We start from the raw sequence: 57,671 nt of genomic DNA on the forward strand, positions 1-57,671 counted from the left end.
TCGATGCCGCGGCTGGTGGAGGAGTACGGCGTGATGGTCAGCTCGGCGTAGCGCACCTGCTGCCGGGCCATGTCCCGGGCGACCTCGTAGGTGAGCAGCCGGACGTCCTCGGGGTTGCGGATGAGGTCCACCACGGACAGGTACACGTCGATGAAGTGCGCGAAGTCCGTGAACGTGAAGTAGTCCGCGAGGGCCTCGGGGTCGGTGGGCACCTTGGAGTCGGGGTGCCGGGCGGCCAGTTCCGAGACGATGCGGGGGGAGGCGGAGCCGACGTGGTGCACGTGCAGTTCGGCCTTCGGGAGGCCGGCGATGAAGGCGTGCAGGTCGCGGGCGGCGGCGCCGGTGGCGCTGGTCGGGCCCTCCGGTACGGCGTGGCGGTCGGGCAAGGTTCCTCCCCGGGAACGGCGCCCCGGACCGTGGCCGGGGACGCGGGTGATCGGCTGATCGATGACTCAGGGATCATCGTAGGCGGCGGCCTGTGCGCGACAGACCTGGGCCGTAGCATGACGGAACGTACAACAGAGGGGATCCCGCGCATGTCCGACGAGGCACACACGCCGCAGACGCCGGACACTCCCGGTCGGCCCGGCCAGGACGCTTGGGCTCCCCCGGAGAACCGTCCACCTGCCGGACCTCTGCCTCCGGAGCACGCGGCGCCGACCTCTCCCGCCGCTCCCGCTCCCGCTCCTGGTTCCGGTTTCGGTTCCGAACCGCAGGACGCCGTTCCGGCACCCGGGGTCCGGCTCGACAAGCCGCCCGCCCCCGCGCCGGACCCGTGGGCGCCGCCCGCGGACACGGTGTCGTCGGCGAGCACGCCCCCGGCGCCGCCCTCCGCGTACGACCGGCAGACATTCACCTATGGCCCTCCGGCGGGCTACCCGATACCGCCGGCCTCCGGTATCCCGGCGGCCCCGTACCCCCATCCCAGCCCCACCCCGTTCGCACCACCCGGTCAGGGCGAGCCCGTCCCCCCGCCGCCCATCGGCCCCGACGGTCCGGGACAGGTGCCGTACGGATACCCGCAGTACCCGAGCCACCCGAGCCACCCGAGCCACCCGAGCCACCCGGGTCACCCGGGCCACGGTCACCAGTACGCCCCGGACCAGTACGCCCCGGACCAGTACGCCCCGTACCAGGGTGCCCCGGGCTACGGCTGGCCCGGGATGCCGCTCGGGCCGAGCAACGGCATGGGTATCGCGTCGCTCACCCTGGGGATCATCGCGGCGGTCGGGTTCTGCATGTGGCCGTTGGCCATCCTGCTGGGTGTGCTGGCCGTGATCTTCGGTGTGGTCGGCCGTGCCAAGGCCGGCCGGGGCGAGGCGACGAATCCGGGGCAGGCCCTGGCCGGGATCATCTGCGGCGCGACCGGCATCGTCCTGGGCGTGCTCGCGTTCGTCCTCATCGTCGTGGTCTCGGACGACAGCGCCGGGGCGGGCGGCGCCCCCCTCGACACCGGCCGCTCCGCCTCCCCGGCCGCCGCCACGTCACTCGGACACGCCACACCGGCGTGTTACGTCACACCCGTTGGATAAGTGATCTGGGCGAGCCGCTCCCGCGCCTCCATCAGCGCGAAGCCCAGCAGGTTCGGCCCCCGCCACCGCTCGGGATCCACGGCCCGCTCGTCGTCCGCGGCCAGTCCGATGCCCCACACCCGGTCCAGCGGGCTGGCCTCCACCAGCACCCTCCCCCAGCCTTCGGCCGGGGGGACCCCCATCTCGCTTCGCTCGCCCGTGCCCAGCAGGAACTCCCGCAGGTCCGCGTGCGCGGCGAACTTGTGGACGCTGCCCTCGACGACGATCCCGAACCGCTCCCGCTCCCACCGGGACTCGTCGAAGCCGCGCACCAGCCGCCCGGCCTTCTTCGCGACCGCGGGGCTCGTGGCCGAGACGGCCATCCGCTCCGCATCGGCGTCGCCGAACAGCCGGGCCTTCGACGCCATCATCCAGTGCTCCGCCGTCGCGTACTCCACCCCGTCCACCGTGAACGGCGACGGCCACCACTGGCTCAGGCAACTCGCGCCGATCCGCCCGTCGGGCCGTGGTCTGTGCCCCCAGAAGTGCAGGTACTTGACTCTCGCCCCCGCGCGGACCTCCCTGACCAGGGTGTCCAAAGAATCGATCTTCCCGATCTTCCCCATGCCCGGGAGTCTGGCACGCGCCACTGACAGTCCGTCCCTTGATTTCCGTGTCCAGTCGGCGCCTGGCCGACAGATTCCGTCGCGTAACCAAAAGGCAACAACGGAATCCCTTGTTGAGGTGGGGGCGCTCTGCCAGGATCGGCACTCAAATCGAGCTGAAGCTACGCCGGCCCTCGGACAGGGGACACGGAGGAGAGCCCTATGCACAGCCCGGACACCGCCCTCCCGGACCGTTTCCCGGCCCAGGACCGTTTCCCGGCCCAGGACCGTTTCCCGGCCCAGGACCGTTTCCCGGACGGCGCGCAGTTCATCGCGGGCCGCCCGCGGAAGGGTACGTCCGGCCGTACCCACGCCGTCGTCGACCCGGCCACCGGCGCAGAGGTGTACACGTACGAGCTCGCCGGCACCGGGGACGTGGACGCCGCCGTCGCCGCGGCCCGCGAGGCCTTCCCGGGCTGGGCCGCCGCCACTCCCGGTGAGCGTTCCGACGCGCTGCACCGCTTCGCCGCCGTCCTCGCCGACCGTGCCGAGGACTTCGCACGCGCCGAGTCGCTCCAGTGCGGGAAGCCGCTGAAGCTGACCCGTGAGTTCGACGTCCCGGGGACCATCGACAACACCGCCTTCTTCGCGGGGGCCGCCCGGCACCTGCAAGGGCAGTCCGCCGGCGAGTACTCCGGCGACCACACCTCGTACGTACGCCGTGAGCCCATCGGCGTGGTCGGCTCCATCGCCCCCTGGAACTACCCCCTCCAGATGGCCGCCTGGAAGATCCTCCCGGCGATCGCCGCGGGCAACACGATCGTCCTGAAGCCCGCCGAGCTCACCCCGTTCACCTCTCTGCTCTTCGCCGGCGCCGCCACCGACGCGGGCATTCCGCCCGGCGTCGTCAACATCGTCGCCGGTACCGGCGAGGAGGCCGGGGAGCACCTCGTCGCGCACCCGGACGTGGCCATGACCTCGTTCACCGGGTCCACCGCCGTCGGCAGACGTGTCGCCGGGATCGCCACGGCGGCCGTCAAGCGGATCCACCTGGAACTCGGCGGCAAGGCGCCCTTCGTGGTCTTCGACGACGCCGATCTCGAAGCCGCCGTGCACGGGGCGGTCGCGGGCGCGCTCATCAACACCGGGCAGGACTGCACGGCCGCCACGCGCGCGTATGTGCAACGGCCCCTGTACGAGGAGTTCGTCGCGCGGACCGCTGCCCTGATGGAGACCGTCCGGCTCGGCGACCCGTTCGCGCCGGGCACGGATCTCGGGCCGCTCATCTCGCACAGCCACCGCGACCGGGTGGCGGGTTTCGTCGACCGGGCGCGTGCCCACGCGCGCGTGGTGACCGGTGGGGAGGCTCCCCGGGGAGAGCTCACGAGCGGTGCCTACTACCGGCCGACGGTCATCGCCGACGCCGCCCAGGACAGCGAGATCGTCCAGTCCGAGATCTTCGGGCCGGTCCTCGTCGTCCTTCCCTTCGACACCGACGAGGAGGGCGTCCGGCTCGCCAACGACACCCCGTACGGCCTCGCCGCCTCCGCCTGGACCCGGGACGTCTACCGGGCGAACCGTGCCACCCGCGAGATCAGGGCGGGCTGCGTCTGGATCAACGACCACATTCCGATCATCAGCGAGATGCCCCACGGCGGGTATCGGGCGTCCGGCTTCGGCAAGGACATGTCCGTGTACTCGTTCGAGGAGTACACACAGATCAAGCACGTCATGTTCGACAACACGGCGGTCGCCAGGAAGGCCTGGCACCGGACGGTCTTCGGGGAGCGGCGGTAGGAGGACACGACCGTCTCCTGCCGCCGACCACGGCCCCACCTCCCGAAAGGGCAGCACACGCATGGAGCAGTACGAGCCCGACCGGCTGTCCCCGGTCCAACTGGCCGCGACGCGGCGCAGTCTCCTGAGCGGCAGGGCCTCTCTGACCCGCCGTTCGCTGCTGCGCGCCTCCGCGGGAGGCGCGCTCGCGGTCGGTGGCGCCGGGGCGCTGAGCGCCTGCGGTATCCCCCCGGCGGGCAAGGGCCGGGGCGGTGTCTCCGCGGAGGACCACTCGGCCAGGGAGAAGGTCGTCGACTTCTCCAACTGGACCGAGTACATGGACGTGGACGAGAGCGAGAAACGCCATCCCACGCTCGACCGGTTCACCCGGCGGACCGGCATCAAGGTCAGGTACACCGAGGACATCAACGACAACAACGAGTTCTTCGGCAAGGTCAAGCCGCAGCTCGCCGCGGGCCAGGACACCGGCCGCGACATCATCGTCCTCACCGACTGGCTGGCGGGCCGGCTGATCCGGCTGGGGTGGGTCCAGAAACTGGACCCGGCCAACCTGCCGCACGCGTACGCCAACCTGTCCGCCCAGTTCCGCAGCCCCGACTGGGACCCGGGCCGCGCCTACTCCTACCCGTGGCAGGGCATCTCGACCGTCATCGCGTACAACAAGAAGGCGCTCGACGGCGTCGAGGTCGGCTCGGTCTCCGACCTGCTCGACAATCCCCGGCTCAAGGGCCGCGTCGGCTTCCTCTCGGAGATGCGCGACAGCATCGGCATGACCCTGCTCGACATGGGCAAGGACCCGGCGAGGTTCACGGACGACGACTACGACGCGGCGATCGCCCGTCTCCAGAAGGCCGTCGACGAGGGCCAGATCCGCCGCTTCACGGGCAACGACTACACCTCCGACCTCACCAAGGGCGACCTCGCGGCGTGCATCGCCTGGGCCGGTGACGTCGTCCAGCTCAAGGCGGACAGCCCCGACGTCGACTTCGTCATCCCCGACAGCGGCTACCTGACGTCCACCGACAACTTGCTGATCCCCAACAAGGCACGTCACAAGACCAATGCCGAGCGGCTGATCGACTACTACTACGAGCCCCGCCCGGCCGCCGAACTCGCCGCCTACATCAACTACGTCTGCCCGGTCGACGGAGTCAAGGCGGAGCTGGAGAAGATCGACAGGGACGCGGCGGACAACCCGTTGATCATTCCGGACAAGGACATGGCCGCCAAGTCCCACGCCTTCCGCCTGCTGAGCAACGAGGAAGAGACGGCGTACGAGGTGAAGTTCGCGAAGCTGACGGGCGCGTGAGCCTCCGGCGGTGTGGTGCGGTGTTGTGCGGTGCGGTGCGTTCTGGTGCGGGTGGTTCTCCTCGCCCCCGCCGCCCCTACCCGTCCCATCCCTGGGGGCTGCGCCCCCAGACCCCCGCTGTCGGCCTGAACGGCCTCGTCCTCAAACGCCGGACGGGCTGAAAGCCCCCCGACGACCCCGACACCCAGGGACCACACCATGACGAAAGACCACGGCGGCGACGTCCGCCTCTCCGGGATCAGCAAGACCTACGGCTCCTTCACCGCCGTCCACCCGCTCGACCTCACCGTGCCGGAAGGTTCCTTCTTCGCCCTGCTCGGCGCCTCCGGCTGCGGCAAGACCACCACCCTGCGCATGATCGCCGGTCTGGAGGAACCTTCCTCCGGCACCGTCTCGCTCGGCGAGCAGGACGTGACCCGTCTGCCGCCCCACAAGCGGCCGGTGAACACGGTCTTCCAGTCGTACGCGCTCTTTCCGCACCTCGACATCTTCGAGAACGTGGCCTTCGGTCTGCGCAGGCGCGGCATCAGGTCCGTGAAGAAGCAGGTCGACGAGATGCTGGAGCTCGTACAACTCGGCGAACAGGCCCGCAAGAAGCCGCACCAGCTCTCCGGCGGACAGCAGCAGCGCGTCGCCCTCGCCCGCGCGCTGATCAACCGCCCCAAGGTGCTCCTCCTCGACGAGCCGCTCGGCGCCCTCGACCTCAAGCTGCGCCGCCAGATGCAGTGGGAGCTGGGGCGCATCCAGACCGAGGTCGGCATCACCTTCGTCCATGTCACGCACGACCAGGAGGAGGCCATGACGATGGCCGACACGGTCGCCGTGATGAACGCGGGCCGCGTCGAACAACTCGGCTCGCCCCTCGACCTCTACGAGAACCCGCGGACCACGTTCGTCGCCAACTTCCTCGGCACCTCGAACCTCATCGAGGCCGAGGTCGACTCGAAGAGCGGCGGCGACATCGTCCTCAAGGCGGGCGACGGCAAGCTGGTGCTGCCCGAGGCACGCTGTTCCGCTCCCGCCACCGCCGGCGGCAGGGTCCTGGTCGGCGTACGGCCCGAGAAGATATCCCTCACCCACGCGGACGACGCCGGCGACGTCCCCGTGGGCCGCAACCGCATCACCGGGAAGATCACCGCGACCAGTTTCACCGGCGTCTCCACGCAGTACGCCGTCGACAGCTCGGTCTGCCCCGAGTTCGTGGTCTACGTCCAGAACATCGACCGCGACCCCAGGCTCGTCCCTGGTGCCGATGCCGTCCTGCACTGGAGCCCTGCCCATACGTTCGGGCTGGACGCAGCTCAGGACATCGACGCGGGCGTCGAGACCGTCGAGGAAGAGGCGGCGGTCTGATGGCGACCCTCACCGAAGCCGAGGCACCACCGCCTCCCTCACCGGCCGTCCCGACGCGCAGGACCTCGCGCGGACGTGGCCGTCTCGTCCCGTACTGGCTGCTCCTGCCCGGCGTCCTCTGGCTGATCGTGTTCTTCGCGCTGCCGATGGTCTACCAGGCCTCCACGTCCGTGCAGACGGGCTCTCTGGAGGAGGGCTACAAGGTCACCTGGCACTTCGCGACCTACTGGAACGCCCTGTCCGAGTACTGGCCGCAGTTCCTGCGCTCGGTGCTGTACGCCGGCTCCGCGACGGTCCTGTGCCTGCTGCTGGGCTATCCGCTGGCGTACCTGATCGCGTTCCGCGCGGGCCGCTGGCGCAATCTGGTCCTCATCCTCGTGATCGCGCCGTTCTTCACCAGCTTCCTGATCCGCACCCTCGCCTGGAAGACGATCCTCGCCGACGGCGGTCCGGTCGTCGGCGCCCTGAACGCGCTGCACGTCCTGGACGTCACCGGCTGGCTCGGCATGACCGCCGGGGACCGCGTCCTCGCCACACCGCTGGCCGTGGTCTGCGGACTGACCTACAACTTCCTGCCGTTCATGATCCTTCCGCTCTACACGTCCCTGGAGCGCATCGACGGGCGGCTGCACGAGGCGGCCGGCGACCTGTACGCGACACCGTTCACGACGTTCCGCAAGGTCACCTTCCCGCTGTCGATGCCCGGCGTGGTCTCCGGCACGCTGCTCACCTTCATCCCGGCGAGCGGCGACTACGTGAACGCCGATCTGCTCGGCTCCACGGAGACCCGCATGGCCGGCAACGTCATCCAGACGCAGTTCCTGCGGATCCTCGACTATCCGACGGCCGCAGCCCTTTCCTTCCTTCTCATGGCCGCGATCCTCATCATGGTCACGCTCTACATCCGGAAGTCCGGGACGGAGGATCTGGTCTAAATGGCCCTTCTGCGCTGGACCAAGCGCCATCTCGTCGTCCTCGCCGGTCTGCTGACGCTCGGATATCTCCTTCTGCCGAACGTCGTCGTCACGGTGTTCTCCTTCAACGCCCCGAAGGGCCGCTTCAACTACGAGTGGCAGACGTTCTCCACGGACGCCTGGACCGATCCGTGCGGGGTCGCGGGCCTGTGCCGTTCGCTCTCGCTCAGTCTGCAACTCGCGGCCTGGGCCACGCTCGGGGCCACCGTCCTCGGCACGATGATCGCCTTCGCGCTCGTGCGGTACCGCTTCCGCGCGCGGGGCGCCGTCAACTCGCTGATCTTCCTGCCGATGGCGATGCCCGAGGTCGTGATGGCCGCGTCCCTGCTGACCCTGTTCCTCAACCTGGGTGCTCAGTTGGGATTCTGGACGATCCTGATCGCGCACATCATGTTCTGCCTCAGCTTCGTCGTCGTCGCCGTCAAGGCGCGCGTCATGTCCATGGACCCCAGGCTGGAGGAGGCCGCGCGGGATCTGTACGCCGGTCCCGTCCAGACGTTCGTGCGGGTCACCCTGCCCCTCGCGGCACCGGGAATCGCGGCGGGCGCGCTGCTCGCCTTCGCGCTCTCCTTCGACGATTTCATCATCACCAATTTCACCGCCGGCTCGACCGTCACGTTCCCCATGTTCGTCTGGGGCTCGGCACAGCGCGGAACGCCCGTCCAGATCAATGTCATCGGTACGGCCATGTTCGTGGTCGCCGTGCTGTTCGTGCTGGCCGGAATGATCGTCGGCAATCGCCGCAAGCGCCAGAAGCCGTAATTCCGCAGTCCGTAATTCCAGGCCGTAATTGCAATCCGTAATTCTTCAGGCCGTAATTCCTCAGCCCGCGCAGGCTCGTGTAGGGAGTTGAAAATCATGGCCCCAGGCGCCATGAGCCGTGGACATCGCTGGACGAGATCTCTTTCCGATGCCCAGCCGGTCCCGTACTGGCTGGACGACCCCGGCAGGCCCCGCCCCGAGCCCGCGCTCACCGGCGCCGAGACATGCGATCTGCTGGTCGTCGGCGGCGGGTACAGCGGACTGTGGACCGCGCTCCTCGCGAAGGAGCGTGACCCGGGGCGGGACGTCGTCCTCGTCGAGGGCCGCGAGGCGGGCTGGGCCGCCTCCGGCCGCAACGGCGGTTTCTGCGCCGCCTCGCTCACCCACGGCCTGGCCAACGGTCTCGCCCGCTGGCCGGACGAGATCCACAAGCTCCAGGAGCTGGGCGCCCGCAACCTCGACGAGATCGAGGCGGCCCTCGCCCGCTACTCCCTGGACTGCGACTTCGAGCGCACCGGTGAGATCGACGTCGCCACCGAACCCCACCAGGCCGCAGAACTGCGCGCCTGGCACGCCGAGACGGAGCGCCACGGCTTGGCGGACGGCATCGAGTTCCTGGACACCGACGCCGTACGGGAACAAGTCGACTCACCGACCTTCCTGGCCGGGCTCCACGACCGCCGGGGCGTGGCCCTGCTCCACCCGGCCAAGCTCGCCTGGGGCCTCAAACGGGCGTGCCTGGGCCTCGGCGTCCGGGTCTACGAGCACACTCCCGCGCTCACTCTGAAGCCGTACGGCGCCGGCATGGCCGTCCGCACCCCGTACGGCACGATCCGCGCCCGCACCGTCGCCCTCGGCACGAACGTCTTCCCCAGCCTCGTCCGACGCGTCCGCGCGTACACCGTCCCCGTCTACGACTACGCGCTGATGACCGAACCGCTCACGCCCGGCCGGCTCGCCTCCCTCGGCTGGAGGAACCGGCAGGGACTCGGCGACAGCGCCCACCAGTTCCACTACTTCCGGCTCACCGCCGACAACCGCGTCCTGTGGGGCGGTTACGACGCGATCTACCCGTACGGCGGCCGGGTACGTGCCGAGTACGACGACCGGCCGGAGACGTACGCCAAGCTCGCCGGGCACTTCTTCACCTGCTTCCCGCAGCTGGAGGGCGTCCGCTTCACCCACGCGTGGGGTGGCGCGATCGACACCTGCTCACGCTTCGCCGCGTTCTTCGGTACGGCCCACCAGGGCCGGGTGGCGTACGCGGCGGGCTACACGGGCCTGGGCGTGGGCGCGACCCGGTTCGGCGCGGAGGTGATGCTGGACCTGCTGGCGGGTGAGCGCACGGAGCGCACCGAGCTGGAGATGGTCCGCACGAAGCCCCTGCCCTTCCCGCCCGAGCCCTTCGCCTGGACCGGTATCGCCCTCACCAAGTGGTCGCTGGCCCGAGCGGACGCGCACGGCGGACGGCGCAATCTGTGGCTGAAGACGATGGACCGGCTGGGTCTGGGCTTCGACAGCTGACGCGCACGGCGGGCGACGGGGCGTCAGGACGGGGAACGGTGGCCGTCAGGAGCTCGAAGACCCTCGACGGCCGCCCCGGCCGAGGTGCGGGCCCAGGTACAGCCGGAGAGACAGCAGCAGCACCGCGCACAGGCACCAACTGGCCACCACGTCCAGTGGCCAGTGGTAGCCGCTGCGGACCAGACCGAGGGCGACCCCGAGGTTCAGCGCGACGCAGACGGCGACGACCGCGCCGCGCGAGCTCCGGCCGCGCAGCCAGGGCCACAGCACCAGGACGGCGGCACCGTACGCGATGGCGGCGGTGGCCGTGTGGCCCGAGGGGTAGTAGCCGGTGCCGCCGCCCATGACCGGTGGGCCCGGCCGGTCGATCAGCTCCTTCAGGGGAACCACCAGCGCCGGTACGAGGGCCATCAGGACGCCCGCCGCCACGGAGGGCGTCCACCAGTGGTCTGTACCGGATCGGCGGGCGCGCACGGCGACGTACCCGAGCACGACGGCCAGGACGGGGACGGCGACCGTGACGTTGCCGAGGTCGGCCAGGAAGACCGAGAAGCCGTCCCGGTGGACCAGCCGGCCGCTGAGGCGTTCGTCCGCGCGGGCGAGGGGGCCGTGGACGGCGACCTGCCAGGTGATCAGCGCGAAGAGGAGGGCCGGAAGGCCCAGGTGGAGAAAGGAGAGGAGGAAGAGGGAGGTCGGCGACCCCGGAACAGGGGGGGGGGTTCCGAGGCCGCCGTCCGGACCGGTGTGCCGCACGCCCCGGGGGGTTTGGGGCGAGCGGCCATCCGATCGGTGAGGAGATCCGGAGCCGGAGGCTCCGAGTGTGTGCGCGAGGGCACGACCAGGGCGAAGCTGGGGAGGCCCCGACCCGGTGTCACCCACAGTCCCCTGTGGGCGGGGTGTATCTCTCATCTGGCTAAGAACCTACGACAGGAGAAACGGCTGCGACAGACGGAATCGGGTCCTCACGGCCACCTTGCACACGTTCTTCACTCCCTCTGCCTCTCGTCGTCGCGCACCGGAATCCGGCCGGTATTCCGGTTGCGGGGAGCGTGGGACGTCAGGGGTGACATGGGGGTGGCCGGAAGGATTCCGGATAGTGGCCGGGGAGCCAACTGGGCACGCAGAGGACTCATACGTACCCAGGTGCGAATGCCCCGTACCGACCCGTACTCAGATACGCGTGAACGCCTGCTCGATGATGTCGAGGCCCTCGCCCAGCAGGTCCTCGCCGATGACCAGCGGGGGCAGGAAGCGGAGCACGTTCCCGTAGGTGCCACAGGTCAGGACCAGCAGGCCCTCCTGGTGGCAGGCGCCGGCGAGCGCACTGGTCGCCTCCGGGTTCGGCTCCTTGGTGGTGCGGTCCTTGACCAGCTCGATCGCGATCATGGCGCCCCGGCCGCGGACGTCCCCGATGATCTCGAACTTCTCGGCCATGGCGGACAGGCGGGGCTTCATGGTCGCCTCGATCGCCTTCGCACGCGCGTTGAGGTCCAGCTCCTTCATGGTCTCGATCGCGCCCAGCGCGCCCGCGCAGGCGACGGGGTTGCCGCCGTAGGTGCCGCCGAGGCCGCCCGCGTGCGCGGCGTCCATGATCTCGGCGCGGCCGGTCACGGCGGCGAGCGGCAGACCGCCCGCGATGCCCTTCGCCGTGGTGATCAGGTCGGGGACGATGCCCTCGTCCTCGCACGCGAACCACTGGCCCGTACGGCAGAAGCCGGACTGGATCTCGTCCGCGACGAACACGATGCCGTGGTCGGTGGCGAACTCCCTGAGCGCCGGCAGGAAGCCCTTCGCCGGTTCGATGAAACCGCCCTCGCCGAGCACCGGCTCGACGATGATCGCGGCCACGTTCTCCGGGCCGATCTGCTTGGTGATCTGGTCGATCGCCTGCGCGGCGGCCTCCGGGCCGGCGTTCTGGGGGCCGGTCGGCCAGCGGTAGCCGTACGCCATCGGCATGCGGTACACCTCGGGCGCGAACGGCCCGAAGCCCTGCTTGTACGGCATGTTCTTGGACGTCAGCGCCATGGTCAGGTTCGTCCGGCCGTGGTAGCCGTGGTCGAACACGACGACCGCCTGGCGCCTGGTGAAGGAGCGCGCGATCTTGACGGCGTTCTCGACGGCCTCGGCGCCGCTGTTGAACAGGGCCGACTTCTTGGCGTGGTCGCCCGGAGTGAGCTCGGCCAGCGCCTCGGCGACGGCGACGTACCCCTCGTACGGCGTGATCATGAAACAGGTGTGGGTGAAGTCCTGGAGCTGGGCCGAGGCCCGGCGCACGACGGCCTCGGCGGAGTTGCCGACGCTCGTCACCGCGATTCCGGAGCCGAAGTCGATGAGCCGGTTGCCGTCGACGTCCTCGATGATGCCGCCGCCCGCCCGCGCCGTGAACACGGGCAGTACGGAGCCCACGCCCTGGGCGACCGCGGCGGTGCGACGGGCCTGCAACTCCTGCGACTTCGGGCCGGGGATGGCGGTGACGACGCGGCGCTCCTGCGGAACTGCGGTCATGAGGGGCTCCCTGATGATCTTGCGTACGGGTGTGTCGGCGGTCCGCTCCGACGCGGGGCGTTTCCGGACGCTTGCCTTCTTTTCTCGCAGGCTAGGGCGGGGGAGGAGGCGTGGGCATGCTCCATGTGGGCGTTGTCGGGGCCTTCGGTTGTCCGCGATGGACTAAGCCGTGTACGCGCAGACCACCGCTGTACACCCCGTGCGGATCAGGCGGGCGCGTCGAACCGCGGGCGTCCGTTCAGCAGGGTGCTCAGGTCCGTGCCGGGGGTGAGCTCCGCCGGGTCCGCGCCACGCTGGAACAGGACGGCTCCGGCCGCGATCCCGTCGAGCGTCAGCCGGTCCGCGTCCCTGCGCAGCCAGGTGCCCTCGCGCAGCCCCACCACGGGTACGTCGTTCTCCTCCAGGAACTGCTCCAGCCGCTCGGCACGGGTCTCGCCCATGTGGCCTAGGGGCCCGGGGCGGTGCTGGAGGCCGGGGCCGGACTGGGCGAGGCCGGCGCGGACACCCTGCTGCCGGCCTGCACCGGTCTGCACACCATCGGGGCGCGCCTGCTGCTGGAGGACCGGCTGGGGGTGCCGGTCGTGGACCCGGTGCTCGCAGCGGGGCTGATGGCCTCGTACGCGCGTCGCCGCTGACCACGGGGGACGACCCAAACCTGAGCATGGATGCGCACCCCGGCCGTGTAAACGGTGAACTCCCCAGGCGGGGGCGTTAGATTGACTCGCTGATGGTGGACGCGGCGGCTGGTCAGGGGGCAAGGGCGATGAACAGCGACGGGACGCAGGACGCCCGGGGTACACATGCGAACCCGGTGCCGCGTCCGGCGGGGCCTCCGGATGTGCCCCCGATGCCGCCGAGGCCCAGCCGGCCGCCAGGGATGCCGCCCGCGCCGGAGCAGGCTCCGCCGTCCTCGTCGCCCACCGCCGACTGGCTCGACACGGCACGACCGGCCGCTCGGCCCGGTATCTGGCGGTTCGGCTACCGCCCCCCGAAGGCGGCGCAGGGACCGGAGCGGCTGGCTCCGGTGACCCTCGTCGGCATGCTGATCCCGTTCCTCGTGGGGCTGTTGGTGTGGTCCCTTTGGCTACGCGGTGCCCTCCCGTACCAGAGCCTCGTCCTGCGGCTGGTCACGCCGGACGACTGGTGGCAGAGCGCCTCGACGTGGCCCCAGACCTTTGCGGACCGAGTGGTGCAGAAGCCCGGGCTGCACGCCCTGGTGGTCTACGAGGGTGCCTTCTTCGCCGTCCTCGCCTACGCCGTGGGCCGACTGGGCGGCTGGCCCGCCATCGTCCGCCACGTCATCGGCCGTAAGCCCCAGCCCCGACGTGCCCTGCTCTCCGCCCTGTGCGCGCTCGTCGTGCTCAGCCTCGTCTTCCCTGACGCCTTCCCGATCGTCGGCTGGGATCCGCTGCCGATCGTCGGCCCGTTGGACTCCCTGCTCGTGCTGATCTTCGACAGCTACGACCTGCCCGCTCTCCTCGTGCGCACGCTCCACGCGGCCGTCGCGATCCTGGTCGTCCTGCCCTTTGCCCGCGTCGGCGGCTGGTGGCCGTACGCGAAGGAACAACTCGGCGCCCGCCGCGCCCGTGCGACCCCCACCACCCCGAAGGCCGTGCCACGCCCCCGTGCCCAGTGGCCCGAACTGCGGGACGCCGGCCAGCAGGAGGCGGCGGAGCTGCTGACCGCCGAGGTCGCGGCCGGTCGTATGAACGACGTCGACTGTGCGCGCGTCACACACGCGTGGGCCACGGCCCGGCGCGAGGGCCGGCAGGCGGCCTTCCGGGACACGGTCCTGCGTCAGGCAGGCGCCGCCTGGACGCACCCCTCCGGTGCCCGCGACCTGCCTCGCCGTACGGCCCGGCACGACCTGCTCACGGGCCAGGTGCGCATCGGCCGCTGGGTGGCCGCGGAGCGTGCGCCGCTCCCCTTCCATGAAGCGGGCGCCGCCCTCGGTCCGGACGTGCTCGGCACCTCGCTGCTCGCGGTCGGCCCGTCCGGCTCGGGCAAGACCCGAACCCTGACCGAGCCGGTGACCGAGGCGCTGACCCTCCAGGCGCTCACCGGGCGGTGTGCGGTCGTCGCGGTGTCGGCCGCCGGGAGCCCGCTCGGTTCCGACTCCGCGTTCGACGTCATCGTACGGATCGGGGATCCCGCATCGGTCCACGACCTGGACCCGTACGCGGAGTCCGACGATCCCGACGAGGCGGCCGCGATCCTCGCGGAGGCGCTGGTCGGCGATCTCCACGGGGAGGGCGGGCAGAGCGCCGTCACCGCGCTCGCCCAGCTGCTCGGCCCCTACCGGGCCGTGCACGGACGCTTCCCCACCCTGCCGGAGCTGCGTGAACTCCTGGAGGGCGAGCCGGACGCGCTGTCCGCGCTGCGGGACGCACTCGCCGGGGACGAGGCCATGCGCCGTGAACTGGACGCGCGCATCCGGCAGACGGGCGCGCCGGGCGACCCGGGCCGCGCCCTCGCCGACCGGCTGGCGCTGCTGAACCGGCCGGTGTTCGCGGAGTTCTTCGGCGGCGGCAGCTCCCACCGCGCCTTCTCCCTGCGCGCCCTCGCCCACCACCCCCTCCGCGTCCGCGTCGACCTCCCCGAGCGGGGCCACGAGGAGGCCGCCCTGCTGATCACCCGGCTGGTGCTCGCGCAGTTCCTCGCGGTCGTCAGGGAAAGCGGGCGCGGCCACTTCGTCTGCCTGGTCCTGGACGACGCGACCGGGACGGTGACGCCCGAGTCGGTGCGCCGTATCCAGCGGCTGCGGTCGCAGAACGCGGGCGTGGTGCTGGCCCTGCGGAACATCGGGGACGTTCCCGAGGCGCTGCACGGCCCGCTCTACGGTGCCGTCGGCTGCCGTATGGCGTTCTCCGGCGTCACCACCTGGGACGGCAGCCGGTTCGCGCAGGCCTGGGGCACCGAGTGGGTGGAGACGACGGAGGTCGCCAAACACACGGTCTTCGCCGACCAGCCCATGACCCGGGCCCTCCACGCCCTGCGCAAGCTGGTGACGGGCAAGGCGGTGACCACGGACGCGGTGACCGTGCGACAGGTCGAGCGGGAGCGGTGGTCGGCGTCGCAACTGGCCCACGAGGTGCCACCGGGGCACGCGGTGCTGTCACTGACGAGCGTGGACGGCGAGCACGCGCCGCCGCTGCTGGTGGATCTGCGGAGCTGACCGGTACGGAGGCATCGTACGTCCGTACGTCCGTACGGTCCGGCCGAATCGGCATAGGGTGTTCATACAGTGCGGACAAAAGATCACTCTGTTTGTGATCATTGCAGGACCTGTCCGTGTCCGACGCAGATTCTGTGAACACCTGAAGGCCTCATGCCCCCGACGCTCGCCTCGCTCGTCCACCACTCCGCGCTCAAACTGACCGTGCGCGCCGGCGCGGACCGCCTGGATGTGCCCGTCCGCTGGGCGCACGCGAGCGAACTCGCCGACCCCGTGCCGTACATGGAGGGCGGGGAACTGCTGCTGATCACCGCGCTCAAGCTGGACGCGGAGGATCCCGAGGCGATGCGGCGGTATGTGAAGCGCCTGGTGGAGGCCGGGGTCGTCGGACTCGGGTTCGCCGTCGGCGTGAACTACGAGGACGTGCCCGAGGCGCTCGTCGACGCGGCCGAGGACGAGGGGCTGCCGCTGCTGGAGGTGCCGCGGCGCACGCCGTTCCTCGCCATCAGCAAGGCGGTATCCGCCGCCATAGCCGCCGACCAGTACCGGGCCGTGAGCGAGGGGTTCGCGGCACAGCGCGAGCTCACCAAGCAGGCGCTGAACGACGCGCCCGAGGGCCTGCTCGCCGCGCTCGCCACGCAGCTCGACGGGTGGGCCGCGCTGTACGACGCCTCGGGCGCCGTGGTGGCGACCGCGCCCGAGTGGGCCGGGCGGCGGGCCGCCCGGCTCACCGCGGACGTCGAGCGGTTGCGGGAGCGGCCCGCGCCCGCGAGCGCTGTGGTCGGGGACGCGGACGGTGACGGCGGAGGCGACCGTGTCGAGCTGCACTCCCTCGGGACCGGACGGGGGCCCCGGGCCGCGCTCGCCGTGGGGACCGCCGCGGCGCTGGGCACCGCCGAGCGGTACGCCGTGCACTCGGCCATAGCGTTGCTGACACTGACGACGGAACGGTCGCGGTCGTTGCACGCGGCCGAGCAGCGGATCGGGGCGGCGGTGCTGCGCATGCTGCTCGCCGGGGAGCCGGACCATGCGCGGGCCGTGGCCGGGGGTCTGTACGGGGAACTGCTGGACGCCCCGTTCCGGATGATCTTGGCGGAGTCGTCCTCGGCGTCGAAGCCCTTCGGGGCGGACGCGACCCTGGTGACCGGGAAGCCTCTGCCGGCCGACGCCGACGGTGACCCGCTCGGGCAGCTGGTCGAGGTGGTGGAGGGGGCGGCCGCGCGGACGGGGGAGTCCGTGCTGGTCGTGCCGGACGGGGAGCGGCTGGTCGTGCTGGCCGGGGACGGGGGTGCGGCGGTCGCCGCGTGCCAGGAGTTCGCACTGGGGCTGGAGGCGGCGCGGGCCGCCACCGCGGTGCGCGACGCGGGTGCGGTGGGCGAGGAGGACGAGCTGGCCGTCGGACTGTCGGCACCTGCCGGGCCGATCGCCGCGGCGGCCGCGTACAAGCAGGCCGAGCAGGCGTTGTCGGTGGCCCGGCGGCGGGGCCGGGCGTTCGTGGAGCACGAGGAACTGGCGGCCGGGTCCGTGGTGCCGCTGCTGGCCGATGACGCGGTACGGGCGTTCGCGGACGGGCTGCTGCGGGCGCTGCGCGAGCACGACGCGACCGGGCGGGGGGATCTCGTGGCGTCCCTGCGGGCCTGGTTGTCGAAGCACGGGCAGTGGGACGCGGCCGCGGCGGATCTCGGGGTGCACCGGCATACGCTGCGGTACCGGATGCGGCGGGTCGAGGAGATCCTGGGCCGGTCGTTGGACGACCCGGACGTGCGCATGGAACTGTGGCTGGCCCTGAAGGTGACGGCGGCGGTGGGGGAGTAGGGGTTTCGCGTCTCGGGGTTCGCGCCTCGGGGGTTCGCGTCGCCCGCGGTGGGTTCGTGGGTCGGGGGCGCGCCGGGAGGTCTCCGTCCTCGGTCCGGCGGATCTGTGGGGGAGTCGGGTACTCGGCGCCGGACGCCGGCCGCTGCGGGCGGACACCTCCCGGCACACCCCCTTCTGCGCGTACGCGGCCGCGGGTGCTTCGTGGCGACGGTGCGTTGTGATGCCGGGTGCGCGCCCGTGCCTTGAGGGGCGCGGGGAACTGCGCGACAAGCCCCAACGAAACCCGCACCCGCCCACCGGCAGAACTCGGCAGACGAGACTCACAACCCACCGGCGATCACGACAAATCGGTGCGTCCGCAGGAGAGAGTTTTACGACTCGGACAAACGACCTGGCGGCAAGCCGCACCTACCGTGGTCATGAACGTACGTTTCGAACATGGAAGGGCCGGACCATGACTGCCACCCACGCCTTCTGGCTCGCCGGTCGCCAGGCGACCGGCGACACCGGCATCGATGTCACCTCGCCGTGGGACGGCCGACTCGTCGGTCACGTCAGCGTGCCGACCGACGCCCAGGTGGAGGAGGCCGTGGCCGCCGCGTACGCCGTGCGCGACGAGTTCGCCGCCACCCCCGCCCACGTACGCGCCGCTGCCCTGGACCATGTGAGCCGGCGGCTGGTCGAGCGGTCCGAGGAGATCGCGCGGCTCATCTCGGCCGAGAACGGCAAGCCGGTCAAGTGGGCCCGCGGTGAGGTGGGGCGGGCCGTGTCGGTGTTCCGGTTCGCGGCCGAGGAGGCGCGGCGGTTCAACGGCGGCGAGGCCCAGCGGCTGGACACGGACGCCGGGGGCCAGGGGCGGCTCGCCTTCACGCGGCGGTTCCCGAAAGGTGTCGTGCTCGGCATCGCGCCCTTCAACTTCCCGCTCAACCTGTGCGCCCACAAGGTCGCGCCGGCGCTCGCGGTCGGTACGCCGATCATTCTGAAGCCCGCGCCCGCGACGCCGCTGTCCGCGCTCCTCATCGGGGAACTGCTCGCCGAGACGGAACTGCCGGCGGGATCGTGGAGCGTGCTGCCCGTGCCGAACGAGCGGATGCCCTCGCTCGTGCAGGACGAGCGGCTGCCGGTCATCTCGTTCACCGGGTCCGACAAGGTCGGCTACGCGATCATGGACTCGGTGCCGCGCAAGCACTGCACCCTGGAGCTGGGGGGCAACGGCGCCGCCGTCGTCCTCGCGGACTATGCGAGCGACGAGGACCTGGACTGGGCGGCCACGCGTATCGCCACCTTCTCCAACTACCAGGGCGGGCAGTCCTGCATCTCCGTGCAGCGGGTGATCGCGGACGCGGAGGTGTACGAGCGGCTGGTGCCGCGGATCGTCGCCGCCGTCGAGGCTCAGGTGACGGGGGACCCGTCCGACGACGCGACGGATGTCGGGCCGCTGGTGAGTGAGGACGCCGCGCGGCGGGTGGAGGCCTGGGTCGAGGAGGCCGTCGGGGCGGGGGCCCGGCTGCTGACCGGAGGGAAGCGGGACGGGGCCTCGTACGCGCCGACCGTGCTCGCCGAGGTGCCGGCGAACGTCACGATCTCGTGCGAGGAGGTCTTCGGGCCCGTACTCGCCGTACAGCGGGTGGAGGGGGAGGCGAGCGCCTTCGCCGCTGTCAACGAGTCCAAGTACGGGCTGCAGGCCGGTGTGTTCACGCATGACCTGCAGACCGCGTTCCGGGCGCACCGGGCTCTGGAGGTGGGCGGTGTGGTGATCGGGGACGTGCCGTCCTACCGTGCCGACCAGATGCCGTACGGCGGTGTGAAGCAGTCCGGTGTCGGGCGTGAGGGCGTGAAGTTCGCGATGGACGACTACACGTACGAGCGGGTCATGGTGCTGACGGGGATTCAGCTCTGACCGGATTCAGCTCTGACCGGTCACACGACAGCTCGATTCTCTTCGTGACGAACGAAGCCGACGCGCGCGAGCCGTAGCGGCCCGCGCAGCTTCAGGTGGACGTCGTGCACGCCGGTGGCCGCGATCCCGGCGCTCAGGGTGGTGTAGTCGTACGGTCCGGCGGTGGGGGAGAGGTTCAGGACCGCCAGGACCGGGCCACCGTTGAGGGAGAACTCGACGGCGCCCTCGCCCGACGCCTCCAGGGTCACTTCGGCGACCCCCTCTCCGAAGTCGCAGTCGTGGAAGAGGAGTTCACCCGCGCCGTCGGCGACGGGCGTGACCGCGTCTCCTGACGTCTTCGTACGGTCGACGATCTGCGTGCCCCGCTGGTCGTCGAAGTCGGCGGCGTTCAGGCCGAGTTCGACGACCGGGCGGGGAACGGCCGGGGTGCCGTCGAGGTCGATCGTGGTGGTCAGGCGGGTGTCCTCGCTGGAGGCCCCCACGAGAAGCTCGTAGGCGCCGGGTTCCCGGCGGTGACGGCTGTGGGCCACGTCCCAGAACGCGAAGGCGGTCAGGGGGAGGTGGAAGGTCAGGTCCGTCGAGGCGCCGGGGGCGAGCGTGACGCGGCGGTGGGCGGCCAGTTCCCGGCGGGGGCGCGGGACCGACGGGTTCACGGCCCTGAGGTAGAGCTGAGGCACCTCGTCCGCTGTGCGCCCGCTCGTGTTGGTGAGCGTGAACGTCACCTTCACCTCGTCGCCGGTCACCCGGTGGGTGAGGTTCTCGTACGCGAATCCCGCGTACGACAGGCCGTGGCCGAAGGGGAACAGGGGCGTGCCCTCGAAGTACAGGTACGTCTGGCGACTGCCGATCACGTCGTAGTCGAGCAGGTCGGGCAGGTCCGAGTCGGCGGCGTACCAGGTCTGCGGGAGGCGGCCCGCGGGAGAGACGTCCCCGGCGAGGACGCGGGCCAGGGCGGTGCCCGCCGCCTGGCCGCCGTGCGCGGTCCACAGGACGGCCCGGAGATCCTCATGGTCCACGGCGTAGGGGTAGGACGAGGTCAGGACCAGGGCCGTGTCCGGGTTCGCGGCGCGGGCGGCACGGAGCAGACGCTCCTGGTGCTCCGGGAGGCGGAGTGTGGTGCGGTCCTGCGTTTCGCGGCCGTTGATGTGCGGGTCGTTGCCCGCCACCACCACAACGGCGTCCGCCTCGGACGCGGCCCTCGCGACGCAGTCCTCGCCGCGTTCGGTCACGACCAGGGTGAAGATCTCGCCGTTTCCTTCGGCAACCTTCACTCCGTCCGCGGCGACAGAGACGTACAGGCCCGTCCCCATGTGCCGGAGGAGGTGACCGTCCTCATGGGAGTCATGGGAGTCATGGGGCCCACGGGAGCCATGGGATTCATGGCGTTCCAGGCGGAACGTCTCCTGTACGACCCAGCCGCCCGGCTGGTCCGCGGAAGCGCGTACGTAACCGTCGTCGGCGACCGAGAGGTAGCGGCCGTCCGGGGCGCGCAGCGTGAGGACGCCGTCGCCCCAGTCGACGAGGGCGAGGACGGTGCCGGTCGTGTCGGTGGTCAGCGGGGGGAGGTCCGTGCGGCCCGCGAGGAGCGCGGGGTCGAGGGCGCCCTCCGCGCCGCGTGCCTCGTCGGGCGCGTCGACATCCTCCGGCACCGCGAGGTACGTCCCTGCCGAGGTCCTGAGGCGGATCCGGTCCACGCCCTCGGCGAAGGTGACGCGCTCCGCGCCGAAACGCTCGTACAGGCCCTCCAACGGGGTGGTGCGGTGGATGAGCGTGCCGCTGTACCAGTCGAGCTTGCACTCGTCGGCGAGGAGGCCGACGACCGCGATGCGGGTGTCCTCGGGGAGCGGAAGCAGGTCGTCGTCGTTCTTGAGCAGGACGATCGCCTGCTCGGCCGCCTCCTCGGCCAGCGCGCGGTGGGCCGGGGTGTCGAAGTCCCGGATGTCGGCGTGGGGGCCGGATCCGGGGTCGAACTCGCCCAGCCGGAAGCGGACCGAGAGCTGGCGGCGGACCGCCCGGTCGATGTCGTCCTCGGTCAGCAGGCCCCGGGCCAGGGCGCCCCGGACGCGTTCGACGGTCTTCGAGTTGTCCGTGCCGTGGTCGGTGAAGCTGTCGACGCCGGCGCGGAGCGCGGCCGCCGTGGCCTCCTCGTGGGTGTCGAAGTAGTGCTCCGAGTCGACCAGGTTCGAGGGCGCGCCCGCGTCCGAGCAGACGAGGAGGTCCTCGTCGGTCCAGGTGCGCAGGTGTTCCCTCAGGTACGGCGACACGTGGTTGGGACGTCCGTTGACCAGGTTGTACGCGGGCATCACCCCGGCCACCGCACCCGCCCGCACGGTCTCGTGGAAGGCGCGCAGGTCGTACTCGTGCAGGACGCGCGGGCGGACCGAGGAGGAACTGGTGTCCCGGTGCGTCTCGTTGTTGTGCGCCAGCCAGTGCTTGAGGACCGGGGCGGTGCGCCAGTACGCCGGGTGGTCGCCGCGCAGGCCCCGCGTGTACGCCGTCGCGATGGCCGACGTCAGTTTCGGGTCCTCGGAGTAGCCCTCCTCGCCCCGGCCCCACAGGGGGTGCCGCAGCAGGTTCACCGTGGGCGCCCAGACGTTGAGGCCGACGCGGTCGTCCCGGGCCCGCATGGCGCGGACCTCGGCCGACACCGCCTCGCCGACGCGGCGTACGAGGTCCTCGTTCCAGGTCGCGCCCAGCCCGACCGCCTGCGGGAACACCGTGGCGGGACCCATCCACGCCACGCCGTGCAACGCCTCCTGACCGGTGCGGAACGCGGCGATCCCCAGGCGCTCGACGGCTGGTGCGAACTGGTGCAGGAACGCGATCCGTTCGTCGAGGGTGAGCCGCCCGAGAAGGTCGTCGATGCGCTTCGCGAGAGGCAGCTGCGGATCGCGGAAAGGCGGCGTGGGCGGCGTCTGTGCGGTCACGATGAGGGTCCCTTTGCGGTGGAGCGGCGAGGGGCTTTCGAAGCGCTTCGATGCTCATTCGACCCGAGGGCGGGTGTCAAGAGACCAAGGCGCAACAGATTCGTTTCCGCACCGTCATATACAAGGCGGGAACTGATCGTTCCGCTCCCTTGTGCCTCCGGTACGCCTCCGGTAAGCCTCCGAGGAATTGCGGAATCGACCCTTGTGCGGCCCCACGCGTTCACTTAACCTCGCAGCAACATCGAAGCGCTTCGACTGCGGAGGACGCGCCTCGCGTGCTCACACACCTCCGACGTTCACCGCTTCAGCACAGCCAGTTCCACTCAAGACACCGCAGCCGACGGCTTCGCCGCCGTGTGTCCTGGTGTGCGCCATGAAGGCATGAAGGGTTGACGCAATGACGCCGAACTCCGCCACTTCCGCTCCGAGCCGGAGAAGCTTCCTCGCCTCCACGGCGGTCGCCGCAGCAGCGGTGGCCGGCGGAGCGCCGCTGCTGTCCGCCTGCGGCGGCTCGCAGTCGGGCAGCAAGGACGGCACCACCTCGGGGAAGGACGCGGCGAAGATCCTCCCGGCGTACGTGGCGTCGACCGTCGTGGCGCCCGACATCCCGGCGAAGAACGGATCGGCGGCCGGCTTCAGCAAGGCCATCCCCACCGCGGACCTGAAGACCTCGGTGACGAAGAAGCTGGGCAGCGGCGGCAGGCTCAGGATCATGTCCCCGTTCTGGGGGACCCCGCCGAAGGGCGACAACCCGTACTACAAGGCCATGAACGAGGCCATCGGCGTCGACGTCACCTGGCAGAACCAGGACGGCGTCACGTACGACGAGAAGCTCGGCGCGGTCCTCGCCTCCAGCGAGATCCCCGATGTCGTGGTCGTGCCCGGCTGGAACCTCAACGGCAAGATCCCCGGCGCCATCAACGCCAAGTTCGCCGACCTCGGCCCCTACCTGTCCGGCGACAAGGTCAGGGACTACCCGAACCTCGCCGCCGTCCCCACCGAGGCATGGCAGCGCGGGATCTTCGGCGGGCAGCTCCGCGCGATCCCGTTCCCCGCCCCGTATGTCACCGACATCGCGCCCCTGTACCGCAAGGACCTCTTCGACAAGAAGGGGTACAGCGTCCCGACGAGCCCCGACGACTTCCTGTCCTGGGCGAAGGAGGCCACCGACGCCAGGTCGAAGGTCTGGGCGTGCGACGACATGAAGTGGACGGCGTTCAACGTGTTCGGCGTCCTGTCGGGCAGCGACAAGGCGCTGTGGTGGAACATGGACGGCGGCAAGCTCGTCAACCGCATCGAGACCGAGGAGTACCTCGAAGCCCTGGAGTGGACGCGCAAGCTGTACGCGGCCAAGGTGGTGCACCCGGACGCGGTCTCCGGCAAGGCGGGTGGCAACGCGGGCAACCGCCTCACCTCCGGGCAGGTGCTCGTCTACAGCCAGAACATCTCCGACTGGTGGGGCAAGACGGCCGAACAGCGCACCCAGAACCCGGACTTCGAGATCGCCGCGTTCGACTTCTTCGGCCCCGACGGCGGCGACCCGAAGCTGTGGGCCGTCCAGCCCGCCAACATCTTCACCTTCATCACCAAGACAGCGTCCGAGCAGCAGATCAAGGACTTCCTCGCCGTCTGCAACTTCTGCGCCGCGCCGTACGGCACCAAGGAGTTCATGCTCACCGCCTACGGCGTCGAGGGCACGCACTACGAGACCGAGAAGGGCCTGCCGGTCAAGACCACCCAGGGCGTCAACGAGGTCAACGGCGCCTTCGACTACACCGGCAACCCCGCCCCGTACATCGCCTACCCCGACTTCCCCGACGTCACCAGGGGCATGGTCGAGTGGCAGCAGCGCATGGGTGCCTTCACCACGAAGTCCTCCTTCTTCGGACTGACCGTCACCGAGCCGAACCGCTGGGCCAACCTCGCCGACAGCTTCGAGCAGCTTGAGGACGACGTCGTGCGGGGCCGCAAGAAGATCAGCGACATGCAGCAGGCCGTGTCCGACTGGAAGAGCAAGGGCGGCGACGAGCTGCGCGACTGGTACAAGAAGCTGCTCGACGACACCGGTTCGGCGAACTGACCCGGGGCCGAGGCAAGGAGAAGACCGTGTCCCACAACACGGTGCCTCGGTCCGCGGGCGAGGCGAAGAACCCCGCGAGGACTCCGGCGGCGTCCGGCGACGGCGACGGCGAGGGCGAGCGCAAGGGCACCCGGGCCCGGTCCCGGGACCCGAAGCGCGCGGGAAGGCTGAGCCTTCGGCTCAGATTCCGGCGCGACCGCACACTGCTGCTGATGGCGCTGCCCGCGGTGCTGCTGCTCCTGGTCTTCAACTACATACCGATCCTCGGCAATGTGGTCGCCTTCCAGGAGTACGACCCGTACCTCAGCGAGAACGGCTTCGTCGCCATCTTCCAGAGCCCCTGGGTGGGCTTCGAGCAGTTCGAGCGGATCTTCGCGGACTCGGCCTTCTGGCACGCCGTGCAGAACACGTTCGTGCTGTTCTTCCTGCAACTGGTGCTGTTCTTCCCGGTCCCCATCCTGCTCGCGCTGCTCATCAACAGCGTGGTCAGGCCCCGGGTGCGGGCCATCGCCCAGGCGGTCATGTACCTGCCGCACTTCTTCTCCTGGGTCCTCGTCGTCACCGTCTTCATGCAGATCTTCGGCGGCGCGGGCATCATCGCGCAGACCCTCCGCCAGCACGGCATCGAGGGCTTCGACCTGATGACCAACCCGGACACCTTCAAGTACCTGGTCACGGCCGAGACCATCTGGAAGGACGCCGGCTGGGGCATCATCGTCTTCCTCGCCGCGTTGTCGTCCGTCTCCGACGACCTGTACGAGGCCGCCGCCATGGACGGCGCCGGCCGCTGGCGGCGCCTGTGGCACATCACGCTGCCCGCCCTGCGCCCGGTGATCGCCCTCCTGCTGGTGCTGCGCGTCGGCGACGCCCTCACCGTCGGGTTCGAGCAACTGCTGCTGCAACGGCAGGCCGTGGGCGTCGACGCCTCCGACGTCCTCGACACCTATGTGTGGTGGAACGGCATCCGCAACCAGGACTTCAGTTACGCGGCCGCCGCGGGCCTCATCAAGGGCGTGGTCGGCCTGGCACTGGTGCTGACCGCCAACAAGGTCGCCCATCTCATGGGTGAGCAGGGGGTGTACAAGAAATGACCGCCGTCCTCGACAAGCAGGCCGATGAGCGGCCGGCCCCGAAGAAGCCGAGCCCCTGGGCCGCGCCACCGCGCCCCGTCTGGGAGGAGGAGCCGTCCAGGGCCGGCCTGGCGAGCAAGGGCCTCGTCCTCGGCATCGCCTGCCTGGCGATCCTCTTCCCCCTGTGGGTCGTCATCGTCACCAGCCTCCAGTCGAAGAAGACCATCGACGAGGCCGGCGGTCTGGTGGTCATCCCCAAGGGCATCACCTTCGTCGCCTACCAGGAACTCCTCAGCGGCGGCCAGGTGCAGCGGGCCGCGCTGGTCAGCATCGGCGTGACGGTCGTCGGCACGCTGTTCAGCATGACCGTGTCGGTGCTGTGCGCCTACGGCCTTTCCCGCAGCGGCTCGCTCGGCCACCGCTGGATCCTGATGACGCTGCTCGCGACGATGTTCTTCGGCGCGGGACTGATCCCGACCTATCTGCTGGTGCAGGCCCTCGGTCTCACCGACACCTACCTGGCGCTGATCCTCCCCAGCGCCGTGAGCGTCTTCAACATCCTGGTCCTGCGCTCGTTCTTCATGGGCATCTCGCAGGAGCTGATCGACAGCGCCCGCATCGACGGCGCCGGTGACTGGCGCATCCTGTGGAAGATCGTCATGCCGCTCTCACGCGCCGTCCTCGCGGTGATCGCCCTCTTCTACGCGGTGGGCTACTGGAGCGCCTGGTTCAACGCGTCGATCTACCTCACCGACCAGGACATGATGCCGCTCCAGAACGTCATGATCCAGCTGGTCCAGAAGCAGGAACGCCCGGTGGGCCTGGCCGCCCAGGTCAACACCGGCCAGCTCTCGTCACTCGCCCTCCAGATGGCGGTCATGGTGATGGCCCTGCTCCCCGTCGCCGTCCTCTCGCCCTTCGTCCAGAAGCACTTCAGGAAGGGCATGCTCACCGGCGCGGTCAAGGGCTGACACCCCGGCCGCGCCCCCGGAACTCCGCTGTGTCCGGCCGTGCCTGTCACCCGGCCGGACACGGCGGAACCCACGAGCCCCGCCCCACTGCGTCCCCCGCCGAGGCCCGCCCCGCCCCGCCCCGCCCCGCCGTCCCTCCCCGTGGAACGAGGTATGTCATGCGCACCACACACGACAGCCGCGACGCGGTGGCGGCGGAGAGGCCCCTGCCACAGCGGCCGGGCCTCTCCGCCGCCACCCGCGGCCGCATCCTCTTCGGCGGCGACTACAACCCCGAACAGTGGCCCGAGGAGGTCTGGCACGAGGACGTACGCCTCATGAAGGAGGCCGGCGTCAACTCCGTCACGCTCGGCGTCTTCTCCTGGGCGAAGCTCGAACCCCGCCCGGGCGCACGCGAGTTCGGCTGGCTGGACACGGTCATGGACCTGATGCACGCGAGCGGCATCGGCGTCGTCCTCGCCACCCCCACCTCCTCGCCCCCACCGTGGATGGGCCGCCTCCACCCCGAGACGCTCCCGCGCGACGAGAACGGGCAGACCGAGTGGTGGGGCTCCCGCCAGCACTTCTCCCACTCCAGCGCCACCTACCGCCGTTACGCCGCCGCCATCACCGAGGACCTCGCCGCCCGCTACGGCAGCCACCCCGCCCTCACCATGTGGCACATCAACAACGAGTACTGCACCTACGACTGGGGCGACGAGGCGGCCACCGCCTTCCGCACCTGGCTCCAGAACAGGTACGGCACGCTCGGCGCCCTCAACGAGGCCTGGGGCACGGCCTTCTGGAGCCAGGGCTACGACGGCTGGCACGAGATCCTGCCGCCGCGCCGGGCCCACTACATGAAGAACCCCACCCACGTCCTGGACTTCAGGCGCTTCACGAGCGACATGCTCCTGGAGTGTTACGTCATCGAGCGCGACATCGTCCGCCGGCACACCCCGCACATCCCGGTCACCACCAACTTCATGCCGATGTGGGTGGGCCAGGACGCGTGGCGGTGGGCCGAGGAGGAGGACGTCGTCTCCGTCGACCTCTACCCGGACCCGCGCGACCCGTTCGGCGCGCAGAACGGCGCCCTGGTCCAGGACATGACCCGCTCGCAGGCGGGCGGCGGCCCCTGGATGCTCATGGAACAGGCCGCCGGTGCCGTCAACTGGCGCGGCGTCAACCACCCCAAACCGCCCGGCCTCAACCGCCTCTGGTCCCTCCAGGCCGTCGCCCGCGGCGCCGACGCCGTCTGCTACTTCCAGTGGCGCCAGTCCCGTCAGGGCGCCGAGAAGTTCCACTCCGGGATGGTCGGCCACGCGAGGGAGCAGGGCCGTACGTTCCAGGAGGTCAAGCGGCTGGGTGCCGAACTCGACCGGATCGGCGGTGAGGTGACGGAGCGCCACCTCACCGCCGACATCGCCCTCCTGCACGACTGGAACTCCTGGTGGGCCGGCGCCCAGGACGGCCGGCTCTCCTCCGAGGTCGACTACCCGCAGATCGTGCGGGCCTGGCACCGCGCCCTGTGGGAGGCCCACCTCACCACCGCGTTCGCCCATCCCGAGCACGACCTGTCCGCGTACCGGCTCGTCGTCGTACCGCAGCTCTACCTGCTGAGCGACGCCGCGATCGAGAACCTCCTCGCCTACGTACACGGCGGCGGCACCCTCGTCTGCGGCTTCCTGACCGGAGTTGCGGACGAAGACGACCGGGTGCGGCCCGGGGGCATGGACGCGCGGCTGCGGGAGCTGTTCGGCATCCGCACACTGCACGAGTGGTGGCCGCTGGACGCCGGGGAGCGCGTCGAGTGCGAGGGATTCAGCGGCACCCTGTGGTCCGAGGAGCTCCAGACGGCGGACGCGGACGTGATCGCCCGTTACGAGGGCGGCGAGCTGGACGGGCTGGCGGCCGTCCTGCGCAAGGGCCGCGCCTGGTACGTGTCCACGCTGCCCGAACCCGCCGCGCTGCGTGACCTGCTGGCGGGCGTGGCGGACGGCGCGGGCGTACGGCCGGTGCTCGACGGGCTGCCCGAGCGGGTGGAGGCGGTCCGCCGCGGCGAGGTGCTCTTCGTGCTCAACCACGGGCGCGACGAGGTCACGGTCGACATCCCGGGCACCCACCGCGACCTGCTGACGGGCACGACGGTCACCGGCTCGCTGACTCTCGGCCGGTACGGCGTGGCGGTGCTGAAGCCGTGAACGCGCCCGGCGGCCCCCACTGCTTCCTCCGGCCCCGAGCCGCTCGACCTCGCCGCCGGAGAAGACCACGTCCTCACCTGCGGGCGTGGTGATCCCCCTGCAATTCCCTCCGCAATTCCCCCCACCCATGGAAAGGGACACCATGGCAAGGAGCACACTGCGCAAGATCACCATGGCGGTGCTGGCCCCGGCGATGGCCATCGGCGCCACCGTCGGTCTCGCCTCCGCCCCCGCCTCGGCCGCCATCTGGAACTCCTGCGACCAGTGGGGCAACACCAACCTGAACGGCTACACGCTCTACAACAACATCTGGGGCTCCGGAGCCGGCAGCCAGTGCGTCTGGGCCAACTCCGGCACCAACTGGGGCGTCTGGGCCGACCACCCCAACACCGGCGGCATCAAGTCCTACCCCAACTCCAAGAAGGTGATCAACAAGTCGATCACCTCGATCGCCTCGCTCAGCAGCAGCTACAACGTCACCGTCCCGTCCTCGGGCGCGTACAACACCTCGTACGACATCTGGGACACGGACTACGACTACGAGATCATGCTCTGGGTCAACAAGACCGGACCGGTCGGCCCCCTCGGCACCTCGCAGGGCAACGTGACGCTCGGTGGCCACAGCTGGGCCGTCTACAAGGGCAACAACGGCGCGAACGAGGTCTTCTCGTTCCTACGCACGTCGAACTCGACCTCCGGCACCGTCAACATCCTCCCGATCCTCAAGTGGATCAAGGACACCAAGGGCTGGTTCGGCAACGAGACCATCGGCGACGTCCAGTTCGGCTACGAGATCACCTCGTCGTCCGGAGGTCTGGACTTCACCACGAACAACCTGACGGTCAGCAGCAGCTGACCGTATCCCCGAGCTGGCGCCGTCCCCCACGCGGCGTCGGCTCGGGCCCCGTACCGAACCGAGCCGACGACCGAACCGAGCCGACGACCGGAGCAGCCGGCTGACTAGCCCTTGGCCGTCTCCGCGCTCACCCACGACAGGTAGGCGTCGCTCCCGTGGGTGACCGGCGTGGCGATGATCTCCGGGGTGTCGTAGTCGTGGACGCTCCTGATGTGCGCCTCCAGCTCCGGGTACCGCTCGGTGGTCGTCTTGTACAGCACCCGCCACTCCTGGTCGGTCCGTACCGTCCCCTCCCACCGGTAGACGCTGGTGATCGGCCCGTCGATCTGCGCGCAGGCCGCCACCTCGGCCTCCACGGCGCCGCTCGCCAGCACCTGGGCCTTCTCGGCGGCGTCGGTCGTGGTCAGAACGGTCAGGTACTCGGCCACGATGGTCTCCTTCCTGTGCGACTGCTGGGACCGTACATGGTCGATATCGGATCGCGGGAGGCGGTCACCCGCTGGCACCCTGCCCCCATGGATCACGCAGAAGTACTGCTCATCGGAGGACGAGCCGGTGTCGGCAAGACGACGGTGGGATGGGAGGTTTCGGCGCTGCTGCGCACCGAGGAGGTTGCTCACGCGGTCATCGATGGTGACTTCATGGGGCAGGTACATCCGGCACCGGAGGGAGACCCTCACCGCGCGGAGATCACCGAGAGCAATCTGACTGCTGTGTGGGCGAACTTCGCCCAGCGCGGCTACCGGCGCCTGATCTATACGAACACCATGAGTGTGCTGCCGGAGGCGACGAGCATGTTCGAGCGGGCCATGGGGGCTGGGGTGGGGATCACACGAGTCCTGCTCACCGCCTCCGACGCCACGGCTCGCGAGCGGCTGGTGGGCCGCGAAATCGGTTCGGAGCTGGAGAAGGAGCTGGCAGGCAGTGTCCGCAAGGCACGGCTTCTGGACCGGCGTGCCCCGGCAGAGACGGTGCGGGTGGTGACGGACGGACGGCCTGTGGTGGACATCGCGCGGGAGGTGGTGGCCGCCACCGGTTGGGTCGGGTCTCATGCCGCTCGCAGAGCGTGATGGTGGTGGGGGCTGGTCCTGGAATGGGTAGGGCCACGGTTGATCACCGGCAGTCGTTTTCAGCGCCGTGTGTGAGCCGGATCAGCAGAGCGCCCGGCGTGCGCGGCAGCGCCACCCGCAGGCCGCCCCCGTCCCCCTCCCTGTCCCAGGTCGCCGAGCCGACCTCCGGAACCGACGGATGCAGGATCTCCACACGCACCTCCCGCCCCGCCAAGTGCCCCACCGGCAGCAGCACTTCACTCTCCCCGCCCCGCCGCCACACCGACACGTACGACGCCCCGCCCGGCACCCGCATCCCCAGCGCCAGCCAGGCGTCCGTCCAGCCGGGCAGGCCGAGCGGCCAGAACGGCACGGCCCGCGCGAGATCGGCGCGGATGGTCTTGTACGTCGACACCGCGTCCCGCACGAGCCCGAGTTGGTGCTTCGACATGCGGTTCAGATGGCCGGACAGGTGGACGCGGCCGAGCAGTGCCCCGCCGAGGGTGAAGGTGATCAGGTCGTCGTCGTACCCGGGCTGCGGATACGCCCAGACGGCGCCCTGCTCGGGCGGGACCGCGGTCGGCGCGGCGGCGGCGATCGGCGGGAAGAGCAGCGGGTCCTGCTGGTCGCTGGTGGACTGGAGCTGGGAGACGGCCAGGGTGGCGCCGTCCATGCGCATGCCGCCGGAGGCGCAGTTCTCGATCACAAGCCCTGGGTGGCGGTCCAGGACGCCGGACAGCCAGTCCAGGTACGCGTGGGCGTGGCCGAGCAGGCCCGCGCCCGGTGCGAGGTCACCGGGAGCGCACGTCCCCGGGTCGACCACGATGTTGTAGTCCAGCTTGAGATAGCCCACGCCCCAGTCCCCGACGATCCGGTCCACCGTCTTGTCGAGGTGCGCGCGGGCGGCGGGGTGGCGCAGATCCAGCTGGTGGCGGCCCTGTTCGGTGAGGCGTACGCCGTCGCGCTGGAAGAAGGCCTCCGGGGGGAGAGCCGACGCGATCGGGCTGCGGACGCCGACGACCTCCGGCTCCAGCCACAGTCCGGGCACCATGCCGCGCTCGCGGATCCGGTCCAGGACCGCCCGCAGGCCGCCGTCGGGGAAGCGGCGCGGCGAGGGCAGCCACGCGCCGACGCTGTCCCACCAGCCCTCGGTGTCGTCGTCGTACCAGCCGGAGTCGATGCAGAAGTACTCCGCTCCGGCGTGGGCGGCCGCGTCGATCAGCGGCAGCAGCTTCTCCGTCGTCGGGTCGCCCATGAGGGTGTTCATGTAGTCGTTGAAGACGACGGGGAGCGTGGTGTGGTCCGGGTGCGGGCGGCGCACGGCACGGCGGTACGAGGTCAGGGCGCCCATCGCGTCATCGAGGCCGGAGCCGGAGAGGGCGGAGAGTCCGTGTCCCATGGCCAGCACCGCCGGGACCGTCGTGAACTCCTCGCCCGGGGCGAGCCGGATCCGCCACTGGTGTTCCGCGTCCGTGGGGCCGTTCAGCGCCAGATACGTACCGTGCGCGCGTTCGCCGAGGTCCCAGCGCCAGCCGGCCGGGGACTCGATCTGCCACAGCCAGGCACGGTCGCCGCCCCGCTCCGTCAGCGCCCCCATCGGCAGATGGCCGTCGGTGGGCCAGCTGCCGCGGCCGGTGAGGACGAGGGCGGCGCGGCTGTCGTGCTGGTGGGCGTCCACGTGGATGTCGGCGACGGTGTCGCGAAGGGGTTCCGTATACCAGCGGCACTCGGCGAGCCAGTCGTTGCGGGCCCGGTGCACGTCCAGAGTGCCGGGGGAGGGCAGACCGCCGAGCAGCAGGCTGCTGACGGACTGGAGGACGAGGGGCTGTGTTCCTGCGTTGGCCTCGTTGCGGAGCCGGACGCGGGAGCGGAGGACAGGGAGCCCGGTGGGGGAGGTCAGCTCGACGAACGCGGTCAACCCCGTTGCGGGGTCGTGGAGTTCGACGGTCAGCCACTCCCAGCCGTCCCGGCTGCCGCTGTCGTGCCCCCGGTACGCGAGCCGCGTGCCGAAGGCCGTGCCGGTGAAGCGGGGTCCTGACCAGCCGCTGCCGTGGCCCAACGCGGTCAACTCGACCAGCGGCAGCGCGGTTTCGGGAGCCACGGTGTCATGGGAGCGGGCGTCCACGGCACCTCCCCGCTGTGTGCTGCCGGGCCGGTCCAGCCGGACCAGTCGCAGCGTGCCGTCGGTGGCCGTCGTGAACTCGGCAGCCAGCCCCGCATGGCGCCAAGTGAACGCCGTCTGCGGTGAGTTGGGACCACTCCTCTTCGCCTCCGCCGTATCGGTCAAGGTGTTACCCCCTCCTGAGCCGCCGCCCCATCCGTACGCCGCCCACACGCCGGACTGTCGGACGCGCTCGCGTGAATCCCTCGTTACGGTCTCTTGACGGCCCCTGTGTGACCGGTCACAATCCTGGCATGAATGTGACCGGTCACACAAGGCGCCCGGCGAGCATCAGGGACGTCGCGACCGCCGCCGGAGTCTCGTACCAGACCGTCTCCCGGGTGATCAACGGCCATCCCAGCGTCAGGCCGTCCACCCGGGAACGGGTGCTCGCCGTCATCGACGAACTGGGCTTCAGGCGCAACGCCACCGCGCTCGCCCTGGCCAGCGGACGCAGCAGGGCCGTGACCGTACTCACCGCCAACACCACGCACTACGGCTACGCCTCGATCCTCCGCGGCATCGAGGAGGCCGCCCGTGCCGCGTCGTACGCGGTGGGTATCGGCGTCCTCGAATCGGCGGACGAACCCGCCGTCGCCGCCGAGGTGCAGCGGGCCGCGGACGCGAGCGGCGGACTGATCGTGATCGCCTACGATCCGGCCGGTGTGCGGGCCCTGGCCGCCGTCCCCGCCGAGCTGCCGGTCGTCGGCGTCGTGGAGACCCCCACGAGCCCGCCCGGTGGCGACCGCCCCTGGGTGTGGACCGACGACCGTGAGGCCGCCCACGAGGCGACCCGCCACCTGCTCTCCCTCGGCCACGAGACCGTGCACTACGTCGCCATCCCGTCCAGCACCCGCCGCACCGGCGCCCGTACCACCGGCTGGCGGCAGGCGCTGCAGGAGGCCGGGGCGCCGGAACCCCGCCCGGTGCAGGGGAGCTGGGGCCCGGCGGGCGGCCACGCGGCGGGCCTGAGACTCGCGAAGGACCCGTCCGTCACGGCGATCCTGTGCGGAAACGACGACCTCGCGCTCGGGGTGCTCCGCGCCCTGCACGAGACCGGCCGGTCCGTGCCCGGCGACGTGAGCGTGGCCGGGTTCGACGACGCCCCGCACTCCGCCTACCTCACCCCGTCCCTGACGACCGTACGGATGGACTTCACCGGCCTCGGGCGGGCCGCGTTCGCCCTGCTGCACGGCGTGCTGGAGGAGTCCGCCCCGATCGCCCCGCACCCCGTCTCCGTACCGGAACTGGTGGTGCGGGAAAGCTCGGGGCCGCCGCAGGCCGGGGGCTGACCGGCCCCGCACGAACACCGCTGTGAGGAATCCGTCCGAATCCGCCCCGAATCCGTCCCGAATCCGCTCCGAGTCCTGCCTTTGCCCTGAACCACTGTTCTCGAAAGGCGCGCGATGAAGACAAGAACTCTCCCCACCCTGGCCCTCCTCTGCGCCGTCGGCCTGGCCGCCACCGCGTGCGGTGACCCCACCGCGGGCGACTCCGGCAGCAACGGCTCGGACGCGAAGCGCACGGAGGTCGACCCCACCGCCCGCCTGGACGGCGTGAAGCTGACCATGTGGACCGCGCAGAACACGGTCAACGCCCCCCGGCATGTCATCGACGCGTTCGAGAAGGCCACCGGAGCGAAGGTGGAGACGCAGGCCGTCCCGGACCTGTACGAGCAGAACGTGCCGACCAAGCTGGCCTCCGGCGACCGGCCCGACCTGATGTTCTGGCAGCCGTCCATCTCCACGCTGCCCTTCATCCAGCCGCAGCAGAACCTCCTCACCCTCGACGGGGAGGAATGGGTCTCCAGGCTCGGCGACACCGAGAAGTCGCTCGGCGTCATCGACGGCAAGCGGTACGCGGCCATCGTCACCAGCCCCGCCATGCTCGGCGTCTACTACAACAAGGACGTCTTCAAGAAAGCCGGGCTGAGCGAGAAGGACTTCCCGACGTCGTACGACGAGCTGCTGGCCCTCGGACACAAGGTCGTGGACAAGACCGACGCGGCCGCGTTCTACGAGGCCGGCGGCGACAAGTGGCCCCTCCAGTGGCAGATGCAGGTCCAGCTCACCGACCTCGACCAGCAGTGGTGGGCGGGCCTCAACGAGAACAAGGAGAAGTGGACGGACCCGGTCGTCGTCAGCGCCGTCAAGAAGTACAAGGAGAAGCTCCTCGACGCCGGGCTCGCCCAGAAGAACTACCGGACAGGCACCTTCACCGGTCAGGCCGACGCACTGTGGAAGGGCGAGGCCGGCATGGTCCTCAACGTCACCTCCTTCCAGAGCCAGTTGCAGGCCAAGCACTCCACCGCCGAGATCGACCAGAAGATCGGCTGGTTCCCGGTCGCCAACTCCTCCGCGACCGGCCTCTACTCGCCCGACCAGACCAACGGAGTCGTCGCCTTCAGGACCGGTGACGAGAAGCGGCAGAACGCGGCGCGGCAGTTCCTCGCCTTCTGGCTCGGCCCCGACTACGCCGACTACATCAAGGCGATGAAGATCCCGTCCGTGCAGCCGTCCGTGCCCACCCCCGACGGGCTCCCACAGACGTCCAAGGACCAGGTCGAGGCCCTGCCCAAGGCCATCGGGGTCTTCCAGGCCAAGGCGATCGTCGCCCCCGACACCCACCTCTACCTCGCCGACATGATCTTCGGCAAGAAGAACCCGCAGCAGGTCGCGCAGGCGATCCAGGACCAGTTCGCGCAGGTGGCCAAGGCCCAGGGCGCGCCCGGCTTCTAGAACCGACGGGGGCGGGGACATCCGATGGCGGACACAGCCATACGCACGCGACGTACGCGCAAACAGGTGCCCGTGGAGGGCAGACCAAAGAGAGTGGGGCGGCTGCGGCGCGCCGCCGTGCACCATCCCTGGTGGTTCGCGCTGCCCGCGATCGTCGTCTTCGCGGGTTTCTTCCTGGTGCCGAACCTGCTCAACTTCTACTACCCGTTCACCAACTGGTCCTCGTACCACCCGGACATCGCCTTCACCGGCCTCGACAACTTCCGCACCATCGCCGAGGACGGCTCGCTGCTGCGCGCGATCCGCACGACCCTGCTGTACGCCGTGCTGGCGGCGCTGTTCCAGAACGGCTTCGGGCTGGTGCTGGCGCTGCTGCTGGAGGACGACAGCCGGTTCAACCGGTTCTTCCGGGCCGTCTTCTTCCTGCCGGTGCTCCTCTCGGCGCTCGCGACCGGCTATGTCTTCCAGGCCCTGCTCGACCAGGACGGCGCCGTGAACTCCGTGCTCGGCACGGACGTTCCCTGGCTGGGCTCGACGACCTGGACGCTGGTCCTGGTCACCCTCGTCCACGGCTGGAAGTGGATGGGCCTGTCCATGCTGATCTATCTCGCCGGGCTCAAGGGCATCCCCGGCGACATGCTGGAAGCCGCGCGGATGGACGGCGCCGGGCCCTGGCGGACCTTCTGGTCGGTGCGCTGGCCGATGCTCGCGCCGGCCGTCACCTTCAACGTCACCACCGCGCTGATCGGCTCGATGAACACCTTCGACATCGTCCAGGCCACCACGGGCGGCGGCCCCGCGGCCTCCACGGAGGTCTTCAACATCTACATGTTCCGGATCTTCGGACAGGGCCTGTACGCCCAGGCCTCCGCGATGAGCCTCGTCCTCTTCCTGGTGGTGGTCGCCGTCGCGATCCCGCTGGTCACCGGCCTGCGGCGAAGGGAGCAGATGCTGTGAGCACCGCTTCGGGCCCCTCCGTCACATGGCGGTACGGCCGCCCCGCCCTCGTCGTCCTGATCGCCTCCCTCGCCGTCGGCGTACCGCTGTGGCTGGTCCTGGTCACCTCGGCCAAACCGCAGGGCGAGGCCGTCAGGCCCAACCTGGATCTGCCGGCGCGGTGGCAGCCCGGCGGCAACTACGAGGACGCCGTCAACCAGGGCGAGATGCTGCGGGGCTTCCTCAACTCGCTGCTCGTCGTGGTGCCTTCGGTGGTCCTCGTGCTGATCCTCGGCGCGGGCGCCGCCTGGGTCTTCGCGCGCAGGAAGTCCAGGCTGGTGTCGGCCGCGTACGCGCTGTGCATCAGCGGACTGCTGCTGCCGCCCGCCGTGATCACCATCGTGATGGAGCTGCGGCAGCTGGGCCTGGCCAACACCCGGCCCGGAATGATCGCCGTCTACACCGGCATGTATCTGTCGACGTCGATCTTCTTCATGACCGGCTTCATCCGCGCCATCCCCGTCGAACTGGAGGAGGCGGCCCGGATGGACGGCGCCAAACCGTCGCGGATCTTCGCGCGCATCGTCCTGCCGCTGCTCAGGCCGGTCATCGCCACCGCGACGATCATGGTGATGCTCTACGCCTGGAGCGACATCTTCTACGCCTTCTTCGTCCTCGGCGGCGGCGAGCGGGCCACCCTCCCGCTGAACCTCTACCAGGTCGCCAGCGCCCAGCTCTACCTCAACAACTGGCATCTCGTCTTCGCGTACGTCGTGGTGATGAGCCTGCCCATGGTCGCCGTCTTCCTCGTCGGCCAGCGAAAGATCGTGTCCGGAATCACCAGTGGAGCCGTCAAGTGACCGGAGGTCCAGCAGCGTGATCACTCCCACCCGTACCAGGTCGCGTACCAGGTCCCGTATCAGAACCGCCTTGACAACAGCCGCACTTGGAGCAGCCACCATGGCAGGCACCCTCCCCGCCGCCCCGTCCGCGGCGGCCGCCGCCGATCCGCAGCGCCTCACCGTCGACCTCGCCGCATCCGAGGGCCCGGTGATGCTCGGCGCGAACGGAGCCCTGTACGGGCTCAGCGACGACGGCGTGCCCAGCGACGCGGCCCTGGCACCCCTGAAGGTCACCAGCATCTCCCAGAAGCCGGAGGGCGGCGCCCAGCACCCCAACGGCGACGCGCTGACCGTCTCGAAGTCGTTCTTCCGCAACGGCGGCGGCGAGATCAACGTGATGATGCAGGACATCTACGCCAAGTGGCCCTACGAGGACCTGGGCATCGACGACTACCTCCCCAAGGTCGACAAGATCGTCAAGGAGGTCGCGGCCGACCCCAACAGCGACCGCTTCGTCTACATCCCGTTCAACGAGCCCGACCAGATCTGGTACAAGCTCGGGGTCGCCGACCAGGCGGAGTACGAGGTGAACCGCGACCGGTTCTTCAAGGACTGGAAGACGGTGTACCAGCGCATCCGCGCGATCGACCCCGACGCGAGGATCGCCGGCCCCAACGAGGCCGCCTACCACACACGCCTGCTGAGGGACTTCCTCGCCTTCGCCAAGCGCGAGAACGTGCTGCCCCAGGTGATGACCTGGCACGAGCTGGGCTCCGGCTCCCTGCGGGACTTCCAGGCGCACTACGACGACTACCGCTCCCTGGAGCGGGAAGCGGGCATAGCCCCGCTGAAGATCAACATCGACGAGTACGCCAACCGCCGCGACCTGTCCGTGCCCGGACAACTCGTGCAGTGGGTCTCGATGTTCGAGCGGAACAAGGTGTACGCCAACGCGGCCTACTGGGACGCGGCCGGCAACCTCAGCGGCCACGTCGTACGGCAGAACATCCCCAACGGCGGCTGGTGGTTCTTCCGCTGGTACGCGGGTCTGACCGGCGACACCGTCAAGGTGACCCCGCCGCGGGCCAACACCATCGACACCCTCCAGGGACTCGCCTCCCTCGACACCTCGCGCCGACAGGCCCAGGTCCTGCTCGGCGGTACCGACGGCGACAGTGACGTGGTGGTGGAGAACGTCTCCCGGTCCCTCTTCGGCCGTACGGTCACCGCGACCGTCGCCGAGGCCGCCTGGTCCGGTTACGAGGGACAGCACGCCGCGCCCCGCGTCCTCGCTCGCACGAAGGTCCAGGTCGCCGACGACGGCACGGTGACCGTCCCGCTGCGCGGCCTGCACAAGATGTCCGCCTACCGCGTCGTCCTCACCCCCAGCGGCTCCGGAACCCCCACCGCCCCCGCCGTCCCCTGGTCGGCGTCGTACGAGGCCGAGGACGCGGCCATTACCGGCGGCCAGGTCTACACCCAGGGAACGGTCAGCAACGCCAACGGCTACGCGGCCTCGGGGACGAAGGACGTCGGCTCCCTCAACACCGCCACCAGCAAGGTCGACTTCACGGTGACGGTGCCCAGGGCCGGGACGTACGACCTGGCGATCCTCTACGGCAACCAGTCGGGTGCGCCCGCCACCCAGAAGCTGTCCGTCGACGGCGGCGCACCGGTCACGGTCACCTACCCCTCCACCGAGAACTGGACCTACCGCGCCAAGAACGACGTCCGCGTGGAGCTGCCGGCCGGCACCCATGTGCTGACGCTGGCCAAGGGCGACGCCGAGGTCACCCTCGACCGCATCGACCTGACCGCCCGTACCGGCGAGCCGTCCGCCTCGTACGAGGCCACGCTCGCCGACATCAGCGGGAAGCCGTCGTACGACTACTCCTCCTCGGCCGGGACCGGAACCGGCGCCCTCGTCCTCGCCAGCGGCGACAAGGCGGTGTTCGACGTCTACGCCCCGCGCGACGGCTACTACACGGTGGTGCCGCAGACCTCGGCGGCCGTGAAGCTGGGCCTGCACGGCGAGACGGTGACGGCGGCACCCGGCCGGCCGCTGCGGCTCTACCTCGTCGCGGGCAACAACCGCGTGGCCGTGACCGCCGAGCGCGCCGCCGTCCGCTCCCTCGACGTCTCGGGCGACGGATCGACCTCCGGCACGCTCTCCTACGAGGGCGCCTCCGCCGCCCTCGCGGGCGGGGCCAGGCTCGTCGACTCCGCCCACGCCTCCGCCGGTTCCCACATCGGCTGGCTGGGCAACAGCGCCGAGAGCACCGCCGAGTTCACCGTGGACGCGCCCACGTCCGGCCGCTACGTACTGGTCGTCCACTACGCGCACAACGACCGGCGCGACAACGGCCACGCCTACAACACGGACATCATGTCCCGCACGGCGGACATCACGGTCGGCACCGCCGCCCCGCTGAAGGTCACCTTCAAGAACACCTGGAGCTGGGACGACTACTGGACGGTGGGCGTCCCGGTCGACCTGAAGAAGGGCGCCAACAAGGTGACGTTCGGGAACGCGAGCGCGTGGGCACCGGACATCGACCGGATCGAACTGGGCCGGGTCGTCGGCTGAGTGGCCGGCCCGGCCTCGGGGGCGCGCTCACGTCCCCGGGGCCGGGCGGTCAGGGCCGGTCGACCTCGGCCGGCAGGAAGGCGGCGGGCGACAAAGGCGCACCCCTCGGGGACCTCGGCGCCGCGTCGGCCGCCCCAGCCGTTTCCGCCCCCGCCGTGTCCCCGTACCGGGCCCGGAGCTCCGACAGCACACCGAATGCCGCCGCGGTGAGGGGCACCGAGAGGAGCATGCCGAGGATCCCGGCGATCGAGGCGCCCGCCGTGAGAGCCAGCAGGATCGCCGCCGGGTGCATCTGCACCGTCCGGCTGTGGATCATCGGCTGGAGCACGTTCCCCTCCAGGACCTGCACCGCCACGACCACGCCCAGCGCCCACAGCGCCGTCACGAGGCCGCGGTCCGCGAACGCGACCAGGATGGCGACCGCGCCCGAGAGGAAGGCGCCCAGATACGGGATGTACGCGCCGACGAACACCAGCGCCCCGAGCCCCACGGCGCCCGGCACCTGAAGGATCAGCAGGCCGACCGCGATGCACACGCCGTCGATGAAGGCGATGAGCGTCGTGCCGCGCATGAAGCCCTCGATCGCCTGGAAGGCACGCCGGGCCATGACCTCGACGCTCTCGCCGGAGCCTCGCGGCGCGAGCGAGTGCAGTGCGGCGACCGCCCGGTCGGAGTCGCGCAGGAAGAAGAACATGAGCAGCAAGGCCAGAACGGCCATCGCGATGAACTCGCTGACGACGCCGACTCCGCTGAGCACCCCGGAGGCCGCGGTACCGCCGAACTTCGACAGCAGGCTTTTCGCGTTCCTGGCGAGGTCGTCCAGGGAGGTCCCGGCCACGCCGAACCGCTCACCGAGCGACTCCGCCGCGTTCCGCAGCGAGGAGATGATCTGGTCACCGGTGTCGATCAGGGCGGCCACCACGACGTACGCGGCCCCGCCCACGACCAGGACCACGGCGGCGCAGGTCAGCCCGGCGGCGAGGGACCTGCTGAACCTCATCGCGACCAGCCGCCGGTAGAACGGGCCCAGCAGCGCGGTGCCGAGCAGCGCGAGCAGGACCGGTGTGACGGCGGTCTGGAACGTGATGCACAGCCATACGCCCACGGAGACCACACCGGTGACGAGGAGCGTGAGCGCGCTCCACCCGGCGATGCGCCGGGCGGGTCCCGGGAGGAAACCGCGGTGGTCGCCCGCTGCCGCCGGGCCGGCCGCACCCGGCGTGCGCGTGCCGACGGGTGTGCCGAGGGGCGCGCCGGTGGTACGAATCGTCGTCCGCGTCCTGTGCAGGGGCGCTCCGCGTACCGGTCCGCCGCGACGGCCCGGCCGTCCCCCGCGGGTGCCTCGGCGGGGGACTCCCGTACCGCTGTTCATGCTGTTCATCTCCGCTCGCGTGGCCGTGGCGCTCCAGCGTAGACGGGGCCCGTGAGCGGAGATTCGACGCGGGGGGCTACTCGGCTACCGGTTCGGTGATCGGCAGAACGGCCCCGTCCCGCAGGAACAGCGGGATGCGGTCCAGCGGGGCGTCCACGGTCACGGGCGCGCCGCCCTCGTACGACTCACCGGTCCACGCGTCCGTCCAGCGCGCCCCCGCCGGCAGGTACGCCGTCCGGGCGGTCGCACCCGCCGTCAGCACGGGCGCCACCAGCAGGTCGGCGCCGAAGAGGTACGCGTCGTCGACCGACCAGGCCGCATGGTCCTCGGGGAACTCCAGGAACAGCGGGCGCATCACCGGCAGGCCCTCCTCGTGGGCCTCCCGCATGACCTTCAGGACGTACGGCTTCAGGCGCTCCCGCAGCCGCAGATACGTCGCGAGGATCTCGTAGGCCTCCTCCCCGTACGACCAGACCTCGTTCGGGCCGCCGGTCATCTCCGGGCCGAGCGGCATGCCCGGCTCGCGGAAGCCGTGCAGGCGCATCAGCGGGGACAGCGCGCCGAACTGGAACCAGCGGACCATCACCTCGCGGTACTCCTTCTCGTCCGGATTGCCGCCGTGGAAGCCGCCGATGTCGGTGTTCCACCACGGGATGCCGGACAGGGCCGTGTTGAGGCCGGCCGCGATCTGGCGGCGCAGACTCGCGAAGTCCGTGGGGATGTCACCGGACCACAGGGCGGCGCCGTAGCGCTGACTGCCCGCCCACGCCGAACGGTTGAGGGTCACGATGTCGGTCTCCCCGGCGGCGAGCATGCCCTCGTGGAAGGTGCGGGCGTTCTCGCGCGGATACATGTTGCCGACCTCCAGGCCCGGACCCGCCCAGTAGCGCAGGTTCTCCTGGAAGCCCGGCTTGATCTCCGGTTCGCCGGCGTCCAGCCAGAAGGACGTGATGCCGTACGGCACCACGTAGTTGTCGCGCACGCGCGACCAGACGAACTCCCGGGCCCCGGGGTTCGTCGCGTCGTAGAAGGCGACCTGGACGGTGGAGGCGACCTCCTTGTCGGGCCAGTCGGCGTGGGCCACCGGGCCGTACTGGGTGCCGATGAAGTAGCCGCGCTGCTCCATGACCGGGTGGTTCTCCGAGAGCGGGGACACCGAGGGCCACACGGACACGACCAGCTTGATGCCGAGCTCGTCCAGCTCGCGCACCATGGCCGCCGGGTCGGGCCACTCCTTCGGGTCGAACTTCCACTCGCCCAGGTGCGTCCAGTGGAAGAAGTCGCACACGATCACGTCGATGGGCAGCCCGCGCCGCTTGTACTCGCGTGCCACGGCGAGGAGTTCGTCCTGGGTGCGGTAGCGCAGCTTGCACTGCCAGAAGCCCGCCGCCCACTCGGGCAGCATCGGCGCCCGGCCCGTGACCGCGCTGTAGCGGCGCTGCGCGTCGGCCGGGCCGCCCGCCGTGATCCAGTAGTCGATCTGCCGGGCCGAGTCCGCCACCCAGCGCGTGCCGTTGCCCGCGAGCTCCACCCGGCCGATCGCCGGGTTGTTCCACAGCAGCGTGTAGCCGCGGCTGGAGGTGAGCACGGGGATGCCGACCTCGGCGTTGCGCTGGACCAGGTCGAGGACCAGGCCCTTCTGGTCGAGCCGTCCGTGCTGGTGCTGCCCGAGGCCGTACAGCTTCTCGTCGTCGTACGCGGTGAAGCGCTGCTCCAGGCGGTGGTAGCCGTTGCCGACGGCGGTGTAGAGGCGCGGGCCCGGCCACCAGAAGTGGGCGCGCTCCTCCGCGAGGAGCTCGGCACCGTTGTCGGTGCGCACGAAGCGGAGCCCGCCCTCGGCGCTGACGTCGACGGTCAGCGCGCCGACGGTCAACTGCCCGTGTCCGTCCTCGATCTTGACCGTGCTCCCGGTGGCGGGCGGATCGTCGAGCAGGGCACCCGGCAGCCCGTCGAGGACCGGGCCGCCGAGGCGGGCCCGGACCCGGACCGCGTCGGGGCCCCAGGGTTCGATGAGGACGGTCTCCTGGCGGCCGCTCCACTCCAGGGCACCGTCCCGCTCGCGGAACGTGCCGACGGTGGGGGAGGACTGCGCGAGGCTGACCGGGGACGGGGTTTCGGCAGGCTGGTTCACGACGGGGGCTCCTGACGAAGTGCAGACAGGGGGGCGCCGGCCAGGGACGGGGCAGGGCCGGCGAACGGGAAGCGGTGAACGAAACGGGAGGCGCTGATCGGGCGAAGGTGCTGACGGAACGGGAGGCGCTGATCGGCGGAGAAGGCGAGGAAGGCGAGGAAGGCGGGGAAGGCGGGGAAGGCGGGGAAGGCGGGGAAGTGCGGGGAAGTGCGGGGTCAGCCGGCGGACGGCACCGGCCCGGTGCTGGCCCGCACCGTCAACTCCGGTGCCAGCAGCACGACTTCGTCCGTGCCGTGCCCGTCCAGCTTCGCGACCAGGTGCTCCACCGCGCGCCGGCCCATCTCCTGGGCCGGTATGGCGACCGAGGTGAGCCGCAGGGACGCCTGGGTGGCGACCTGGTCCGGGCAGATGGCGATCACGGACACGTCCTCGGGCACGGCGCGCCCCTGCTGGCGCAACAGCGCGAGCAGGGGCGCGACCGCGGACTCGTTCTGCACGACGAAGCCCGTGGTGCCCGGACGCTCGTCGAAGATCCGGGCGAGGGTCACGGCCATCACGTCGTACCCGCCCTCGCAGGGCCGGTGCAGCATGCGCAGCCCCAGCTCCCGCGAGCGGTTCCGCAGCCCGTCGAGCGTGCGCTCGGCGAAACCGGTGTGCCGCTCGTAGACGGCGGGCGCCTCACCGATGACGGCGATGTCCCGGTGACCGAGCAGGGCCAGGTGCTCGGCGCACAGCGCACCCGTCGCGGTGAAGTCGAGATCGACGCAGGTCAGTCCGGCGGTATCGGCGGGCAGACCGATGAGCACCGACGGCTGGCCCGACTGCCGCAGCAACGGCAGCCGCTCGTCGTCGAGCTCCACGTCCATCAGGATCATCGCGTCGGCGAGCCCGCTGCCCGTGACGCGCCGGACCGCGTCGGGGCCCTCCTCGCCGGTGAGCAGCAGCACGTCGTACCCGTGGATGCGGGCCGTGGTCGCCACCGCGATGGCGATCTCCATCATCACGGGCACGTACATGTCCGTACGGAGCGGGACCATCAGCGCGATGATGTTGGACCGGCTGCTCGCCAGGGCCCGGGCCCCCGCGTTCGGGTGGTAGCCGAGCTCCTGGATGCTCCGCTCGACCCGCTGCCGGGTGCCCGCGGAGATCGACCGCTTGCCGCTGAGGACATAGCTCACCGTGCTCGCCGAGACTCCGGCGTGCTGGGCGACCTCGGCGAGGGTGACCATCCAGCTCTCCAGGGGTGGTGTGAAGCGCTTCGACAGTGCGCGCTGCGGGCAATGACGAGTGAGGGTGGCTTGACAGTAGCTTGACGGTGAGTGGGTGTCCATAGGTTGTCGAAGCGCTTCGACAGGGACTTTCCGTGGGCCCCCTGCCTACCACGAGCGGCCCGTGGGCGCGGCCGGTCGCCGTGCCAGGACTGGTGAGGCTGCCCGGAATCGGGTACATACGATCGAGTAGCACCGGTCAGTAAGGACCTGTCCCAAGATCCCTATTCGCGGCGAGGTGAGCCTCATGTCCGCAGCACCCGCATCCCCTTCCCCCCGACCCGCTGTGACCGAGCGCGAGGCCCGCCAGGTGGCGGAGGCCGCCCGTGAGCAGGACTGGCGCAAGCCCAGCTTCGCCAAGGAGCTCTTCCTCGGCCGTTTCCGGCTCGACCTGATCCACCCCCACCCGATGCCCGCCGACGAGGACGCGCAGCGCGGCGAGGAGTTCCTCGCGAAGCTGCGTGACTTCTGCGAGACGAAGATCGACTCGTCCGTCATCGAGCGCGACGCACAGATCCCCGACGCCGTCATCGACGGGCTCAAGGAACTCGGCGCCCTCGGCATGAAGATCGACACGAAGTACGGCGGCCTCGGCCTCACCCAGGTGTACTACAACAAGGCGCTCGGCCTCGTCGGCTCCGCGAGCCCCGCGGTCGGCGCCCTGCTCTCCGCGCATCAGTCGATCGGCGTACCGCAGCCGCTGAAGTTGTTCGGCACCCAGGAGCAGAAGGACACGTTCCTGCCGCGCTGCGCCCGCACCGACATCTCCGCCTTCCTGCTGACCGAGCCGGACGTGGGCTCGGACCCGGCCCGCCTCGCCACGACGGCCGTACCGGACGGGGACGACTACGTCCTCGACGGGGTGAAGCTGTGGACCACCAACGGCGTCGTCGCCGACCTCCTCGTCGTCATGGCCCGCGTACCGAAGTCCGAGGGCCACAAGGGCGGGATCACCGCCTTCGTCGTCGAGGCCGCCTCCGAGGGCATCACCGTCGAGAACCGCAACGCCTTCATGGGCCTGCGCGGCCTGGAGAACGGCGTGACCCGCTTCCACCAGGTCCGCGTCCCGGCCGCGAACCGCATCGGTCCCGAGGGCGCCGGCCTGAAGATCGCCCTCACCACGCTGAACACCGGCCGGCTCTCCCTGCCCGCCATGTGCGTCGGCGCCGGCAAGTGGTGCCTGAAGATCGCCCGCGAGTGGTCGGGCGCCCGCGAGCAGTGGGGCAAGCCGGTCGCGCTGCACGAGGCGGTCGGCTCGAAGATCGCCTTCATCGCCGCCACGACCTTCGCGCTGGAGGCGGTCGTGGACCTGTCCTCACAGATGGCCGACGAGGACCGCAACGACATCCGCATCGAGGCCGCCCTCGCCAAGCTGTACGGCTCCGAGATGGGCTGGCTGATGGCCGACGAACTGGTCCAGATCCGCGGCGGCCGCGGCTTCGAGACCGCCGAGTCGCTGATGGCCCGCGGCGAGCGCGGCGTCCCGGCCGAGCAGATGCTGCGCGACCTGCGCATCAACCGCATCTTCGAGGGCTCCACCGAGATCATGCACCTGCTGATCGCCCGTGAGGCCGTCGACGCCCACCTGTCCGTGGCGGGCGACCTCATCGACCCGGAGAAGTCCCTCTCCGACAAGGCGAAAGCGGGCGCGAACGCCGGCGTGTTCTACGCCAAGTGGCTGCCCAAGCTGGTCGCGGGCGCGGGCCAGCTCCCGCGCGCGTACGGCGACTTCGCCCCCGAGGGCCACATCGACCTCTCCGGCCACCTGCGTTACGTCGAGCGCGGCGCCCGCAAGCTGGCCCGCTCCACCTTCTACGCCATGTCCCGCTGGCAGGGCCGGATGGAGACCAAGCAGGGCTTCCTGGGCCGGATCGTCGACATCGGCGCCGAACTGTTCGCGATGAGCGCGGCCTGCGTGCGTGCCGAGCACCTGCGCACCAGGGGCGACCACGGCCGCGAGGCCTACCAGCTCGCCGACGCCTTCTGCCGCCAGGCCCGCATCCGCGTCGACGAACTCTTCGCCCACCTGTGGACCAACACCGACGACCTGGACCGCAAGGTCGTCAAGGGCGTCCTCGCGGGCACCTACGAGTGGCTGGAACAGGGCGTGATCGACCCGTCCGGCGAGGGCCCGTGGATCGCCGACGCGACACCCGGACCCTCCCGCCGGGAAAACGTCCACCGCCCCATCCGCTGAAACACCCCGTCGCTTCGGACTCCCCGTGCCCCGCCCCTCGATATTCCTCCCGGGAATTCACTGCCGTCCCCGTCGTCATTCCGCTGCTTGCCGCTCGAAAATCTCGCGTCAACAATGGACGGAAGGCGAACGGGGACGACAGATGCGCCATGGAATCAATGGAATCGGGGACAGTCACGCCCTTTCCGTCCAGCTGACGTACGCCCGGCGCGAGGCCTGGGGGTATCTCCTTCAGACGGATCGCGTACGGGCACTGAGGGCGGTCCGGGACGACGTGCTGCCCATGGCGGAGAAGCTGCGCATGGCGGACCCGGAGTCCTTCGAGACCCACCGGGACGCCCTGGCCGTGCTGCTCAACGAGTGCGCGCTGGCCGTCGTCGACGCGGCGACGAGGCCGCCCCTGACCGGCTTCGACGCCGTACACGTGCGCAGGATCGACCCGCGGGACGTGGACGCGCTGCTGGGCGCCGGGCGACCGGGCGAGCGCCCGGTGATCCAGCAGCTCTTCCGCTGCGCGCTCGACGTGGTCAAGGACCCCGTGCTGCGCGAGGTGATCACGGCGAACCAGCAGAGCGTCCGCATTCTCCAGCGGGCGAACCACTGGATCGGGATGCTCATGGACGCCATGGACCCGGACGTCATGGACGCGGATGCCATGGGCGCAGACGCCACGACCACGGACACAATGGACGTGGTGGACGTCAGGGAAGACGTCACGCACACGGCAGCAAGGGAAACGGAATCCGGGATTTCACCGGAACGGAACATGTGATTCTTTCTCGTGGTACTTGGGGGTTCGGACAATGCCCGCTCTCGGACTGGACACCGTCGCCGGCAAGATCATGCGGGCCGGCGAGGGCAGGACCCTGCGCCGACTGCACCGCATCGCCGAACAGGTCGCCTCCGTCGAGGAGGACTTCACGGACCTGACCGACGCCGAACTCCGCGCCCTCACCGACGAGTACAAACAGCGGTACGCCGACGGCCAGACCCTCGACGACCTGCTGCCCGAGGCCTTCGCCACCATGCGCGAGGCCGCCCGGCGCACCCTCGGCATGCGCCACTTCGACGTCCAGGTGATGGGCGGCGCCGCCCTCCACCTCGGCAACATCGCCGAGATGCAGACCGGCGAGGGCAAGACCCTGGTCGCCACCCTGCCCGTCTACCTCAACGCCCTCACCGGCAAGGGCGTCCACCTCGTCACCGTCAACGACTACCTGGCCCAGCGCGACGCCGACTGGATGGGCCGGGCCTACAGGTTCCTCGGCCTGACCGTCGGCGTCATCCGCGCCGGCTCCACCCCCGAGGAGCGCCGGGCCGCGTACGCCTGCGACATCACCTACGGCACCAACACCGAGTTCGGCTTCGACTACCTGCGCGACAACATGGCCTGGTCGCAGGACGAGCTCGTGCAGCGCGGCCACCACTTCGCGATCGTCGACGAGGCCGACTCGATCCTCATCGACGAGGCCCGCACCCCGCTGATCATCTCCGGCCCCGCCGACCAGGCCCCCCACTGGTACGAGGCCTTCGCCGCGCTGGTGATCCCGATGACCGGCGTCGAGATCCAGGAGGAGCGCTTCGTCCGGCCCCTGGACAAGGAGCGGCTGCGGCGGCTGCGCGCCGAGTACCACTACGAGTACGACCCGAGGAACCGCACCGTGGCCGTACTGGACCGCGGGGTGGAGTTCATCCAGGACCAGCTCGGCATCGACAGCCTCTACGAGTCCGACCACACTCCGCTGATCGGCCACCTCAACAACGCCCTGAAGGCGAAGGAGCTGTTCCGCAGGGACCACGAGTACGTCGTCGTCGACGGCGAGGTCCTGATCGTCGACGAGCACACGGGCCGCCTCCTCGCCGGCCGCCGCTACAACGAGGGCCTGCACCAGGCGATCGAGGCGAAGGAGGGCGTGCCGGTCAAGGAGGAGAACCAGACCCTCGCGACGATCACCCTGCAGAACTTCTTCCGCCTCTACGAGAAGCTCTCCGGAATGACCGGCACGGCGATGACCGAGGCCGCCGAGTTCCACCAGATCTACAAGCTCGGCGTCGTCCCGATCCCGACCAACCGGCCGATGGTCCGCAGGGACCAGCCGGACCTGATCTACCGCACCGAGGACGCCAAGTTCGCCGCGGTGGTCGACGACATCGCGGGGCGGCACGCCCAGGGCCAGCCGGTCCTGGTCGGCACCACCACCGTCGAGGTGTCCGAGGCGCTGTCCGGGCTGCTGCGCAGGCGGGGCATCCGGCACGAGGTGCTCAATGCCAAGAACCACCAGCGTGAGGCCCTGATCGTCGCCCAGGCGGGCCGCAGGGGAGCGGTCACGGTGGCCACCAACATGGCCGGTCGCGGCACCGACATCATGCTCGGCGGCAACCCGGAGGCCCTCGCCCTCGCCGAACTCCCCGACGAGGCGGACGAGGAGCAGCGCCGGGCCGTCGTCGAGCGTGTGGCGTCCCAGGTCGCGGCCGAGCGTGACGCGGTCACCGAGCTCGGCGGCCTCTACGTCCTCGGCACCGAGCGGCACGACGCCCGACGCATCGACAACCAGCTCCGCGGCCGCTCCGGCCGGCAGGGCGACCCCGGCGAGTCCCGCTTCTACCTCTCGCTCCAGGACAACCTCATGCGGCTCTTCCAGGCCCAGGTCGTGGACCGGGTGATGGCCGCGGCCAACTTCCCCGACGACGTCCCCATCGAGAACAAGGTGGTCACCCGTGCCGTCGCCTCCGCCCAGGCACAGCTGGAGCGGCAGCACTTCGAGTCCCGCAAGGACGTCCTGAAGTTCGACGAGGTCCTCAACCGTCAGCGCACGCTCATCTACGCCGAGCGGCGCCGCGTCCTGGAGGGCCAGGACCTGCGTGAACAGCTTCTGCACTTCATGGACGACACCGTCCAGGCGTACGTCGAGTCGGAGACCGAGGACGGCTTCCCCGAGGAGTGGGATCTGGACCGGCTGTGGACCGCCATCGAACAGCTGTACCCCGTGCGGGTCACCCTCGACGACCTCGACGAGGAGTTCGGCGGCCGTTCGGGTCTCACCGCCCAGGACATCGTGGACGCGCTCACCGAGGACATCCACGCCCGCTACGAGGAGCGCGAGGCGGAACTCGGCGCGGACGTGCTGCGCGTGCTGGAGCGCCGGGTGATGCTCTCGGTCCTGGACCGCAAGTGGCGCGAGCACCTCTACGAGATGGACTACCTCCGCGACGGCATCGGCCTGCGCTGGACCCTCGGCCGCGAACCGATCATCGAGTACGAGCGCGAGGGCTTCGACATGTTCGTAGCCATGACCGACGCCATCAAGGAGGAGACCGTCGGCTACGTCTTCAACCTCGACCCCACCTCCAGCGGCCTCACCCCCGGCCCTCAGGACTCCCTCCACTTCACCGCCCCGACCATGGACACGGCCGAGGGAGTCGTCGAGGGGGACTTCGGTGCGGTGGACGCGGTGCCGGACCACTCCGCGCAGGCGGGCCCCCCGCAGGGCGCGGCCCGCCCGGCGAAGGCGAGGACACGGCAGTCCCGGGCGAAGCGGCGCCGGAAGAGGTAGGGGAAGGGGAGCGGTACGTGTCACCCGGACCCGTCCAGCCCGTCGCAGGCGCCCGCGCTGTCCGGCCGGGCGCCGTATGCGGCCACAATGGGGGGATGACCGACAGTCCAGCCCCTCTCGCCGATCCGCATCTCGTCTTCGATCCCGTCGCCGGGGTCCGGGACGTCGTCGTCCTCGGATCGACCGGTTCGATCGGCACCCAGGCCATCGACCTCGTCCTGCGCAACCCGGACAGGTTCCGCGTCACCGGTCTCCTGGCCGCCGGAGGGAGGGTGGGGCTGCTGGCAGAGCAGGCGTACCGGCTACGGGTCCGGACCGTCGGCGTCGCCCGCGAGGACGCCGTCCCCGCGCTGAAGGAGGCCCTGAGACAGCAGTACGGCACCGAGCCGCTCCCCGAGATCCTCGCGGGCCCGGACGCCGCCACCCAGCTCGCCGCCTCCCCCTGCCACACCGTGCTCAACGGCATCACCGGCTCCATCGGCCTCGCACCCACCCTGGCCGCCCTGGAGGCGGGCCGCACCCTCGCGCTCGCCAACAAGGAGTCGCTCATCGTCGGCGGCCCGCTGGTGAAGGCGCTGGCCAAGCCGGGCCAGATCATCCCGGTCGACTCCGAGCACGCCGCCCTGTTCCAGGCCCTCGCCGCCGGCACCCGGGCCGATGTGCGCAAGCTGGTCGTCACCGCGTCCGGCGGCCCGTTCCGGGGCCGTACGAAGGCCGAACTGGCGAACGTCACCCCGGCGGACGCCCTCGCGCACCCGACCTGGGCCATGGGACCGGTGATCACCGTGAACTCGGCGACGCTCGTCAACAAGGGCCTCGAAGTCATCGAGGCGCACCTGCTGTACGACATTCCCTTCGAACGCATTGAGGTGGTCGTGCATCCGCAGTCGTATGTCCACTCGATGGTTGAGTTCACGGACGGATCAACACTGGCCCAGGCGACGCCCCCCGATATGCGCGGGCCGATCGCCATCGGCCTCGGCTGGCCGGAGCGCGTCCCCGACGCCGCCCCCGCCTTCGACTGGAGCAAGGCGTCCACCTGGGAGTTCTTCCCCCTCGACACCGAGGCGTTCCCCTCTGTCGGGCTCGCCCGACACGTCGGACAGCTCGCGGGCACGGCCCCGGCGGTGTTCAATGCCGCCAACGAGGAATGTGTCGACGCGTTCCTGAACGGCACCCTGCCGTTCAACGCGATCATGGACACGGTCACCCGGGTCGTCGAGGAACACGGCACACCCGGAACGGGAACCTCCCTGACCGTGGCGGACGTCCTCGCGGCCGAGACCTGGGCGCGTGCCCGGGCCCGGGAACTGACCAAGGCCACCTCGACCGAGCGGACCACCGCGGAGGCGCGTGCATGACCACCCTGATGACGATTCTCGGCATAGTCGTCTTCGTGATCGGCCTGGGGATCTCGATCGCGTGGCACGAGCTGGGCCACCTGTCGTTCGCCAAGCTCTTCGGCATCCGCGTGCCCCAGTACATGGTGGGCTTCGGCCCGACCCTCTGGTCGCGCCACAGGGGCGAGACGGAGTACGGCATCAAGGCGATCCCGCTCGGCGGCTACATCCGCATGATCGGCATGTTCCCGCCGGGCCAGGACGGCCGTATCGAGGCCCGTTCGACGTCGCCGTTCCGCGGGATGATCGAGGACGCCCGCGCGGCCGCCTACGAGGAGCTCAAGCCCGGCGACGAGAGCCGCCTGTTCTACACGCGCAAGCCCTGGAAGCGCGTCATCGTGATGTTCGCGGGCCCGTTCGCCAACCTGATCCTCGCCGTGGTGATCTTCCTCGGCGTGATGATGACGTTCGGCACCAACATGCAGACCACCACGGTCGGCAAGGTCTCGGACTGCGTCATCCAGGCCAGCGAGAACCGCTCGACCTGCGAGAAGGGCGACCAGGCCGCGCCCGCGAAGGCGGCCGGCCTCAAGGCCAAGGACAAGATCGTCGCCTTCAACGGTGTCCCCGTGAAGGACTGGTCCACCCTCCAGGAGGACATCCGCGCCAACCCCGGCAAGGAGGTCACCCTCACCGTCGACCGCGACGGCAAGCAGCTCGACCTCACCGCCACCCTCATAAAGAACCAGGTCAGCAAGACCGACGGCAACGGCGGCTACGTCGAGGGCCAGTACGTGACCGCCGGTTTCCTCGGCTTCACACCCGCCAGCGGCATCGTCCCGCAGACCTTCTCGCAGTCCGTGGACCGCATGGGCGACATGATGCAGAACGGCGTGGAGTCACTGATCTCCCTGCCCGCCAAGATCCCCGCCCTGTGGGACGCGGCCTTCGGTGACGGGCCCCGCGAGCCCGACTCGCCCATGGGCGTCGTCGGCGCGGCCCGCGTCGGCGGCGAGATCGCCACGATGGACATCCCGGCCACCCAGCGGCTCGCCACGTTCCTGATGCTGGTGGCGGGCTTCAACCTCTCGCTCTTCCTGTTCAACATGCTCCCGCTGCTCCCGCTCGACGGCGGGCACATCGCGGGGGCGCTGTGGGAGTCGCTGCGCCGGAACGTGGCGAAGGTGCTGCGCCGTCCCGACCCGGGCCCGTTCGACGTGGCGAAGCTGATGCCGGTGGCGTATGTGGTGGCCGGGGTTTTCATCTGCTTCACGGTGCTGGTACTGATCGCGGATGTCGTCAACCCGGTCAGGATCAGCTAGCAATCGGGATCTTCTGCCGCGACGGCTGATGGCTGTGGATCGCGCCCTTCGCTCGCGTACCTCACGCGAGTGAAGGGCGCGACGTCGTCGTGCGACGCGGAGTGGTCCACGACAACGCCGGGCATGCCATCGGGTGGATCGTCGGGCAGCCGTGTGCTCCCGGTCATGTCCGTGCCGTAATCTCGGACCCTGGAGCCCGCTGCTCACGGGACCGGATCCTGATCCACAACTTGGGGTTGCACAGCAGATGACTGCGATTTCTCTCGGCATGCCGTCCGTTCCGACCAAACTCGCCGAACGCCGGAAGAGCCGGCAGATCATGGTGGGCTCCGTGGCGGTGGGCGGGGACGCGCCGGTGTCGGTGCAGTCGATGACGACGACGCGTACGTCGGACATCGGGGCGACGCTTCAGCAGATCGCCGAACTGACGGCGTCGGGCTGCCAGATCGTGCGGGTGGCCTGTCCCACGCAGGACGACGCGGACGCGCTGGCCACGATCGCCCGCAAGTCGCAGATCCCGGTGATCGCGGACATCCACTTCCAGCCGAAGTACGTGTTCGCGGCGATCGAGGCGGGCTGTGCGGCGGTCCGGGTGAACCCGGGGAACATCAAGCAGTTCGACGACAAGGTGAAGGAGATCGCGCGGGCCGCGAAGGACCACGGCACCCCGATCCGTATCGGCGTCAACGCGGGCTCGCTGGACCGGCGGCTGCTGCAGAAGTACGGCAAGGCAACCCCGGAGGCGCTGGTGGAGTCGGCGCTGTGGGAGGCGTCGCTGTTCGAGGAGCACGACTTCCGGGACATCAAGATCTCTGTGAAGCACAACGACCCGGTGGTGATGGTCAACGCCTACCGGCAGCTCGCCGCCCAGTGCGACTATCCGCTGCATCTGGGGGTGACGGAGGCGGGTCCGGCGTTCCAGGGCACGATCAAGTCGGCGGTGGCGTTCGGCGCGCTGCTGAGTGAGGGCATCGGTGACACGATCCGTGTCTCGCTCTCGGCTCCTCCGGTGGAGGAGGTCAAGGTCGGCACGCAGATCCTGGAGTCCCTGAACCTGCGTCAGCGTGGCCTGGAGATCGTCTCCTGCCCGTCGTGCGGGCGTGCCCAGGTGGACGTCTACAAGCTGGCCGAGGAGGTCACGGCCGGTCTGACCGGTATGGAGGTCCCGCTGCGGGTGGCGGTCATGGGCTGCGTGGTGAACGGCCCCGGCGAGGCCCGCGAGGCGGACCTCGGCGTCGCCTCCGGCAACGGCAAGGGCCAGATCTTCGTCAAGGGCGAGGTCATCAAGACGGTCCCCGAGTCGAAGATCGTCGAGACCCTCATCGAGGAGGCGATGAAGATCGCCGAACAGATGGAGAAGGACGGCGTCACGTCGGGCGAGCCGTCGGTGGCGGTGGCGGGCTGAGCTGAAACTCTCAGCCCCTCCGGCGTTTGAGGAGCGGGGGCCCGGGGGCCGGCCCCCGAAACGGGGCCCGGGGCGGAGCCCGAAGTACGAGCCCAGGGCGCGACCCCGGGTCAGGGGTCCGGGGCGGAGCCCCTGGGGATGGGACGGGTAGGGGCGGCGGGGGCGAGGAAACCCCAGTGCCAAGCCCGCGGCGTCACAGAACCCACCCACCCCACCCCCGTACCGTCCCGCCCGGAGGGCACCCCATCAGGGCGGCGCGCCAGAAATTCGCCGGGTACAGTGCGGAGATCAGCAGTCCCCAGGGTGAGGCCCCCGCACGTGTTGACCCAGACGACCACCAGGGTCCTCGAACCGAGTGACCTGGACGCCGCACTCGCCGTCCTCGACCGCGAGCCCGTCGCGAACGCCTTCGTGACGTCGCGGGTACAGGTCGCCGGCCTGGACCCCTGGCGCCTCGGCGGCGAGATGTGGGGCTGGTACGAGGGCGGCATGCTCACCAGCCTCTGCTACGCGGGCGCCAACCTCGTCCCCATCTGCGCCACCCCCCGCGCCGTACGCGCCTTCGCCGACCGAGCCCGCCGTGCCGGCCGCCGCTGCTCCTCCATCGTCGGCCCCGCCGAACCCACCGCCCAGCTCTGGCGCCTCCTCGAACCCGGTTGGGGCCCCGCCCGCGAGGTCCGCGCCCACCAGCCGCTCATGGTCACCGACCGGCTCCCCGCCCCGCACGTCGTCGCCCCGGACCCCTACGTCCGCCGTATCCGCAAGGACGAGATGGAGACGATCATGCCGGCGTGCGTGGCGATGTTCACCGAGGAGGTCGGAGTATCGCCCCTCGCCGGCGACGGTGGACTCCTCTACCAGGCCCGCGTCGCCGAACTCGTCGGCTCCGGCCGCTCGTTCGCCCGCCTCGACGCGGACGGCAGGGTCGTCTTCAAGGCGGAGATCGGCGCGGCCACCCCCCAGGCCTGCCAGATCCAGGGCGTCTGGGTCGCCCCCGAGTACCGCGGCCGGGGCCTCGCCGCCCCCGCCATGGCCGCCGTACTGCGCTACGCCCTCACGGACGTGGCCCCCGTGGCGAGCCTGTACGTCAACGACTTCAACACCGCGGCCCGGCGCACGTACCACAGGGTGGGCTTCCAGGAGATCGGCGCGTTCATGAGCGTGCTGTTCTGAACCACGAACAACCCGTGGCCGCCCCAGAACCGGCACTCCCCACCGCCCACCCCGGCGGAGCGCCCCGGTAGTCTCGCCGACATGCTGCGCTTTCCCGGTCAGGGCCCCCGCAACCCCGGCGACGTGGTCATCGGCCCGCTGGATCTCGCCGCCCGCGTCGACGAGGCCCTCGCCGTCCAGGCCGTGGCCTTCGGGCTCGGCGCCGACGAGGTCGCCGTCCGCCGGCAGATCGTGCTGCGGCACCTCACCTACCCGGGAGCCCGCGCACTCGGCGCCACCACTCCCCAGAACCGGCTCGTGGGCTTCGTCTACGGCATGCCCAACGACCGTGCGCACTGGTGGTCCACCGTCGTCGAACCGTATCTGCGCGCCCGCGGCCACGACGACTGGCTCGACGACTCGTTCGTGATCACCGAACTGCACGTCCACCCGCACTACCAGAACCACGGCATCGGCCGCTCCCTGATCACCACCATCACGGAGGGCGTCGCCGAACCCCGCTCGATCCTCTCCGCGATCGACACCGACAGCCCCGCCCGCGGCCTGTACCACTCCCTCGGCTACGAGGACCTGGCCCGCCAGGTGCTGTTCCCGAGCGCCCCCAAGCCGTACGCGGTGATGGGCGCCCCGCTGCCCCTGCGCCGCCGCTGAGCGACCCCGGGGTCCCGCGGCGGCCCCGCGGCCCTGCGGCTCTCATCAATTTCCACCGGGAACCACCGCACGGCTAACCTCCTTGCCATCACCCTTACGCAGCAGGAGTACGAGAATCATGGCGAACGCACCGGTCCAGCGCATGTCCCAGTTGCTGGCGAAGACGTTGCGCGACGACCCCGCGGACGCCGAGGTCCTCAGCCACAAGCTGCTGGTCCGCGCGGGCTACGTCCGCCGCACCGCCGCCGGCGTGTGGACCTGGCTGCCGCTCGGCAAGAAGGTCCTCGCCAACGTGGAGCGCATCGTCCGCGAGGAGATGGACGCGATCGGCGCCCAGGAGGTGCTGCTGCCCGCGCTGCTGCCGCGTGAGCCGTACGACGCGACCGGCCGCTGGGACGAGTACGGCCCCGAACTGTTCCGCCTGAAGGACCGCAAGGGCGGCGACTACCTCCTCGGCCCCACCCACGAGGAGATCTTCACGCTGATCGTGAAGGACCAGGCGTCGTCCTACAAGGACCTGCCGGTGATCCTCTACCAGATCCAGACGAAGTTCCGGGACGAGGCCCGCCCGCGCGCCGGCATCCTGCGCGGCCGCGAGTTCCTGATGAAGGACTCGTACTCCTTCGACCTGGCGGACGAGGGCCTCGCCCAGTCCTACGAGCTGCACCGCCAGGCCTACCAGAGGGTCTTCGAGCGCCTCGGCCTCGACTACCGCATCTGCGCCGCCACCGCCGGCGCCATGGGCGGCTCCAAGTCGGAGGAGTTCCTCGCCCCGGCCGCCGCCGGCGAGGACACCTTCGCGGACTGCCCCGCTTGCGACTTCGCCGCCAACACCGAGGCGATCACGTACGAGATGAAGCCGGTGGACGCGACGGACGTGCCGGCCGCCGAGGAGATCCCGACCCCGGACACCCCGACCATCGAGACGCTCGCCGCCTCGCTCGGCGTCCCGGCCTCCGCCACCCTGAAGAACCTCCTCGTCAAGGTCGACGGGGAGATCGTCGCCGTAGGCGTCCCCGGTGACCGCGAGGTCGACATGGACAAGGTCGAGGCGCACTTCTCCCCGGCGGTCGTCGAACTGGTGACGGCGGAGGACTTCGTGGGCCGCCCCGACCTGGTCCGCGGCTACGTCGGCCCGCAGGGCCGCCAGGAGAAGCTCCGTTACATCGCCGACCCGCGCGTGGCACCCGGCACGGCCTGGATCACGGGCGCCAACAAGGAGCACACACACGCGAAGAACGTCGTCGCGGGCCGTGACTTCGAGGTCGACGCGTACGTCGACGTCGTGGTCGTCCAGGAGGGCGACCCGTGCCCCAACTGCGGCACCGGCCTCAAGCTGGACCGCGCCATCGAGATCGGCCACATCTTCCAGCTCGGCCGCAAGTACGCCGACGCCCTCAAGCTCGACGTCCTCGGCCAGAACGGCAAGCCCGTCCGCGTCACCATGGGCTCGTACGGCATCGGCGTCTCGCGTGCCGTGGCGGCGCTGGCCGAGCAGAGCGCCGACGAGCAGGGCCTGTGCTGGCCGAGGGAGGTCGCCCCGGCCGACGTCCACGTGGTCGCCGCGGGCAAGGCGCTGCAGACCGAGCTGGCCCTCGACGTCTCCGAGAAGCTGCGCGCCGCCGGCC

Annotated in this window: 41 protein-coding genes and 1 pseudogene (2 of these 42 only partly in view); 31 read left to right on the top strand and 11 right to left on the bottom strand. The window is 70.5% G+C overall.

Translation table 11 applies throughout. From position 1 onward, the window contains the following. Positions 1–386, bottom strand: partial view of an adenosine deaminase gene (locus IE262_RS18195; RefSeq protein WP_134036584.1) — the 5' portion only. 700 nt of this gene lie to the left of the window's left edge; only the first 386 of its 1,086 coding nucleotides appear in the window; the start codon lies at positions 384–386; its stop codon lies off the left edge, out of view. Between the two features lie 150 nt (positions 387–536). Between IE262_RS18195 and IE262_RS18200 the strand changes: the two genes are divergently transcribed. Next, positions 537–1,532 carry a DUF4190 domain-containing protein gene (locus IE262_RS18200; RefSeq protein WP_189874856.1) on the top strand — a complete coding sequence of 332 codons (996 nt, stop codon included), beginning with the start codon at positions 537–539 and terminating at the stop codon, positions 1,530–1,532. Here the strand turns inward: IE262_RS18200 and ybiA are convergent. Then, complete coding sequence (gene ybiA, locus IE262_RS18205; RefSeq protein ID WP_189874858.1) at positions 1,511–2,137, bottom strand: riboflavin biosynthesis intermediates N-glycosidase; 627 nt, start codon at positions 2,135–2,137, stop codon at positions 1,511–1,513. The two genes, IE262_RS18200 and ybiA, sit on opposite strands and share 22 nt — an antisense overlap. A 201-nt stretch (positions 2,138–2,338) precedes the next feature. Between ybiA and IE262_RS18210 the strand changes: the two genes are divergently transcribed. The 6 genes from IE262_RS18210 to IE262_RS18235 all read left to right on the top strand — a co-directional run bounded on the left by IE262_RS18210 (position 2,339) and on the right by IE262_RS18235 (position 9,835). Next, positions 2,339–3,913: a gamma-aminobutyraldehyde dehydrogenase gene (locus tag IE262_RS18210; RefSeq protein WP_189874861.1), complete on the top strand. Its 1,575-nt coding sequence runs from the start codon at positions 2,339–2,341 to the stop codon at positions 3,911–3,913. 61 nt (positions 3,914–3,974) lie between these two features. Further along, entirely contained in the window at positions 3,975–5,222 is a 1,248-nt protein-coding gene (locus IE262_RS18215) for a polyamine ABC transporter substrate-binding protein (protein WP_189874862.1), read from the top strand. Positions 5,223–5,420: 198 nt separating this feature from the next. Continuing rightward, entirely contained in the window at positions 5,421–6,575 is a 1,155-nt protein-coding gene (locus IE262_RS18220; RefSeq protein ID WP_189874864.1) for an ABC transporter ATP-binding protein, read from the top strand. Beyond that, positions 6,575–7,510, top strand: a complete 936-nt coding sequence (locus IE262_RS18225) for an ABC transporter permease (RefSeq protein ID WP_189874866.1) — start codon at positions 6,575–6,577, stop codon at positions 7,508–7,510. Before IE262_RS18220 ends, IE262_RS18225 begins: the two co-directional genes overlap by 1 nt. Next, a complete protein-coding gene (locus IE262_RS18230) occupies positions 7,511–8,311 on the top strand; it encodes an ABC transporter permease (RefSeq protein WP_189874868.1) in 801 nt (266 codons plus the stop codon). Between the two features lie 96 nt (positions 8,312–8,407). Next, positions 8,408–9,835, top strand: a complete 1,428-nt coding sequence (locus IE262_RS18235) for an NAD(P)/FAD-dependent oxidoreductase (RefSeq protein WP_189874870.1) — start codon at positions 8,408–8,410, stop codon at positions 9,833–9,835. Between the two features lie 45 nt (positions 9,836–9,880). Here IE262_RS18235 and IE262_RS18240 read toward each other — a convergent pair whose 3' ends face one another. The 3 genes and pseudogenes from IE262_RS18240 to IE262_RS18250 all read right to left on the bottom strand — a co-directional run. After that, positions 9,881–10,588 (bottom strand): phosphatase PAP2 family protein, encoded by a 708-nt coding sequence (locus tag IE262_RS18240; protein ID WP_229877317.1) that lies wholly within the window; start codon positions 10,586–10,588, stop codon positions 9,881–9,883. Positions 10,589–11,005: 417 nt separating this feature from the next. After that, a complete protein-coding gene (gene gabT / locus IE262_RS18245) occupies positions 11,006–12,340 on the bottom strand; it encodes a 4-aminobutyrate--2-oxoglutarate transaminase (RefSeq protein WP_189874874.1) in 1,335 nt (444 codons plus the stop codon). Between the two features lie 206 nt (positions 12,341–12,546). Beyond that, a pseudogene (locus tag IE262_RS18250) lies at positions 12,547–12,783 on the bottom strand (dipeptidase PepE); the annotation flags it as partial. Between the two features lie 18 nt (positions 12,784–12,801). Here IE262_RS18250 and IE262_RS18255 point away from each other — a divergent pair. From IE262_RS18255 to IE262_RS18270, 4 genes are all read left to right on the top strand, one after another. Next, positions 12,802–12,975, top strand: a complete 174-nt coding sequence (locus IE262_RS18255; RefSeq protein WP_166681630.1) for a hypothetical protein — start codon at positions 12,802–12,804, stop codon at positions 12,973–12,975. 128 nt (positions 12,976–13,103) lie between these two features. Beyond that, complete coding sequence (locus IE262_RS18260) at positions 13,104–15,515, top strand: type IV secretory system conjugative DNA transfer family protein (RefSeq protein ID WP_189874876.1); 2,412 nt, start codon at positions 13,104–13,106, stop codon at positions 15,513–15,515. Between the two features lie 153 nt (positions 15,516–15,668). After that, entirely contained in the window at positions 15,669–17,330 is a 1,662-nt protein-coding gene (locus IE262_RS18265; RefSeq protein WP_134036621.1) for a PucR family transcriptional regulator, read from the top strand. Positions 17,331–17,784: 454 nt separating this feature from the next. Next, positions 17,785–19,230: an aldehyde dehydrogenase family protein gene (locus IE262_RS18270; RefSeq protein ID WP_189874878.1), complete on the top strand. Its 1,446-nt coding sequence runs from the start codon at positions 17,785–17,787 to the stop codon at positions 19,228–19,230. A gap of 20 nt (positions 19,231–19,250) precedes the next feature. On the opposite strand, the gene IE262_RS18275 is transcribed toward IE262_RS18270, so the two are convergent. Continuing rightward, the gene (locus IE262_RS18275) at positions 19,251–22,157 is read right to left on the bottom strand and encodes a glycoside hydrolase family 3 C-terminal domain-containing protein (protein WP_189874880.1); all 2,907 of its coding nucleotides are present in this window, start codon (positions 22,155–22,157) and stop codon (positions 19,251–19,253) included. 397 nt (positions 22,158–22,554) lie between these two features. On the opposite strand from IE262_RS18275, the gene IE262_RS18280 reads away from it, so the two are divergent. The 5 genes from IE262_RS18280 to IE262_RS18300 all read left to right on the top strand — a co-directional run bounded on the left by IE262_RS18280 (position 22,555) and on the right by IE262_RS18300 (position 29,317). Continuing rightward, the gene (locus IE262_RS18280) at positions 22,555–24,237 is read left to right on the top strand and encodes an extracellular solute-binding protein (protein WP_189874882.1); all 1,683 of its coding nucleotides are present in this window, start codon (positions 22,555–22,557) and stop codon (positions 24,235–24,237) included. Between the two features lie 26 nt (positions 24,238–24,263). Continuing rightward, the gene (locus tag IE262_RS18285) at positions 24,264–25,328 is read left to right on the top strand and encodes an ABC transporter permease (protein WP_134036633.1); all 1,065 of its coding nucleotides are present in this window, start codon (positions 24,264–24,266) and stop codon (positions 25,326–25,328) included. Then, positions 25,325–26,278: a carbohydrate ABC transporter permease gene (locus IE262_RS18290; RefSeq protein ID WP_189874884.1), complete on the top strand. Its 954-nt coding sequence runs from the start codon at positions 25,325–25,327 to the stop codon at positions 26,276–26,278. The genes IE262_RS18285 and IE262_RS18290 overlap by 4 nt, the downstream gene beginning before the upstream one ends. Positions 26,279–26,436: 158 nt before the next feature. After that, positions 26,437–28,461 (top strand): beta-galactosidase, encoded by a 2,025-nt coding sequence (locus IE262_RS18295; RefSeq protein ID WP_189874886.1) that lies wholly within the window; start codon positions 26,437–26,439, stop codon positions 28,459–28,461. A 142-nt stretch (positions 28,462–28,603) separates the two neighbouring features. Next, entirely contained in the window at positions 28,604–29,317 is a 714-nt protein-coding gene (locus IE262_RS18300) for a glycoside hydrolase family 12 protein (RefSeq protein ID WP_166681636.1), read from the top strand. Between the two features lie 104 nt (positions 29,318–29,421). On the opposite strand, the gene cutA is transcribed toward IE262_RS18300, so the two are convergent. Further along, positions 29,422–29,745 (bottom strand): divalent-cation tolerance protein CutA, encoded by a 324-nt coding sequence (cutA, locus tag IE262_RS39490; protein ID WP_229877318.1) that lies wholly within the window; start codon positions 29,743–29,745, stop codon positions 29,422–29,424. Between the two features lie 87 nt (positions 29,746–29,832). On the opposite strand from cutA, the gene IE262_RS18310 reads away from it, so the two are divergent. Beyond that, positions 29,833–30,387 carry an ATP-binding protein gene (locus IE262_RS18310; RefSeq protein WP_229877319.1) on the top strand — a complete coding sequence of 185 codons (555 nt, stop codon included), beginning with the start codon at positions 29,833–29,835 and terminating at the stop codon, positions 30,385–30,387. A gap of 43 nt (positions 30,388–30,430) precedes the next feature. Here IE262_RS18310 and IE262_RS18315 read toward each other — a convergent pair whose 3' ends face one another. Further along, positions 30,431–32,653 carry an alpha-galactosidase gene (locus IE262_RS18315; RefSeq protein ID WP_189874891.1) on the bottom strand — a complete coding sequence of 741 codons (2,223 nt, stop codon included), beginning with the start codon at positions 32,651–32,653 and terminating at the stop codon, positions 30,431–30,433. A gap of 128 nt (positions 32,654–32,781) precedes the next feature. Between IE262_RS18315 and IE262_RS18320 the strand changes: the two genes are divergently transcribed. The 5 genes from IE262_RS18320 to IE262_RS18340 all read left to right on the top strand — a co-directional run bounded on the left by IE262_RS18320 (position 32,782) and on the right by IE262_RS18340 (position 39,630). Further along, positions 32,782–33,819 carry a LacI family DNA-binding transcriptional regulator gene (locus tag IE262_RS18320; RefSeq protein ID WP_189874893.1) on the top strand — a complete coding sequence of 346 codons (1,038 nt, stop codon included), beginning with the start codon at positions 32,782–32,784 and terminating at the stop codon, positions 33,817–33,819. 114 nt (positions 33,820–33,933) lie between these two features. Beyond that, positions 33,934–35,265 (top strand): ABC transporter substrate-binding protein, encoded by a 1,332-nt coding sequence (locus IE262_RS18325; protein ID WP_189874895.1) that lies wholly within the window; start codon positions 33,934–33,936, stop codon positions 35,263–35,265. Positions 35,266–35,289: 24 nt separating this feature from the next. After that, the gene (locus IE262_RS18330; protein WP_189874897.1) at positions 35,290–36,222 is read left to right on the top strand and encodes a carbohydrate ABC transporter permease; all 933 of its coding nucleotides are present in this window, start codon (positions 35,290–35,292) and stop codon (positions 36,220–36,222) included. Further along, positions 36,219–37,061, top strand: coding sequence for a carbohydrate ABC transporter permease (locus IE262_RS18335; protein ID WP_189874899.1), 843 nt, complete (start codon positions 36,219–36,221; stop codon positions 37,059–37,061). Before IE262_RS18330 ends, IE262_RS18335 begins: the two co-directional genes overlap by 4 nt. A gap of 100 nt (positions 37,062–37,161) precedes the next feature. Further along, positions 37,162–39,630, top strand: coding sequence for a CBM35 domain-containing protein (locus IE262_RS18340; protein ID WP_189874901.1), 2,469 nt, complete (start codon positions 37,162–37,164; stop codon positions 39,628–39,630). Between the two features lie 49 nt (positions 39,631–39,679). On the opposite strand, the gene IE262_RS18345 is transcribed toward IE262_RS18340, so the two are convergent. From IE262_RS18345 to IE262_RS18355, 3 genes are all read right to left on the bottom strand, one after another. After that, positions 39,680–41,002, bottom strand: coding sequence for an AI-2E family transporter (locus IE262_RS18345; RefSeq protein ID WP_229877320.1), 1,323 nt, complete (start codon positions 41,000–41,002; stop codon positions 39,680–39,682). Between the two features lie 76 nt (positions 41,003–41,078). Next, positions 41,079–43,133 (bottom strand): glycoside hydrolase family 31 protein, encoded by a 2,055-nt coding sequence (locus tag IE262_RS18350; RefSeq protein ID WP_134036669.1) that lies wholly within the window; start codon positions 43,131–43,133, stop codon positions 41,079–41,081. 215 nt (positions 43,134–43,348) lie between these two features. Continuing rightward, a complete protein-coding gene (locus tag IE262_RS18355; RefSeq protein ID WP_189874903.1) occupies positions 43,349–44,362 on the bottom strand; it encodes a LacI family DNA-binding transcriptional regulator in 1,014 nt (337 codons plus the stop codon). A 286-nt stretch (positions 44,363–44,648) separates the two neighbouring features. On the opposite strand from IE262_RS18355, the gene IE262_RS18360 reads away from it, so the two are divergent. From IE262_RS18360 to IE262_RS18400, 9 genes are all read left to right on the top strand, one after another. Then, positions 44,649–46,598, top strand: coding sequence for an acyl-CoA dehydrogenase family protein (locus IE262_RS18360; RefSeq protein WP_189874905.1), 1,950 nt, complete (start codon positions 44,649–44,651; stop codon positions 46,596–46,598). Between the two features lie 142 nt (positions 46,599–46,740). Further along, the gene (locus IE262_RS18365; RefSeq protein WP_189874907.1) at positions 46,741–47,370 is read left to right on the top strand and encodes a hypothetical protein; all 630 of its coding nucleotides are present in this window, start codon (positions 46,741–46,743) and stop codon (positions 47,368–47,370) included. A 31-nt stretch (positions 47,371–47,401) separates the two neighbouring features. After that, a complete protein-coding gene (secA, locus tag IE262_RS18370; protein ID WP_189874909.1) occupies positions 47,402–50,152 on the top strand; it encodes a preprotein translocase subunit SecA in 2,751 nt (916 codons plus the stop codon). A 95-nt stretch (positions 50,153–50,247) separates the two neighbouring features. Next, the gene (gene dxr / locus IE262_RS18375) at positions 50,248–51,513 is read left to right on the top strand and encodes a 1-deoxy-D-xylulose-5-phosphate reductoisomerase (protein WP_134036683.1); all 1,266 of its coding nucleotides are present in this window, start codon (positions 50,248–50,250) and stop codon (positions 51,511–51,513) included. Next, a complete protein-coding gene (locus IE262_RS18380; protein ID WP_189874911.1) occupies positions 51,510–52,814 on the top strand; it encodes a M50 family metallopeptidase in 1,305 nt (434 codons plus the stop codon). The genes dxr and IE262_RS18380 overlap by 4 nt, the downstream gene beginning before the upstream one ends. Before the next feature lie 247 nt (positions 52,815–53,061). Next, on the top strand, positions 53,062–54,219 hold the full coding sequence (gene ispG / locus IE262_RS18385) for a flavodoxin-dependent (E)-4-hydroxy-3-methylbut-2-enyl-diphosphate synthase (RefSeq protein WP_189874913.1): 1,158 nt from the start codon (positions 53,062–53,064) through the stop codon (positions 54,217–54,219). Positions 54,220–54,537: 318 nt separating this feature from the next. Then, on the top strand, positions 54,538–55,392 hold the full coding sequence (locus IE262_RS18390; RefSeq protein ID WP_134036692.1) for a GNAT family N-acetyltransferase: 855 nt from the start codon (positions 54,538–54,540) through the stop codon (positions 55,390–55,392). An 81-nt stretch (positions 55,393–55,473) separates the two neighbouring features. Beyond that, positions 55,474–56,043 carry a GNAT family N-acetyltransferase gene (locus tag IE262_RS18395; protein ID WP_134036695.1) on the top strand — a complete coding sequence of 190 codons (570 nt, stop codon included), beginning with the start codon at positions 55,474–55,476 and terminating at the stop codon, positions 56,041–56,043. Between the two features lie 118 nt (positions 56,044–56,161). Beyond that, positions 56,162–57,671 carry the 5' portion of a proline--tRNA ligase gene (locus IE262_RS18400; RefSeq protein WP_134036698.1) on the top strand. It continues 194 nt past the right edge of the window, so only the first 1,510 of its 1,704 coding nucleotides appear in the window; its start codon is at positions 56,162–56,164; the stop codon falls past the right edge of the window.

Source organism: Streptomyces bluensis (assembly GCF_014650715.1).
GTDB lineage: Bacteria > Actinomycetota > Actinomycetes > Streptomycetales > Streptomycetaceae > Streptomyces > Streptomyces bluensis.

Bases quoted from the DNA above. Each gene is read 5' to 3' on its own strand.
- IE262_RS18200 (WP_189874856.1), top strand. From the start codon at position 537: ATGTCCGACGAGGCACACACGCCGCAGACGCCGGACACTCCCGGTCGG.
- ybiA (WP_189874858.1), bottom strand. From the start codon at position 2,137: ATGGGGAAGATCGGGAAGATCGATTCTTTGGACACCCTGGTCAGGGAG.
- IE262_RS18210 (WP_189874861.1), top strand. From the start codon at position 2,339: ATGCACAGCCCGGACACCGCCCTCCCGGACCGTTTCCCGGCCCAGGAC.
- IE262_RS18215 (WP_189874862.1), top strand. From the start codon at position 3,975: ATGGAGCAGTACGAGCCCGACCGGCTGTCCCCGGTCCAACTGGCCGCG.
- IE262_RS18220 (WP_189874864.1), top strand. From the start codon at position 5,421: ATGACGAAAGACCACGGCGGCGACGTCCGCCTCTCCGGGATCAGCAAG.
- IE262_RS18225 (WP_189874866.1), top strand. From the start codon at position 6,575: ATGGCGACCCTCACCGAAGCCGAGGCACCACCGCCTCCCTCACCGGCC.
- IE262_RS18230 (WP_189874868.1), top strand. From the start codon at position 7,511: ATGGCCCTTCTGCGCTGGACCAAGCGCCATCTCGTCGTCCTCGCCGGT.
- IE262_RS18235 (WP_189874870.1), top strand. From the start codon at position 8,408: ATGGCCCCAGGCGCCATGAGCCGTGGACATCGCTGGACGAGATCTCTT.
- gabT (WP_189874874.1), bottom strand. From the start codon at position 12,340: ATGACCGCAGTTCCGCAGGAGCGCCGCGTCGTCACCGCCATCCCCGGC.
- IE262_RS18260 (WP_189874876.1), top strand. From the start codon at position 13,104: ATGAACAGCGACGGGACGCAGGACGCCCGGGGTACACATGCGAACCCG.
- IE262_RS18265 (WP_134036621.1), top strand. From the start codon at position 15,669: ATGCCCCCGACGCTCGCCTCGCTCGTCCACCACTCCGCGCTCAAACTG.
- IE262_RS18270 (WP_189874878.1), top strand. From the start codon at position 17,785: ATGACTGCCACCCACGCCTTCTGGCTCGCCGGTCGCCAGGCGACCGGC.
- IE262_RS18280 (WP_189874882.1), top strand. From the start codon at position 22,555: ATGACGCCGAACTCCGCCACTTCCGCTCCGAGCCGGAGAAGCTTCCTC.
- IE262_RS18290 (WP_189874884.1), top strand. From the start codon at position 25,325: ATGACCGCCGTCCTCGACAAGCAGGCCGATGAGCGGCCGGCCCCGAAG.
- IE262_RS18295 (WP_189874886.1), top strand. From the start codon at position 26,437: ATGCGCACCACACACGACAGCCGCGACGCGGTGGCGGCGGAGAGGCCC.
- IE262_RS18300 (WP_166681636.1), top strand. From the start codon at position 28,604: ATGGCAAGGAGCACACTGCGCAAGATCACCATGGCGGTGCTGGCCCCG.
- IE262_RS18310 (WP_229877319.1), top strand. From the start codon at position 29,833: ATGGATCACGCAGAAGTACTGCTCATCGGAGGACGAGCCGGTGTCGGC.
- IE262_RS18320 (WP_189874893.1), top strand. From the start codon at position 32,782: ATGAATGTGACCGGTCACACAAGGCGCCCGGCGAGCATCAGGGACGTC.
- IE262_RS18325 (WP_189874895.1), top strand. From the start codon at position 33,934: ATGAAGACAAGAACTCTCCCCACCCTGGCCCTCCTCTGCGCCGTCGGC.
- IE262_RS18330 (WP_189874897.1), top strand. From the start codon at position 35,290: ATGGCGGACACAGCCATACGCACGCGACGTACGCGCAAACAGGTGCCC.
- IE262_RS18340 (WP_189874901.1), top strand. From the start codon at position 37,162: ATGGCAGGCACCCTCCCCGCCGCCCCGTCCGCGGCGGCCGCCGCCGAT.
- IE262_RS18345 (WP_229877320.1), bottom strand. From the start codon at position 41,002: ATGAACAGCGGTACGGGAGTCCCCCGCCGAGGCACCCGCGGGGGACGG.
- IE262_RS18355 (WP_189874903.1), bottom strand. From the start codon at position 44,362: ATGGTCACCCTCGCCGAGGTCGCCCAGCACGCCGGAGTCTCGGCGAGC.
- IE262_RS18360 (WP_189874905.1), top strand. From the start codon at position 44,649: ATGTCCGCAGCACCCGCATCCCCTTCCCCCCGACCCGCTGTGACCGAG.
- IE262_RS18365 (WP_189874907.1), top strand. From the start codon at position 46,741: ATGCGCCATGGAATCAATGGAATCGGGGACAGTCACGCCCTTTCCGTC.
- secA (WP_189874909.1), top strand. From the start codon at position 47,402: ATGCCCGCTCTCGGACTGGACACCGTCGCCGGCAAGATCATGCGGGCC.
- dxr (WP_134036683.1), top strand. From the start codon at position 50,248: ATGACCGACAGTCCAGCCCCTCTCGCCGATCCGCATCTCGTCTTCGAT.
- IE262_RS18380 (WP_189874911.1), top strand. From the start codon at position 51,510: ATGACCACCCTGATGACGATTCTCGGCATAGTCGTCTTCGTGATCGGC.
- ispG (WP_189874913.1), top strand. From the start codon at position 53,062: ATGACTGCGATTTCTCTCGGCATGCCGTCCGTTCCGACCAAACTCGCC.
- IE262_RS18395 (WP_134036695.1), top strand. From the start codon at position 55,474: ATGCTGCGCTTTCCCGGTCAGGGCCCCCGCAACCCCGGCGACGTGGTC.